At 70.0% G+C, this 57,529-nt stretch carries 49 protein-coding genes and 2 pseudogenes (1 of these 51 running past the window's edge); 23 read left to right on the top strand and 28 right to left on the bottom strand.

Annotation, left to right across the window (positions count from 1 at the left end; translation table 11 throughout):
* The 10 genes and pseudogenes from AB0I94_RS09430 to AB0I94_RS09385 form a co-directional block, all read right to left on the bottom strand.
* Positions 1-3,454, bottom strand: partial view of an SDR family oxidoreductase gene (locus tag AB0I94_RS09430; RefSeq protein ID WP_363308871.1) — the 5' portion only. It extends 2,693 nt beyond the left edge of the window; 3,454 of the gene's 6,147 nt are visible here — the first part of the coding sequence; its start codon is at positions 3,452-3,454; the stop codon falls past the left edge of the window.
* A gap of 59 nt (positions 3,455-3,513) precedes the next feature.
* The gene (locus tag AB0I94_RS09425; RefSeq protein ID WP_363308870.1) at positions 3,514-5,037 is read right to left on the bottom strand and encodes an ACP S-malonyltransferase; all 1,524 of its coding nucleotides are present in this window, start codon (positions 5,035-5,037) and stop codon (positions 3,514-3,516) included.
* 41 nt (positions 5,038-5,078) lie between these two features.
* Positions 5,079-6,428 carry an NAD(P)/FAD-dependent oxidoreductase gene (locus AB0I94_RS09420; protein WP_363308869.1) on the bottom strand — a complete coding sequence of 450 codons (1,350 nt, stop codon included), beginning with the start codon at positions 6,426-6,428 and terminating at the stop codon, positions 5,079-5,081.
* A gap of 62 nt (positions 6,429-6,490) precedes the next feature.
* Complete coding sequence (locus tag AB0I94_RS09415) at positions 6,491-7,951, bottom strand: MFS transporter (protein ID WP_363308868.1); 1,461 nt, start codon at positions 7,949-7,951, stop codon at positions 6,491-6,493.
* Positions 7,952-8,020: 69 nt separating this feature from the next.
* Positions 8,021-9,307, bottom strand: coding sequence for a wax ester/triacylglycerol synthase domain-containing protein (locus AB0I94_RS09410; RefSeq protein ID WP_363308867.1), 1,287 nt, complete (start codon positions 9,305-9,307; stop codon positions 8,021-8,023).
* Positions 9,308-9,351: 44 nt separating this feature from the next.
* Positions 9,352-9,597 carry an acyl-CoA carboxylase epsilon subunit gene (locus AB0I94_RS09405; protein ID WP_363308866.1) on the bottom strand — a complete coding sequence of 82 codons (246 nt, stop codon included), beginning with the start codon at positions 9,595-9,597 and terminating at the stop codon, positions 9,352-9,354.
* Positions 9,594-11,072, bottom strand: a pseudogene (locus AB0I94_RS09400) (acyl-CoA carboxylase subunit beta); the annotation flags it as partial. The pseudogene AB0I94_RS09400 and the gene AB0I94_RS09405, both read right to left, overlap by 4 nt.
* A 122-nt stretch (positions 11,073-11,194) precedes the next feature.
* Complete coding sequence (locus AB0I94_RS09395; protein WP_363308864.1) at positions 11,195-11,434, bottom strand: helix-turn-helix transcriptional regulator; 240 nt, start codon at positions 11,432-11,434, stop codon at positions 11,195-11,197.
* Positions 11,435-11,804: 370 nt separating this feature from the next.
* Complete coding sequence (locus AB0I94_RS09390) at positions 11,805-12,626, bottom strand: IclR family transcriptional regulator C-terminal domain-containing protein (RefSeq protein ID WP_363308863.1); 822 nt, start codon at positions 12,624-12,626, stop codon at positions 11,805-11,807.
* A 199-nt stretch (positions 12,627-12,825) separates the two neighbouring features.
* The gene (locus tag AB0I94_RS09385) at positions 12,826-13,473 is read right to left on the bottom strand and encodes a helix-turn-helix domain-containing protein (RefSeq protein ID WP_363308862.1); all 648 of its coding nucleotides are present in this window, start codon (positions 13,471-13,473) and stop codon (positions 12,826-12,828) included.
* Between the two features lie 84 nt (positions 13,474-13,557).
* Here AB0I94_RS09385 and AB0I94_RS09380 point away from each other — a divergent pair, with 84 nt between their 5' ends.
* The 12 genes from AB0I94_RS09380 (at position 13,558) to AB0I94_RS09325 (ending at position 24,585) form a co-directional block, all read left to right on the top strand.
* Positions 13,558-14,769, top strand: a complete 1,212-nt coding sequence (locus AB0I94_RS09380) for a pyridoxal phosphate-dependent aminotransferase (protein WP_363308861.1) — start codon at positions 13,558-13,560, stop codon at positions 14,767-14,769.
* Between the two features lie 23 nt (positions 14,770-14,792).
* On the top strand, positions 14,793-15,401 hold the full coding sequence (locus AB0I94_RS09375; RefSeq protein ID WP_363308860.1) for a C39 family peptidase: 609 nt from the start codon (positions 14,793-14,795) through the stop codon (positions 15,399-15,401).
* 59 nt (positions 15,402-15,460) lie between these two features.
* On the top strand, positions 15,461-16,672 hold the full coding sequence (locus tag AB0I94_RS09370) for an FAD-dependent monooxygenase (protein WP_363308859.1): 1,212 nt from the start codon (positions 15,461-15,463) through the stop codon (positions 16,670-16,672).
* Positions 16,673-16,754: 82 nt separating this feature from the next.
* The gene (locus AB0I94_RS09365; RefSeq protein WP_363308858.1) at positions 16,755-18,056 is read left to right on the top strand and encodes a VWA domain-containing protein; all 1,302 of its coding nucleotides are present in this window, start codon (positions 16,755-16,757) and stop codon (positions 18,054-18,056) included.
* A complete protein-coding gene (locus AB0I94_RS09360) occupies positions 18,056-18,859 on the top strand; it encodes a hypothetical protein (RefSeq protein ID WP_363308857.1) in 804 nt (267 codons plus the stop codon). Before AB0I94_RS09365 ends, AB0I94_RS09360 begins: the two co-directional genes overlap by 1 nt.
* Positions 18,860-18,988: 129 nt before the next feature.
* Entirely contained in the window at positions 18,989-19,582 is a 594-nt protein-coding gene (locus AB0I94_RS09355) for a histidine phosphatase family protein (protein WP_363308856.1), read from the top strand.
* A 53-nt stretch (positions 19,583-19,635) separates the two neighbouring features.
* Entirely contained in the window at positions 19,636-20,220 is a 585-nt protein-coding gene (locus tag AB0I94_RS09350; protein WP_363308855.1) for a TerD family protein, read from the top strand.
* Between the two features lie 124 nt (positions 20,221-20,344).
* Entirely contained in the window at positions 20,345-21,250 is a 906-nt protein-coding gene (locus tag AB0I94_RS09345) for a TIGR03619 family F420-dependent LLM class oxidoreductase (RefSeq protein WP_363308854.1), read from the top strand.
* Between the two features lie 154 nt (positions 21,251-21,404).
* A complete protein-coding gene (locus AB0I94_RS09340) occupies positions 21,405-22,040 on the top strand; it encodes a hypothetical protein (protein ID WP_363308853.1) in 636 nt (211 codons plus the stop codon).
* Positions 22,041-22,175: 135 nt separating this feature from the next.
* A complete protein-coding gene (locus tag AB0I94_RS09335) occupies positions 22,176-22,598 on the top strand; it encodes an acyl-CoA thioesterase (RefSeq protein ID WP_363308852.1) in 423 nt (140 codons plus the stop codon).
* Between the two features lie 81 nt (positions 22,599-22,679).
* Positions 22,680-23,498 (top strand): SAM-dependent methyltransferase, encoded by an 819-nt coding sequence (locus AB0I94_RS09330; RefSeq protein ID WP_363308850.1) that lies wholly within the window; start codon positions 22,680-22,682, stop codon positions 23,496-23,498.
* 154 nt (positions 23,499-23,652) lie between these two features.
* Complete coding sequence (locus AB0I94_RS09325) at positions 23,653-24,585, top strand: hypothetical protein (RefSeq protein ID WP_363308849.1); 933 nt, start codon at positions 23,653-23,655, stop codon at positions 24,583-24,585.
* On the opposite strand, the gene AB0I94_RS09320 is transcribed toward AB0I94_RS09325, so the two are convergent.
* Positions 24,560-26,002 (bottom strand): MATE family efflux transporter, encoded by a 1,443-nt coding sequence (locus tag AB0I94_RS09320; RefSeq protein ID WP_363308848.1) that lies wholly within the window; start codon positions 26,000-26,002, stop codon positions 24,560-24,562. The genes AB0I94_RS09325 and AB0I94_RS09320 overlap by 26 nt on opposite strands.
* Before the next feature lie 121 nt (positions 26,003-26,123).
* Between AB0I94_RS09320 and AB0I94_RS09315 the strand changes: the two genes are divergently transcribed.
* Positions 26,124-26,663: a PadR family transcriptional regulator gene (locus AB0I94_RS09315; RefSeq protein ID WP_363308847.1), complete on the top strand. Its 540-nt coding sequence runs from the start codon at positions 26,124-26,126 to the stop codon at positions 26,661-26,663.
* A gap of 50 nt (positions 26,664-26,713) precedes the next feature.
* Here AB0I94_RS09315 and AB0I94_RS09310 read toward each other — a convergent pair whose 3' ends face one another.
* Entirely contained in the window at positions 26,714-28,582 is a 1,869-nt protein-coding gene (locus AB0I94_RS09310) for an alpha-L-fucosidase (protein WP_363308846.1), read from the bottom strand.
* 362 nt (positions 28,583-28,944) lie between these two features.
* Between AB0I94_RS09310 and AB0I94_RS09305 the strand changes: the two genes are divergently transcribed.
* On the top strand, positions 28,945-29,331 hold the full coding sequence (locus AB0I94_RS09305) for a hypothetical protein (RefSeq protein ID WP_363308845.1): 387 nt from the start codon (positions 28,945-28,947) through the stop codon (positions 29,329-29,331).
* On the opposite strand, the gene AB0I94_RS09300 is transcribed toward AB0I94_RS09305, so the two are convergent.
* Positions 29,285-29,653: a helix-turn-helix domain-containing protein gene (locus tag AB0I94_RS09300; protein WP_363308844.1), complete on the bottom strand. Its 369-nt coding sequence runs from the start codon at positions 29,651-29,653 to the stop codon at positions 29,285-29,287. The two genes, AB0I94_RS09305 and AB0I94_RS09300, sit on opposite strands and share 47 nt — an antisense overlap.
* Positions 29,654-29,770: 117 nt before the next feature.
* Positions 29,771-29,896, bottom strand: a complete 126-nt coding sequence (locus AB0I94_RS09295; protein WP_363308843.1) for a hypothetical protein — start codon at positions 29,894-29,896, stop codon at positions 29,771-29,773.
* A gap of 29 nt (positions 29,897-29,925) precedes the next feature.
* Between AB0I94_RS09295 and AB0I94_RS09290 the strand changes: the two genes are divergently transcribed.
* From AB0I94_RS09290 to AB0I94_RS09280, 3 genes are all read left to right on the top strand, one after another.
* Positions 29,926-32,133, top strand: a complete 2,208-nt coding sequence (locus tag AB0I94_RS09290; protein WP_363308842.1) for an alpha-N-acetylglucosaminidase — start codon at positions 29,926-29,928, stop codon at positions 32,131-32,133.
* 151 nt (positions 32,134-32,284) lie between these two features.
* Positions 32,285-33,130, top strand: a complete 846-nt coding sequence (locus AB0I94_RS09285; protein WP_363308841.1) for a chitosanase — start codon at positions 32,285-32,287, stop codon at positions 33,128-33,130.
* 209 nt (positions 33,131-33,339) lie between these two features.
* Positions 33,340-33,984 (top strand): LysE family translocator, encoded by a 645-nt coding sequence (locus tag AB0I94_RS09280; RefSeq protein ID WP_363308840.1) that lies wholly within the window; start codon positions 33,340-33,342, stop codon positions 33,982-33,984.
* Positions 33,985-35,986: 2,002 nt separating this feature from the next.
* Here the strand turns inward: AB0I94_RS09280 and AB0I94_RS09275 are convergent.
* The 10 genes and pseudogenes from AB0I94_RS09275 to AB0I94_RS09230 form a co-directional block, all read right to left on the bottom strand.
* Positions 35,987-37,201 (bottom strand): MFS transporter, encoded by a 1,215-nt coding sequence (locus tag AB0I94_RS09275; protein ID WP_363308839.1) that lies wholly within the window; start codon positions 37,199-37,201, stop codon positions 35,987-35,989.
* A gap of 150 nt (positions 37,202-37,351) precedes the next feature.
* A pseudogene (locus AB0I94_RS09270) lies at positions 37,352-37,532 on the bottom strand (hypothetical protein); the annotation flags it as partial.
* A gap of 229 nt (positions 37,533-37,761) precedes the next feature.
* On the bottom strand, positions 37,762-39,120 hold the full coding sequence (locus AB0I94_RS09265; protein WP_363309029.1) for a nucleobase:cation symporter-2 family protein: 1,359 nt from the start codon (positions 39,118-39,120) through the stop codon (positions 37,762-37,764).
* 376 nt (positions 39,121-39,496) lie between these two features.
* Positions 39,497-40,885 (bottom strand): 8-oxoguanine deaminase, encoded by a 1,389-nt coding sequence (locus tag AB0I94_RS09260; protein WP_363308838.1) that lies wholly within the window; start codon positions 40,883-40,885, stop codon positions 39,497-39,499.
* A gap of 48 nt (positions 40,886-40,933) precedes the next feature.
* On the bottom strand, positions 40,934-42,355 hold the full coding sequence (locus tag AB0I94_RS09255) for a nucleobase:cation symporter-2 family protein (protein WP_363308837.1): 1,422 nt from the start codon (positions 42,353-42,355) through the stop codon (positions 40,934-40,936).
* A gap of 67 nt (positions 42,356-42,422) precedes the next feature.
* On the bottom strand, positions 42,423-43,346 hold the full coding sequence (gene pucL / locus AB0I94_RS09250) for a factor-independent urate hydroxylase (protein WP_363308836.1): 924 nt from the start codon (positions 43,344-43,346) through the stop codon (positions 42,423-42,425).
* A gap of 5 nt (positions 43,347-43,351) precedes the next feature.
* On the bottom strand, positions 43,352-43,741 hold the full coding sequence (uraH, locus tag AB0I94_RS09245) for a hydroxyisourate hydrolase (RefSeq protein ID WP_160507956.1): 390 nt from the start codon (positions 43,739-43,741) through the stop codon (positions 43,352-43,354).
* On the bottom strand, positions 43,741-44,253 hold the full coding sequence (gene uraD, locus AB0I94_RS09240; protein ID WP_363308835.1) for a 2-oxo-4-hydroxy-4-carboxy-5-ureidoimidazoline decarboxylase: 513 nt from the start codon (positions 44,251-44,253) through the stop codon (positions 43,741-43,743). The genes uraH and uraD overlap by 1 nt, the downstream gene beginning before the upstream one ends.
* A 166-nt stretch (positions 44,254-44,419) precedes the next feature.
* On the bottom strand, positions 44,420-44,788 hold the full coding sequence (locus AB0I94_RS09235; RefSeq protein WP_363308834.1) for a helix-turn-helix domain-containing protein: 369 nt from the start codon (positions 44,786-44,788) through the stop codon (positions 44,420-44,422).
* Positions 44,785-45,045, bottom strand: a complete 261-nt coding sequence (locus tag AB0I94_RS09230) for a hypothetical protein (RefSeq protein WP_363209683.1) — start codon at positions 45,043-45,045, stop codon at positions 44,785-44,787. The genes AB0I94_RS09235 and AB0I94_RS09230 overlap by 4 nt, the downstream gene beginning before the upstream one ends.
* Before the next feature lie 125 nt (positions 45,046-45,170).
* Here AB0I94_RS09230 and AB0I94_RS09225 point away from each other — a divergent pair, with 125 nt between their 5' ends.
* The 3 genes from AB0I94_RS09225 (at position 45,171) to AB0I94_RS09215 (ending at position 48,652) form a co-directional block, all read left to right on the top strand.
* Positions 45,171-45,998 carry a TIM barrel protein gene (locus AB0I94_RS09225; RefSeq protein WP_363308833.1) on the top strand — a complete coding sequence of 276 codons (828 nt, stop codon included), beginning with the start codon at positions 45,171-45,173 and terminating at the stop codon, positions 45,996-45,998.
* 68 nt (positions 45,999-46,066) lie between these two features.
* The gene (locus tag AB0I94_RS09220; RefSeq protein ID WP_363308832.1) at positions 46,067-46,957 is read left to right on the top strand and encodes a 2-hydroxy-3-oxopropionate reductase; all 891 of its coding nucleotides are present in this window, start codon (positions 46,067-46,069) and stop codon (positions 46,955-46,957) included.
* A gap of 231 nt (positions 46,958-47,188) precedes the next feature.
* Positions 47,189-48,652, top strand: a complete 1,464-nt coding sequence (locus AB0I94_RS09215; protein WP_363308831.1) for a catalase — start codon at positions 47,189-47,191, stop codon at positions 48,650-48,652.
* Between the two features lie 444 nt (positions 48,653-49,096).
* Here the strand turns inward: AB0I94_RS09215 and AB0I94_RS09210 are convergent, their stop codons facing one another.
* Both AB0I94_RS09210 and gcl read right to left on the bottom strand, forming a co-directional pair.
* Positions 49,097-49,675 (bottom strand): YdeI/OmpD-associated family protein, encoded by a 579-nt coding sequence (locus AB0I94_RS09210; RefSeq protein WP_363308830.1) that lies wholly within the window; start codon positions 49,673-49,675, stop codon positions 49,097-49,099.
* Between the two features lie 70 nt (positions 49,676-49,745).
* The gene (gcl, locus tag AB0I94_RS09205; RefSeq protein ID WP_363309028.1) at positions 49,746-51,533 is read right to left on the bottom strand and encodes a glyoxylate carboligase; all 1,788 of its coding nucleotides are present in this window, start codon (positions 51,531-51,533) and stop codon (positions 49,746-49,748) included.
* Positions 51,534-51,797: 264 nt separating this feature from the next.
* Between gcl and AB0I94_RS09200 the strand changes: the two genes are divergently transcribed.
* The 3 genes from AB0I94_RS09200 to AB0I94_RS09190 all read left to right on the top strand — a co-directional run bounded on the left by AB0I94_RS09200 (position 51,798) and on the right by AB0I94_RS09190 (position 54,135).
* Positions 51,798-52,688, top strand: a complete 891-nt coding sequence (locus AB0I94_RS09200; RefSeq protein WP_363308829.1) for a serine/threonine-protein kinase — start codon at positions 51,798-51,800, stop codon at positions 52,686-52,688.
* A 31-nt stretch (positions 52,689-52,719) separates the two neighbouring features.
* Positions 52,720-53,484 (top strand): hypothetical protein, encoded by a 765-nt coding sequence (locus AB0I94_RS09195; protein ID WP_363308828.1) that lies wholly within the window; start codon positions 52,720-52,722, stop codon positions 53,482-53,484.
* A gap of 117 nt (positions 53,485-53,601) precedes the next feature.
* The gene (locus AB0I94_RS09190; protein WP_363308827.1) at positions 53,602-54,135 is read left to right on the top strand and encodes a GNAT family N-acetyltransferase; all 534 of its coding nucleotides are present in this window, start codon (positions 53,602-53,604) and stop codon (positions 54,133-54,135) included.
* Here AB0I94_RS09190 and AB0I94_RS09185 read toward each other — a convergent pair.
* Positions 54,098-55,732 (bottom strand): AMP-binding protein, encoded by a 1,635-nt coding sequence (locus AB0I94_RS09185; protein ID WP_363308826.1) that lies wholly within the window; start codon positions 55,730-55,732, stop codon positions 54,098-54,100. The two genes, AB0I94_RS09190 and AB0I94_RS09185, sit on opposite strands and share 38 nt — an antisense overlap.
* Positions 55,729-57,429 carry an AMP-binding protein gene (locus AB0I94_RS09180; protein WP_363308825.1) on the bottom strand — a complete coding sequence of 567 codons (1,701 nt, stop codon included), beginning with the start codon at positions 57,427-57,429 and terminating at the stop codon, positions 55,729-55,731. Before AB0I94_RS09180 ends, AB0I94_RS09185 begins: the two co-directional genes overlap by 4 nt.
* Positions 57,430-57,529: the final 100 nt, after the last annotated feature.

Genomic DNA, 57,529 nt, shown 5'->3' with positions numbered 1-57,529 from the left:
AACCCCCCTGTTCCGGGGCGGGTTCGGCGGGACCGGGGACGGTCAGCCGCAGCCGGGCACCCGGTGCGCCGCCGGTCTGGTCGCAGGAGACCTCCATCGTGCCCGCGGGCCCGTGCAGGGCCTTCAGTACGGCGAGCCCTCCGGCGGCGCCCAGGTAGCGGGCGTGCTCGGGATCCGTGCACCGCACGGCGTCCCGCTCGGGCGCGGCGCCCGCCCGCACGGCTTCGCTGCCGAGCGGCTCGTCGACGTACGCCAGGATCGGCAGGCCCTCGCGCTCGGCCCGCTCCTCGGTGGCGAGGGCGAACAGGAAGGCGCCCTCGGCGAGTTCCTGCTCCTGCTCCGGGAGCAGGTCGCCGATCAGGGAGCGGTACGCGGGGAGGCTGTTGCCGTTGATGCCGCCGGCCAGCGCGAAGTCCAGCTCGCCGGTGCGCAGGTAGCGTCCGGCCGACGTGATCGACGACAGCGCGGAGGCGAATCCCGAGTCCATGGTCATGTTCGGGCCGTGGAGGTCGAAGTAGTTCGACACCCGGGCGGAGATGATGTTGGGCATCTGCCCGGGGAACGCGTCCTCGTTGGACTCCGGGATCATCGCCTGGACCTGTTCGCGCAGCCGCTCGAGCACCTGCCTCGCGGCCGGTGAGCCGGCCGCCGGCGAGTCGGCGACGGCCTGCCCGATGTCGTCGAGGTAGCAGCGGTTCGCGTACAGCATGGCGGCCCGGGTGGGACCCATGTGCCCGACGAACACACCGGTCTTGGCGGCCTGCTTGCCCCAGAACTCGGGCATCTGGTCGCGCAGTCGGTGGGCGCACTGCAGGATCATCAGCTGGCACCGGTCCAGGGCCCTGATGGTCTTGGGCGGCAGCCTCACCTCGTTGAACGGCGGCGACGGATAGGCGGCGCCGAAGCTGTCGAGCGGTGGCTTCCCGCCCGCCAGCCAGCCCGACACCTCGTCGCGGTCCGCGAGGCCGGGCAGATGCGACGACCAGCCGACGATGACCACACGGCTGTCGGGGTCCGGCTTCTTGGTGGCGGGGATCGTCCCGGCGGGTGCCTCCTGTGCCGACACGGGAGGTGCCGCAACGCGGGCGGACTCCACTCGGGCGGACTCCACTCGGGGTGCCTCCACGCGCGGCTGGTTCCCGGCGACGATCAGGTGCGCGTTGGTCCCGCCGAAACCGAACCCGGAGACGGCGGCGAGCCTGGGACGGTCGCTGCGCCCGGACCACTGCGCCGCCTCGGTCGGGATGTCCAGCTGCGTGTCGGCGAGGTGGAAGTCCTCGCGGGGGTTGGTGAAGCGGAACTGGCCGGGGATGGTCTGCTTCTCCAGGCCCTTGAGGTTCTCTATCAGCGACACGACGCCGGCGGCCCAACCGGTGTGCCCGATCAGGGACTTGTTGGAGGTGACCGCGGTCGCCCGTGCCGTGCCGAAGTGCTCGCGCAGGGTGGAGAACTCCGCGAGGTCACCGGCGGGGGTGCCGGTCGCGTGCGCGTTGATCCAGTCCACGTCGTCGCCGTTCACGTCGCCGTTCTCCAGCGCGCGCCGCACCGCGAGGCTCTGTCCTGCCGAGTTCGGCGCGTAGATCGCCTTGCCCTTGCCGTCCGAGGAGGAACCGAACGCCCTCAGCACGCCGAGGACTTCGTCACCGTCCTGCTGCGCCTTGCTCAGCCGCTTGAGTACGACCAGGGCGGCGCCGTCAGCGAAGATCACGCCGTCGGCGGCCTCGTCCAGGGCGTGCACCTTGCCGCTCTTGGACAGTCCCTGGAGCTTGGAGAAGAGCACGGTGCCGCGCGGCGCCAGGGCGAAGGCCCCGCCGCACACCGCGATGTCCTGCTTGCCCATCAGCAGGCCCTTGGCCGCGATGTCGATGGCGTACAGGGACGAGGAGCACGCGGTGTCGACCATGTGGAGCTCGGTGGACGGGGGCAGGATGTCCTGCATGGCCAGCTCACCGACCCGGTGCGGCAGGAACCGGGAGGGGTTCTTGCCGCGGCGCCGGTAGCGGCGGGTGAGGGACGCGTCGATGTCCCCACGCAGCGCCTGCCGCTCGCCGTCGGGCATCGCCAGGTCGTCGATGATGTCGTGCGTCATCCGGGTCACGCTGTCGAGGACCCCGGCCTCCTCCAGATGCTGGCTGCCGTCCGGGGTGTAGCCGACGACGAAGGAGCAGCTGTCGGTGTCGCTGCGGCGGACCCCGTCGAGCGCCTGGACCAGGCTGTGGCGCAGCCACTGGGTGGTGAGCTCCTGGTCGTCGGGGCTCCCCTCCATGCCGTCGAGGGCGCCCTGCGCGGGCTCGAAGCCGGTGATGAACACGCAGCGGTCGGCGTACGCCTTGTCCTCGGCGGCGGTGTCCGCCGAGTAGAAGCTCTGGTGCTGCCAGCGGTCCTCGGGGACTTCGACGAACAGCTCCTCCCCCGTCATGCGGAGCTTCCAGAACTCCTCGGGGCTGTTCGCTCCGGCGACGGCGAGACCCATGCCGACGACGGCGATCGAGTCGTCCCCGAACTCGGCTTCAGTGACCGGCACTTCAGCGAGCGGTACTTCGGTGACCGGTACTTCGGCGAGCGGTTTTTCGCTTACCGGTACTTCGGTGACCGGCACTTCGCTTACCGGCTCCGGCGCATCGGCCGTGACAGACGGCGCCTCCGCCGGCCGGTCCTGCGCGGGCCAGTCCCCGGCAGGCGGCGAAAGCAGGGTGGCGCCGAGCGTGAGTCCGCCGTCGGCGAGGACGACCTGTCCCGTGATCCAGCGGGCGTCGTCGGAAGCGAGGAAGGCCACTACGGTGGCGAACTCCTCGGGTGTGCCGAGCCGTCCCCAGGGGGTGGCCCGGGCGATGGTTTCCTGCATCCTGGCCGCGTCGGGGAACTTGTCCGCCACCTCGCTGCTCAGCATGGCCGCGGACGCCGTGTTGACCCGGATGCCCTGCGGCGCGAGCTCCACGGCCAGGTACCGGGACGCGGCCTCAGCCGCGGCCTTCGCCGGTGCGCAGGCGAGGTAGTTGGCCATCACCATCTGGGAGCCGCCGAGGGCGGAGACCGTGACGATCGAGCCGCCACCGCCCCTGGCCATCAGCGGTGCGGCGGCGCGCGCACAGCGCAGCCCGCCCTTGTAGTTGATCTCGATGGCCTTGTCGAGGTGTTCGTCGGTGATCTCGTCCAGCGGCAGCAGCGCGCCGTCGGCGGCGCTGTTGACGAGGATGTCGAGCCGACCGTGCAGCCGGTCGGTCTCCGCGAACATCCTCTCGACCTGCTCCTGCCTGGCCACCGACGCACGGACCAGGTCGACCCGGTGGCCCTCGGCGGTCAGCTCGTCGCGGGTCGCCTTGGCCTGATCGTGCGAGTGGAAGTAGTTGAGGACGATCGAGGCGCCGCGCGTGGCGAGTTCACGCGCGATGGCCTTGCCTATCCCCTTTGATCCGCCGGTGACCAGGGCCACCTTGCCTGTGAGGTCTTTCATGGAACACGTGCCCTTCTGGAGCCGGGAGGACGAGCGCAAGCCGCGGGACGGGAAGCCCGTCAGCCCGCGGCGACGGCCTCCCGGCCGGACAGCTGCGAGACCACGAAGTCGACGATCTTGTCCATGGTGTTGTAGTTGTCCAGGCGGAAACCGGCCTCCCGCGTGGGCAGGCCGTAGAGCTTGGAGGCGCGGGCGAGCAGCTCGACCTGCTTGACCGAGTCGACCCCCAGTTCGGCCTCGAGCTGCACGCCGTCCTCGAAGACCTCCTCGGGGTACTCGAGCGCCTCGGCGTACAGGGTCCGCAGCTCGGCGTGGATCTCGGCACGGTCCGGTGCCCCGGCGGCCGGTGCGGCGGCGGGAGCGGTGACGGCCGGAGCGGTGGCGGGCGCCGGTGTCTGCGCCGCCGGTTCAGGGGTGAAGGCACCCAGGTCGTCGGCGATGCGCCGCAGGACCTCGTCGCCGTGCTCGGTCCAGTACGCGTCGAACACGTCGGCCGGCACCGTGGGGGCGAGAAGTTCGGCCAGGCCCGGTGCGCCCGCCGCTCCGGCAAGGCCGGCGTCCCGCAGGATCCGCAAGGTGGCGTCAAGGGCGAGGCCGCCGTCACCGTCGATCGCGAGTGACGGCAGGGCACGTACCTCCGAGCCCTTGGTCAGCCTGGCGACGAGCTTGGACAGTGCGGCCCGCCCGCCCGCTTCCACGAACGTGGTGACACCGGCGGCCTGCAGGTGGCGCACCGCGGCCGCGAACCGCACCGGGGTGACGAAGTGCTCGGCGAGGCGGTCGGCCAGTGCGTCGTCGGGCTCGTAGTACCGCTGGAGGATCGGCGAGTACACCAGGCGCTGCAGGGGGTGCTGGTCCAACTTGCCGACGTAGGCGGCGAATTCGGGTACGGCGGGGGCGAGCGCCGGGGTGTGGAAGGGGAAGGGGGCGTCGATCTCGATGGCGCCGATGCCCAGTTGCCCGGCGATCGCGATCACCCTGTCGAGAACCTCACCGGGGCCGCTCACCACGGTCTGCTCGTCGTGGTTCTCGGTGGCGACGGCCAGCATCGGGTCGTCCAGGAGGTCCAGGAGCCTGCGGGCCCGGTCGGCGCCGGCCGACAGCGCGACCATGCGGCCCTCGATGCCCTTCTGCCGCTGGATGACCGCCACCCGTTGGGCGACGATCCGCACCCCGTCCTCGACGGAGAACGCCCCGGCGGCGACCAGTGCGGTGATCTCACCGAGGCTGTGTCCCGCGAGGACGTCCGGACGCACCCCCTGGGCGTCCAGGATCTCGTACGCGGCAAGTCCTGCGGCGTAGATGGCCACCTGGGAGGCCCATGCGTCGTCGTCGAGGAGTTCCCGCAGATCGGTGCTGCGATCCCCGAGGACCAAGTCGGTTATTCGGCGCGAGAACAGGTTCATGGTCTCCGCATCGATACGCTCGAAGACCCTCCTGACCTGCGGGTACTTCTCCTTGGCCTGGCGCAGGGCCTCGCCGTCGAAGCCGCCCTGGCCGGGGAACAGGAAGGTGGTGCGCAGATCCGTCGAGGTGTGGACGGTCATGGTGGTGCCTCCGTGCTGGTAGTGAGGGCTGGTCATGAGGGAACGCGATGCGTACGCGGGACGCGGGGGACCGTGGCTCAAGCCAGGTACTGCCCCATGGGCCCGAGGTTCTTCGCCACGAGGCGGTCGGCTGTGCGGGTCGCGCCGGGTAGGTGCCGGGGCGCCCCACGGGCCAGCCAGCGGACCATGCGCAGTTTCCAGCCGGGTCCCGCGCCCGGCTCCAGGTGGTCGAGCAGGGCGTGGATGCTGGCCGGTGAGTAGAACTCCGCCGGGTGGACCATCGTGGCGAACATGCCGACCATCGCGCGGCCGTGTGTGGGGCTGCGGTTCATGGCCTGGATGAACGCCAACTCCTCCCGCGAGTGGTCGGCGATCGTCGCGTGGTCGCGGGTGTAGCGGTAGTGGCCGGTGACCAGGGCGTCGCGGTCGCGGGCGTATCCGGCGAGGGCGGCCTGCAACGGCTGGCTGCCGGTCAGGCCCGCGCCGATGGCGGCGGCGAGGAGTTCGGCGCCCCGCAGCCCGTCGGTGATCCCGGCGGCGGTGATCGGGTCCCGGGTGTAACCGGCGTCCCCGGCCAGGGCCCAGCCCGGGCCGTGCGAGAGGCGCAGGAAGTTGGGCACGGACCCGGTCATCCAGCGGTCGACCCGCTTCGTCGCGCGCAGCGCCTCCGCCCGCTCCGGGTCCACCTCGTCGAACGCGGAGATGACCGTACGGTCGCGGTCCTCGTCGCTGGTGGCCTTGAAGTCGGCCACCGGCAGGGCCACTCCCACGATGGTGAGACCGTCGTGGGTGGGCCAGGTGAAGGCGTGTTTGCGGGCGTGGCGGTAGGTGCGGACCCGTCCGTCGTGCGGCAGGCCCTCCCAGTACGACCAGTGGCTCTTGTTGAGGACGGGGTGCGCGTCGTATTTCGGTGCGTCCACCAGTCGGGCCACGGTGGAGTTGGAGCCGTCGGCCCCGACGACGACATGGGCGTGCTCGACCACGGGGGTACGGTCCGCGGTCTCCCCCCGCACGCCGGTGACGGTGCCTGCGTCGTCGGTGATCAGCTCTCGCACCGAGACGCCGGTACGCAGTTCCGCCCCGGCCTTGACCGCGGCGTCCAGCAGGATCTCGTCGAGCCTGCTGCGCTCCGGCGAGTACGCCTCGCCCACTCCGTCCACGTCGGGCAGCCTGGCCATCAGCTGCACCGGGCCGCTGCGCAGCCCGTACTCGGTGATGGGCGGACAGCCGGTGGCCCTCAACTCGTCGAGCAGGCCCCAGCGTTTGAGGCGGAGGATGCCCGGCGGGTGAACCAGGTTGGTCGCGGCCGCCTTGCCGCCGGGGAACACGGCCCGGTCGAGCAGCAGCACCTTGTGGCCCGCCCGGGCAAGGAGCATGGCCGTGGAGGCGCCGCTGATCCGTGCGCCGACAACTATTGCGTCGTACATCTCGACTCCCTGCCAGTGGCTGGTCGACTGCGGGCGATCGGGTGGCTGTTGTCCGGGAGCTGTCAGGGCCGCGCGGGCTCGAGCCGGTCCGCCGGCTCCCTGTCGGTGTCCGGGCGATCCTCTTCCTGCCACGCGGCGTTGTTCTCCTTGGACCGGCGCGGTGCGGTGAGGATGGCGACACAGCCGAGGGCGGCGATTCCGGCGCCGATCCAGGTGGCCGGGACCAGGCCGTTCACGAAGTCCTGCGGCGAGGCGTATCCGCCCTGTGCGGTGAACACCGATGTCAGTACGGCCACGCCGAGCACACCGCCGAGCTCTCGGAAGGTGTTGTTGGCTCCGGAGGCGATGCCCTGGTCGCGCGGGGCGACGATGTTCATGGCCATCTCGGCGACGGGCGCGAAGAAGAGGCCGAGCCCGATGCCGCCGAGCACGAGGCCGGGCACCTGGTCGATGTAGTCGGTGTGCACCTCGGTCACCAGGGCCAGCCAGGCGAGGCCGACGGCCTCGAACAGCAGGCCCGCGGCGACCACGAGCCGGTTGCCGAAACGCCCGGAAAGGAGGGCGGTGAGCGGGGCGACCAGGACCGGCATCGCGGTCCAGGGCAGCATCCGCACACCCGCTTCGAGCGGCGAGAAACCCTGGATGTTCTGCATGAACTGGGTCAGCAGGAACACCAGACCGAACATGGCGGCGAACATCAGCAGGCTGGCCGAGTTGACGGCACTGAACGAGCGGTTGCGGAACAGCCGCATCGGCAGCATCGGATGGCGGGTGCGCAGCTCCCAGAGGACGAAGGCCGCGATGAGCACCGAACCGGCGATCAGGTAGCTGAGCACCTGGCCGCTGGCCCAGCCGTGCTCGGTGGTCCGCACCAGGGCGTACACCACTCCGAACATGCCGAGGCTCACCAGGACGGTGCCCACCGGGTCGAGCGTGCTCTCCGGACGCTTGCTCTCCGCGAGCTTCCAGAGGCTGAGGGCGAGGACCACCACACCGATCGGCACATTGACCCAGAAGATCCACTCCCAGGAGATCTTCTCGACGACGGCGCCGCCGATGAGCGGTCCGAGTGCGACGGCAAGGCCGCTCAGCGCACCCCAGATGCCCAGCGCGAGGGCGCGCCTGCGGGGTGGCACGGCGACGGTCAGCAGGGTCAGCGTCAGCGGCATGACGATGGCGGCGCCGAAGCCCTGCACGGCGCGAGCGATGATGAGCTGCTGGGAGGTGTCGGCCAGGGCGCACGCCGCCGACGCCAGGGTGAAGACGACGAGCCCCACCACGAACATCCGGCGGCGGCCGAAGCGGTCACCGGCCGCCGCACCAGCCATCAGGAAGACGGCGAAGGACAGGGTGTAGGCGTTCACCGTCCATTCCAGGTCCTGGAGGCTCGTGTCGAGAGACTCCTGGATGGCGGGCAGCGCGGTGATGACGACCAGGTTGTCCAGCGCCGCCATGAAGACAGCCAGACCGGTCACGATCAGGGTCCATACGGAATGACCGCGTGAACTGGACCGACTCAACATAGAAGAACCCTTCGAAGGGTGGGTGGCGGGGGCGTGCCGAAAGAACCGGGCCCCCGGGTGGGCAGCCGACTACGCCGGCGGTGCGTCCATCGCGTTGAGCTCGTCGAGGGCCTCACGCCACAACTCCGCGAGACGCCGGGCACCCGGCAGCCTGCGGTCGTACAGAAAACTCACCTGCACCCGGGACCCGCAGGACAGCAGCGTCACCGACAGGGCGTTGCCCGGCAGCAGCACACCGAGCGGAATGGCGTCCACCGCCGGGTCGTCGCGGAAGGAAAGACCCGCGGGCAGTGCGTAGTTGGAGGCGTACAGCGGCGAGGAGCGGGGGCTCAGCAGCCGCCTGACCGTCCAGCGGATCAGGGGCGCGGGCAGCAGGGCGACCAGGGCCCTGCTGGCCGGCCGCAGACCACTGGAGCGCATCCGCTGGGTGCTTCCGACGAGCTGCGCGAACGCGTCGGCGGGCGGCACCTCGTGGCCGGGCAGGGTGAGGACCGTCGTCGTGAGGTGGTTGCCGACGGCGTCCTCCTCGCCCTCGTGCCGGGTGCTCAGCGGCATCCGGACGGGTACGGGCGCCTTGCGGAAGACCGAGCGCACGTCGCGGCGGCCGTCGCCCGTCGCACTCCAGGCGGACAGCGCACCCCACAGCCCCATGAGGAAGGCGTCGTTGACGGTGCCGCCGAACACCCTTCCCAGTTCGCTCAGTTCACGCCGGGTGGCGCTCGTACTGCACATGGCCAGGTTCTCCGGGGCGGCGCCCTGAGCCCTGGGCCAGAGCCGGCCGGGCGCAAGGCCCCGCGTCATGCCGGCGCCCACGCTGAGCGCGCCGCGCAGCAGTTCACGGGGCCCGGCGGTGAACAGCGGCCCGCTGCGCCGCCCGCTTCGCTCACCGTCCCGGGGAGGCCGGCCGGGGGCCTGGGCGCCGAACAGGACGGCGGCGACGTGGGCCGCCCCCATTCCGTCCTCGAGGCCGTGGTGGACCCGGTAGCAGACGGCGTACTCGTCGTCGGCGTAGCTGTGCACGAGGGTGATCGTCCACAGCGGCCCTCTCTCGCACAGTGGCCGGCGCACCAGGGCGCTGAGCACCTCGTCCAGCGGGGTGCCGACCGGGAGCTTCATCTCCTGTACGTGGTCGCTCAGTTCGAAGACGGAGCTGGGGGCACGGAACGCGCCGCGCCCCCCGGTCACCGCCCGGTGGGTCAGCCGGGGCAGGCGGGGCAGCCGCTCCGCCAGGTGGTCGTGAAGCTCGCCGAGCGAGGGGGTCAGCCCACGGAACCGCAGGAACTGCCCTTGTACCAGGCCGAGTTCGCGGTCCATGGCGAGGAAGACCTCGTCGATCGGGTTGAGTGGATGTTTCACTATCCGCTCCCAGTCGATTGTGTGGGGCGAAACCGGTGTCCGGCTCACGCCATGGCCCGGGCACGGCCCGCGGGGCCCGGCCGGTGTCCGCCTCCGGAGCGCCAGGAGCCGGCCGGCCGGGTACAGCCGTCGCCCTCCCAGCGCGCGGCCACCGAGCCCGGTGCCGCCGGGGATGCGGCGGCGCCCGCTTGCTGGGCGATCGCCTTCAGGACGGCGGTGAGGGCGGCCAGTTCGAGGTCGTCGGGACGTCCCCGCACCACCGTGAGCGCGGTGTCCTCCGTGCCCGTCACGCGGGCGGGTTGCCGTGCTTGCGCGACGGCAGGTCGACGTCCTTGGTACGCAGGACACGCAGCGCCTCGATCAGGCACGTGCGGGTCTGCGCGGGGTCTATGACATCGTCGATGAGTCCGCGTTCAGCGGCGTAGTAAGGGTGCATAAGCTCTGTTTTGTACTCCTTGACCAGCTGGGCCCGGGTTGCCTCCGGGTCGTCCGCGGCGGCGATCTCCCGGCGGAAGACGACGTTCGCCGCCCCCTCGGCGCCCATGACCGCGATCTCGTTCGTCGGCCAGGCGTACGTCAGGTCGGCGCCGATGGACTGCGAGTCCATGACGATGTACGCCCCGCCGTAGGCCTTGCGCAGCACCAGGGAGACGCGCGGCACGGTGGCGTTGCAGTACGCGTACAGCAGCTTCGCGCCGTGCCGGATGATGCCGTTGTGCTCCTGGTCCACGCCGGGCAGGAACCCCGGCACGTCCACGAGAGTCACCAGGGGGATGTTGAAGGCGTCGCAGATGGAGATGAACCGGGCGGCCTTCTCCGAGGCGCGGATGTCCAGGGCACCGGCCAGGTGCGCCGGCTGGTTGGCGATCACGCCGACGGGCCGCCCGTCGAGGCGGGCGAGCGCGCAGATGATGTTGCCCGCCCACCCCGCATGCGTCTCCAGAAGTTCGCCGTCGTCGACGATCTCCTGGATCACCGCGCGCATGTCGTACGGCCGGTTCCCCTCGGCGGGGACCAGGTCGGCGAGCGCGTCCGTCCGGCGGTCGGCGGGGTCACCCGCTTCGACGGCCGGCGCCATCTCCCGGTTGTTGGAGGGCAGCAGCGACAGCAGGTAGCGCACTTCCTCCAGGCATTCGGCCTCCTCGTCGTAGACGAAGGCGGCGACGCCGGAGACCGTGCCGTGGACGTCGGCGCCGCCGAGGCCGTTCTGGGTGATCTTCTCGCCCGTCACCGCCTGGACCACATCGGGCCCTGTGATGAACATCTGGGAGGTCTCACGGACCATGAAGACGAAGTCGGTCAGGGCGGGTGAGTACGCGGCGCCGCCCGCGCACGGGCCGAGCATCACCGAGATCTGCGGGATGACCCCTGATGCCCTGGTGTTGCGCCGGAAGATCCCGCCGTACCCGGCCAGCGCCGAGACGCCTTCCTGAATGCGGGCCCCCGCACCGTCGTTGAGGGAGACCAGCGGGGCGCCCGCCTTGACGGCCATGTCCATGATCTTGTGGATCTTCGTGGCATGGGCCTCGCCGAGGGAGCCGCCGAAGATGCGGAAGTCGTGGGCATAGGCGAAGACGGTGCGCCCGTGGACGGTGCCCCAGCCGGTGACGACACCGTCGGTGTGGGGCCTGCGGTCCTCCAGGCCGAAGCCGGTGGCGCGATGCCGGCGCAACTGCTCGACCTCGGTGAACGATCCCTCGTCGAAGAGGAGTTCCAGGCGTTCACGAACGGTCAGTTTGCCCCGGGCGTGCTGCTGCTCGGTGGCGTGCGGGCCGGGCCCCGGCACGGCGGACAGGCGGGTGGCGAGAGCGGCAGGCTGGGCCGGCATGGGCGTGTCCTTTCTCCGTCACCACGAAAATGAAATGGGTTTCTCTTTCCGGTAATAAATTAACGGGCATCCATCCGGCGGGGAACTGCACTTTGGTACAGGCGCCTGCTGGAGTGGGCGACAAGGCCGGCCTGTAACCTGGATTCAACACCCAATTTACTCAGCACCTGCGCCACGTGAAATTTGACCGTGCGTTCGGCGATGGCGAGTCGCCGCGCGATACTGCGGTTGGAATACCCCTTGCCGAGCAGCTCGAACACTTGCGTCTCGCGCGCGGAGAGCAGCGGAATCCTGCTCAACTCCGCCTCCCACAAGGGGTCCTCTTCTGGCACGTGCGAACAGACATTGACAGCGCGGACCAAGGCAACTCCCCCGACGGCAGATCCGAAGCGTCAGAACTTCGGCTTTCCACTACCCGAGTATTGGGGGCCGGTACCCGCATCTGTCAAGAAACGTCATTCCTCTCCCGCAGGACGAGAATGCGGGCGCCTCCAGTCTCGGCACGTGAGAAACGGGAGCTGTTTCTCACGTGCCGAGAAACGAATATTGCGCGAACTTCAGCCGCCCCGGGAAACCCGTCGGGCAGTTTTATGACAGCCGCGTTACACCGCGATTTCGAACGCGGGTCGCGGGGCGCGTACCAGGGAGCGCGGAGCACGTGTCGCAGGATCAGAAAGAGCTGGCGGTCTCGCCCGACCAGGCGCCGCGGCCACCCGTCCCGGTGAACACGTCGGCGGCTTCCTTCGTGGCCCTCACCACACCGCCCGGCCACTGCGGCATGGCCGCCTTGGGCTTGAGCACCGCGACGGAGCCCATGATCAGCCCGTCCCAGCGGACCGGCACGGCAAGGCCGTTCCAGCCGGCGGCGCACTCCTCCGAGTCGACGGCGACTCCCTGCTCGCGCACGGCCTTGAGGGAGGCGAGCAGGGCGCCTTCGTCCCTGTACACCCCCGGGCCCGCCTCTACGGGGGGCGGTTCGGCCAGCACGCCCTCCTGGATGACCTCCGGCAGGTGGGCGAGGATCGCCCGCCCGGAGGCGCCCGTACGCAACGACTGGAAGACCATGAGGAGCGCACGCTGGCTGATGCCGAGCTCCGCGAGGTCGGAGTCACCGACAGCCATGTCGAGGCACTGCTTCCTGGCCCCGCCGAACGGGGCGAGGCCGAAGAGGAAGACGAGCCCTCCGTCGGTGGCCTTGCGCAGGTCCTCCAGCACCTCATGTGTCACATCGGTGTTGGGCGCGTGCGTGAGTGCTTTCAGACCGAGCCGCGCGGCGCCGGGGCCGAGCCGGTACAGGCCGCGCCCCTCGCGTACGAAGATGCCGTCGTAGATGCCGGACTGCAGGATGCGATGGACCGTCGAGTCGTCAAGGCCGGTCGCCTCGGCCAGCTCCCCGGGGCCATGCACCTGCCCTTCGAGCTCGGTGAAGGCACTTTGGACCCGGAAGACCCGGACGGCATGGTTGCTTCCTTGATTCCCGTTCTTGGACATGTTCCCCGTTCCCCTGTTGGACGCCTGCGCTGACGCCACCGCCCACGCCCGAAAACGGCATGGACCATGACGACACTAGTGCCGCCCTGCCCGGTATACCGACCGGCCGATCATGAACATTGCGACACACGCGGTGGGACGTCGTGTGAGAAGACGCACCGGCCCAACCGAGCCCCGTCGGGGGCGCGTCGGGGCGGTCTCACGACGCGCGCAGCGCCTTCGCGAGGACTCCCTCGCCCGTCAGGTCGATGCGGCCCGCCCGCACGCCGTCTCCCACCGTCAGGACGCCCCCGCTCACCGCCACGCACGTCTCGGCGTCCATGACGATGCGGGCGTCCGGCTCCGCGGGCGCCGGCCCGTCGCCGTAGGACTCCCCCGCCGCGCCCTCGATCCGTACGTGGAACTCGCCCTCGTCCAGGCGCACTTCCAGCACCCCCTCCGCGCCGACCCCCGCCAGCGCCCGCAGCAGCGGCAGCGCGAACCAGTGGGCACGGACCGCGTCGGTCGGCGAGCGCTCCTGGAGGGCGGGCGTGCCCCAGGTGGCGAGCGCCCGCAGGACCGGCAGCAACTCGCGGCCCCGCCCGGTCAGTTCATACACGTACGCGGCCGAGGGCGGGGGAAGGCGCCGGCGCGTCGTCAGGCCCTCGCGCTCCATGTCCTTGAGCCGGGAGGCCAGGACGTCCGTGCTCACGCCCGGAAGGTCGGCGTGCAGGTCGGTGTAGCGGCGGGGGCCGACCAGGAGCTCTCGGACGATCAGCAGGGTCCAGCGGTCGCCCACGGCGTCGAGGGCGCGGGCGGCGGCGCAGTACTGGTCATAGCTTCGGCGGGACCTGGGGGCGGGTGGCATGCGACTCAGTCTATGCAAGTTGTTGGACTTTCCAAGCTCCAGCTTGGTAAAACCAAGTAACTCACGTCACGGGAGGCACAGCGCATGGAGTTCCGGCAGTCCAGCAAGCTCAGCGAGGTCTGTTACGAGATCCGGGGCCCGGTCATCGAGCACGCCAACGCCCTGGAGGAGGCGGGCCACAGCGTCCTGCGCCTGAACACCGGCAATCCCGCGCTCTTCGGCTTCGAGGCTCCCGAGGAGATCGTCCAGGACATGATCCGGATGCTCCCCCAGGCGCACGGCTACACGGACTCGCGCGGCATCCTCTCGGCCCGGCGCGCCGTCGCCCAGCGCTACCAGGCACTTGGCCTCGACGAGGTCTCCGTGGACGACGTCTTCCTCGGCAACGGCGTCTCCGAGCTGGTCACCATGGCCGTCCAGGCCCTCCTGGAGGACGGTGACGAAGTCCTCATCCCCGCCCCGGACTTCCCGCTGTGGACCGCCGTGACGACCCTCTCCGGAGGCAAGGCCGTCCACTACGTGTGCGACGAGTCCGCGGACTGGTACCCGGACCTGGACGACATGGCGTCGAAGATCACCGACCGTACCAAGGCCGTCGTGATCATCAATCCGAACAACCCCACGGGCGCCGTGTATCCGAAGGAGATCCTGGAGGGCATTCTCGACCTCGCGCGCAGCCACGGCCTGATGGTCTTCGCCGACGAGATCTACGACCAGATCCTGTACGACGACGCCGTGCACCACAGCGTCGCCGCGCTCGCACCCGACCTCGTCGTCCTGACCTTCTGCGGGCTCTCGAAGACGTACCGCGTGGCGGGCTTCCGCTCGGGCTGGCTGGTCGTCACGGGCCCGCAGCAGCACGCGAAGAGCTACCTGGAGGGGCTGACCATGCTCGCCTCCATGCGCCTGTGCCCCAACGCCCCCGCCCAGTACGCCATCCAGGCCGCACTCGGTGGCCGCCAGTCCATCCGGGAACTCACCGCTCCGGGCGGCAGGCTGCACGAGCAGCGCGACATGGCGTGGCGGAAGCTGAACGAGATCCCCGGCGTCTCGTGCGTGAAGCCCAAGGGCGCCCTGTACGCCTTCGCGCGCCTCGACCCCAAGATCCACCCCATCCACGACGACGAGAAGTTCGTCCTCGACCTGCTCCTCCAGGAGAAGATCCAGGTCGTCCAGGGCACCGGCTTCAACTGGCCGCGCCCCGACCACTTCCGCATCCTGACACTCCCCTACGCTGACGATCTCGACGCGGCGATCAGCCGCATCGGCCGCTTCCTCAGCGGCTACCGCCAGTGATGTCACCGGACGACGGGGGTCGTGTGTCTCTCTGTTCCGCCTGCCAGGTCCCTTCCCTGACGCAGTTCGCCTCGCCCGGCCTCGTCGAGCGGATCGTGTACGGCGGCCTCGACCCCGCGGCCGACCCCGCCTGGGCGCGGTCGGGCGCCGTCACCCTCGACGACTACGCCCGCTGGTGCGGCCATCTGTGCGGTCTGACGTGCCTGCGGATGGCGCTGGGCCCGTCCGCGCCCTCGCTCTTCGAGCTGCGGGACGGCGCGCTGAAGTACGGCGGGTACACGGAGGATGCCGACGGCACGATCCGCGGCCTGGTCTACGCCCCGTTCGCTCAGTACGTACGCGAGGTGCACGGCGTCAATGCCACGGTGCACCGGCACCTCACGGTGGAGGAGATCACCGGCCTGCTCGACGACGGCCGCTCGGTGATGGTCTCGGTGCACTACGAGATCCGCCGCCCGCACCGGCCCTCGCCCGGCCGGGGCGGCCACCTGGTCCTTGTCACGGGGCGTTCCGCGGACGGGGGTCTGCACCTGCACAACCCGTCCGGGATCGACACCGGGACGCGGATGGCGGACATGTCGTTTTCGGAGTTCGAACCGTTCTTCGCCGGACGCGGCGTGTCCCTGCACTGACAGAGGATCATCCTTGCTGTCAGGATGGCGCGATGATGCGTGGAGGCAGGGTCGCCGTCGTGGGTGGAAGCATCGCCGGATGCGCCGCCGCACTCGCCGCGTACCGCGGTGGTGCCGATGAGATCACGGTGTACGAGCGGGCCGCGGAGCGTCTGGCGGACCGCGGGGTCGGGCTCGCGGTGCACAACTCCCGGTACGCGGAGCTGGATTCCGCCGGATACCTGGACGCGGACATGCCGTGGGTGCAGTTGGAGCGGCGCCGCTGGTATGTGCGGGACGGGTCGGCGGCCGGGCCGCTCGGGCATGAGATCGGGACGATGCCGTTCGCCTTCCGTACGTACAACTGGGGCCCTCTGTGGCGTGAGTTGCGTGGCCGGGTGCCCGATTCCGTGGTCTTCCGTCCGGGCGTGGCGGTGGATGAGGTGCGACCGGGCGGGGAGGAAACGGAGGGCGCGGAGGTGATCTCCGCCGACGGTACCGAGCGGTTCGACCTCGTGATCGGCGCCGACGGCTACCGCTCCGTGGTCCGTACGGCGGCGTTCGCCACCGTACGTCCCGCGTACGCCGGCTACCTCGCCTGGCGCGGCGCCTTCCCGGCGGACCGGCTGCCGGACCCGGGACTGTGGGCTCAGGAGGACTGCGCGTACGTCGTCTTCCCCGGCGGCCACGTCGTCGTCTACCGCATCCCCGACGGAGTCGGCGGCCACCGCGTCAACTGGGTCCTTTACACGGCGCCGCCGCCGGACCTCGACCTGGGGCTCGGCCGCGACCTGCGGCTCACCGCCCCCACCAGCCTGCCGCCCGGCGGTCTCACAGAGGCACTCGCCTCTCATCTCCGCTACGTGTGCGGCGAGTTGCTGCCTCCCTACTGGGGCGACCTGGTCCGCACGACCACTGCCGACGAGCTCTTCCTCCAGCCGATGTACGACTACACGGCGCCCCGCTACACCACGGGCCGTGTGCTCCTGGTGGGCGACGCCGCCACCGTCGCCCGGCCGCACACCGGGGCGGGGGCGGTCAAGGCGCTGCAGGACGCGACGGTCCTGGAGTCCGCCTTCGCCACGGCCACGACCTGGGCGGACGCGCTCGACACCTACGACACCGACCGCAGCGTCGCCGGCGCCGCGATGGTGGATCTGGGGCGGCGCCTCGGCCGCGCGCTGGTCGAGGAGACACCGCCGTGGCACTCGATGGACCAGACGGCACTGGAGACGTGGTGGAAGCAGGCCGACGGGGTCGGGGCGTTCGGGGGCCGCGAGCTGAGGCGGTGATCGAAGTCCCGCGCTGAAGGGGCGAAGGGTTATACCCACCTCTCGGTTTGGGTATGCACGCCAAGATCAATAAGATCCGGCGATGATCACAAGACAACGGCTGGCGGCCGGGGCGTTCGCCCTGCTCGCCGCCTTGACCGCCGGGCTCGGCGCGGCGGGCCCCGCCTCCGCCGATGACGACACACCGGCACAGCCCTCACCCAAGGTCGAGCTGGTCCTCGACGTCAGCGGTTCGATGCGGGCCCGCGACATCGACGGCAAGTCCCGGATGGCGGCGGCGAAGCAGGCGTTCAACGAGGTCCTCGACGCCACACCGGACGAAGTACAGCTCGGCATACGCACGTTGGGCGCCAACTACCACGGCGACGACCGCAAGACGGGTTGCAAGGACACCGAGCTCCTGTACCCGGTCGCGGAGCTGGACCGCGCGGGGCGCACCGACGCGAAGACCGCGGTGGCCACGCTCGCGCCCACCGGCTGGACGCCGATCGGCCCCACGCTGCTGAAGGCCGCCGACGACCTCAAGGACGACAACACCGAGCGCAGCCGTCGCATCGTCCTCATCTCCGACGGCGAGGACACCTGCCAGCCGCTGGACCCCTGCGAGGTGGCCCGCAAGATCGCCGCCGAGGGCATCCACCTCACGGTCGACACGCTCGGCCTGGTGCCGGACGCCAAGACCCGCGACCAGCTGAGCTGCATCGCGGAGGCCACCGGCGGGACGTACACCTCGGTGCGGCACACCGATGAACTCTCGGGCCGCGTCAAGCAGTTGGTGGACCGCGCCGCCGACCCCGTCGCCGCTCCGGTGCCCGCCGAGGGCGCCGCCCAGTGCTCGGACGCCCCACAGCTCAAGGCGGGCGTCTACACCGACCGCGAGAAGTTCGGCGAGCACCGCTGGTACCGCGTCGACGTCAAGCCCGGCCAGGAGCTGCGCGCTTCCGTCAGCGTCGGCGCCGACCGCGCGGTGAACCAGGACTACGGCGTGCTGTTGCGGGCGTCGACCGCGCACGGCCGCGAGATCGTGCGGGGCTCCGAGGCGGGTGACGGGCGTACGGACGTGATCTCGACCGGCCTGCGCTATCCGAAGCCGGAGGACGACGAGGAGGAGGGGAAGGACGGGAGCGAGCCCGCCGCCGAGACCGTGTGCCTCCAGGTCAGCAACTCCTTCTCGGCGCCTTCCTCGGTCAAGACGACCCCGGGCCTGCCCGTCGAGCTTGCCGTCGATCTGGTGGACGCGCCCGACGAGGCGTCGGACGTGGCGTCCTTCGGCCTCGGCCACGGCTGGTGGCTGCTCGGCGTACTGATCCTCACCGGCTTCGTCGCCGGTCTGGTCTGGGGCTGGGTCTCCCGCTGGCGCTTCGCGGTCTGGAGGACCAACTGATGCGTACGACACGTGGGTTGAACCGGGCCGGGCTGCTGGCCGGTGCCGCGCTGCTCGCCCTGGCCGGGACGGCGGGGACGGCGTTCGCCGCCGGCTCCGACGACGGCGACGACAAGGCCGCCGCGCCCACCGAGGCAGGTACGTCCTTCCGCACGGCGACGCCGATCCAGCTGGACCAGGAGGCGACGGCGGAGGCGTCCACCGGTGACTACCTGTACTGGTCGTTCCCCGCGGACATCGGGCAGCGCCCCACCGTGCGCGCCACGGTGAAGTTGCCCGCCGACCCCGACGGCACGGCGCGGCACGGCGACTCCACCTGGCAGGTCGACGTGTACGACGGGCTGCGGCGCCGCCAGGCGTGCCGGTTCGGCGCGCAGACGAAGACGGTCGCGCAGGACGCCGCCACGGTCGAGCTGTCCTGCACACTGCGCACCGTGCGCGCGTCGGCCGAGCCATGGGCCAACGACCCGCTGCCCGGCACGTACTACGCACGCCTGACGGTCACCGGCCTCAAGGCCGACGACCTGGGTCTTCCGATGCGGGCCGGGGCGTTGGTGACGTCGAGCGACGCGGGCGGCGCGCAGGCGGTGGACGGCGCGCTGGCGAAGCCCTTGGTGCCGGGGACCGGCACCAAGATGGCGGCCGAATCGAGTGAGCCGGAGGACGGCTGGGCGTCGACCTGGTGGTCGTCGCGCTGGCTGTGGACCGCGGGCGGCGGCGTGCTCGGCGCGCTCGCGGGCATCGGGGGCTACTGCCTGACGCGCGGATCGGGCCGCCCTCCACGCGCACCTGCGGGGATCTAGTCTCGGTGGTGGCCGGACCGCGCATTTCGCCGGTCCGGCCACCACCAACAAAACTATCGACAGAACCCGATAGACCCAGACAGAACCCCCAGAACCCTCAGAACCTCGACAGACAGGAAGTTCCGTACCATGGGTGACCTGCTCCTCGTCCGGCACGGCGAGACCGAGTGGTCGATGAACGGCCGGCACACCAGTTGGACGGACATCCCGCTCACCGAGAACGGCAGGGAACAGGCGCGGGGGCTCGCACGGCTGGTGGGGCGGTTCCGTATCGGGGCGGCGTTCACGAGCCCGAGGATGCGGGCCAGGGAGACGGCGGAGCTTGCCGGGTTCCCGGAAGCCCGGGTCGACCCCGACCTGAGCGAATGGGACTACGGGGCGTACGAGGGGGTCACGACGGTGGAGATCCATCGCACCCGCCCCGACTGGTACCTGTTCACGGACGGAGTGGCCGCGGGCCCCGCCGAGCACCCCGGTGAGAGCCCGGAGCAGATCGGCGAGCGGGCCGACCGGATGCTGGCCAAGGTCGACGCCGCTCTCGCCAATTACGAGAGCAGCGTGGTCCTCTTCGCGCACTCCCACTTCCTGCGTGTGCTGACGGCGCGGCGACTCGGACTGCCGGTGTCGGGCGGGGCGTTGTTCCAGCTGGCGACGGGGACGGTCTGCCGCCTGAGCACGGAGCACGGCCGACCAGTGGTGGCGAGCTGGAACATTCGTCCGTAAAACCAGGCACACTCTGTCCCATATAGCACTCTCACCACCAAGAAGGATCGCGAATGATCACGCTCAAGAAGGAAGACGGACCTGCGGATCTGGGCGGCGTGACCCGTCTGTCCATCGGGGTGTCCTGGGACCCCACCGTCGGCAGCAGCGGCGGGCTGATGGGCAAGCTCCGCCAGAAGGCCGGCACCGACCTCGACCTGATCGCCATCGCGATGGCGGGGGCGGACCCGGTGCGCCTCGCCGGTCTCGACTCGACCGACCCGCTGGGCAACGGCTCGCTGGTGCACAGCGGCGACAACCAGACCGGCAAGGGTGACGGCGACGACGAGACGGTGACCGTCGAGTTCGAGCGCGTGCCGGACAACATCACGTCCATCGTGTTCGTCGCTGCCGCGTACAAGAAGCGCAGCGCCTTCCAGAACGCGCGCAACATCAGCTTCAAGGTGTACGACGCCACGGGCGGCAGCACCCAGCAGGTCGCCGACATCTGGCCGAGCCTGCTCACGAACGACAACGGCTGCGCCGTCGCCAAGGCGATCCGGGAAGGCGGGTCCTGGAAGCTCCAGGTCATCAACGAGACCGGGAAGATCAAGCAGGGCGACGAGCAGGCCCTGATGCGCTTCGCGATGAGCAAGTAGCCAAACTCCGGACCGGCCGGTCTCCCCGGCCGGTCCGGCCACGGTCGGGACCGGGGCCGGGGCCGGGGCCGAGCTGTGCGCACCGGCTCGACACGGGCCCCGAAGATCATCAAGACTTGCCGCCATGCGATACGGCGTGAACCTCCTCAACTTCGGCTCGGGCACCACCCCCGACTCCCTCGTCCGCCAGGCGACCGACGCCCGTGATTTCGGGTTCGGCCTTGCGATGATCTCCGACCACATCACGGTCACCCCTGACGTGCACTCGGTCTATCCGGCGCCCTTCTACGACCAGTTCGTGCTCGCCGCGCATCTCGCGGGCCGCGTACCGGGGCTGCGGCTCGGCACGACGATCACCGTGATCCCCTACCGCCACCCTCTCCAGACCGCCCGCCTCGCCGCCAACATCGACCAGCTCAACGAAGCGGGCTTCATCCTCGGCGCCGGTGTCGGCTGGTCCCGCGCCGAGTACGAGGTTCTCGGCGTCCCCTTCGAGGAGCGGGGCGCCATCACCGACGAGTACCTCACCGCGATACGCGCCGCGTGGACCGAGGAGACGACCTCCTTCCAGGGCCGGTACGTCGCCTACGAGGACATCCGCAACGCCCCCGCCCCGGCCACGCACCTGCCCGTCTGGGTGGGCGGCAACTCCCCCGCGGCCCAGCGTCGCGCGGCCCGCCTCGGCGAGGGCTGGCACCCGTTCATGCCGACGCTCGACGTCCTGCGGGCGGCGCTGCCCCGCATCGCGGCGGAGGCCGAGGCCGCCGGGCGCCCCGTGCCGGACCTCGTGCCCCGCCTCCAGCTCAAGCTCACCAGGCAGCCGGACACGGCGGACCGTCCCCTCGGGCACGGCAGCGTCGACCAGCTCCGGGCCGACCTGGAGACACTGGCCGAGCTCGGCGCCACGAACGTGCTGCTCGACACGTATCCGGGCACGCCCGGCGAGCGCGGCACGGCCGACGACGACCGGCGCACGCTTGAGCTCGTCGTCGAGAAGGTGGTCGACCCCGCCACGGGAACGGTTCGCTGAGTCGGCGGCCCGTCATCCGCCGGTCCACCGATTCCTCGATCCACCGACAGCTCTCGATCCAGCGATCCACCGACAGCTGACGTCCCGCGCCCGTTGTCAGTGGCGCGAGGCACTATCGGAACCAGGCAGCAGGACCTGGGGAAGAGGTGGGCTCATGACGAAGTCTCCGACGGCCGCTCAGCGGCGGATCATCGAGGCCGCGGACCCGGCGACCGGACGGCTTACGGGGAGTGAGGCACAGCTGGCGGGGCTCGTGCGCCACCGCCTCGCTTTCCGGCATCCCCGTCCGCCGCACGCCTATTTCCTGACGCCCACGGGCCATCGCCTACGGGAAGGCACGCAGAGCCCTGTCGCCGCCGAGGCCCCCGCTCCCCCGGCCGCCCCCGCCCCCTCCGGCCTCTTCGCCGCCCGCACCGGCGCCGAGCCCCCACCGGACACCGAAAGACCTGCGGCCCGCGCACGCGACGTACGCAGCGCCTGGGAAGGCCTCCTGGAGATGCGCCGCATGACCAATCCGGACGGTGCGCGGGACCGTCCCTGCGCCTGGGAGCGGACGCATCTGGTGCAGGCCGCCGCGCTGGCCCTGGAGGCGGCGGGCCGCCGGCCCGGACCAGACGGCTACCGGGTGGGTGAGACCCCGCAGCCCGAGGCCGTCGCCGTGCGCGAGGGGACTTCGGAGTCCCTGGGGGCCTGCGCGAGCGCGCTGGAGGCCGCGGGCTGGCAGGTCAGCGAACACGCCGAGCGGCCTGGTGGCGCGCGCTATCTCCTTGCCTCGCCCAGAAGGAGCTAGGGAATCTTGAAGTGCGCGACTGTGCTGAACCGTTGAACTGGGCTGAACCGTTGGACCGTGCTGGACCGATGAACTGTGCTGGACCGATGAACTGTGCTGAACCGATGAACTGTGCTGAACCTCGAAGGGAATACCGTGTCGGAGCCGTTTTCCGTGAGCATCAGCGTCCGTGGGTACGAGACGGACTCGCAGGGCCACCTGAACCAAGCCGTCTATCTGCAGTACGCCGAGCACGCCCGCTGGTCGGTGCTGCGCGCGGCGGGCATCGAGCAGGCCGATCTGCTCGCCAAGGGGGTGGGCCCGGTCGCCCTGGAGAACACCATCCGCTACTTCAGCGAACTGCGCGCGGGTGACGAGGTGGAGGTGACCTGCGCGTTCCTCTGGGGCGAGCGCAAGACGTTCCGCATCGAGCAGTCGATCCACAAGGCGGACGGCACCAAGGCCGCCGAGCTGCACTCCATCGGCGGCCTCCTGGACCTCGCCGAACGGCAGATGGTGGCGGACCCCCGCGAGTACTTCAGGGCGCTGGCGGACGATCCGACCGTGATCGGCCTCTGACGGCCGCCGCGGGAACTAGATTGGCGGGTGATCGTTCTTTTCAGCAGTAAGCAGGCTCCCGCTCCCCTCCAGGAGGCCCCCGTGCCGGACCGCGAACCCCTAGCCGACGCAGCCGCGGACATACGCGCGCGTATCGACACCAGCACGCCGCACTCCGCGCGCTTTTGGAACTACTTCGTGGGCGGCAAGGACAACTACGAGAAGGACCGCGAACTCGGCGACCACATCAAGGAGATCCATCCCGGTCTCGTCGATGTGGCGCGTCTGAGCCGGCACTTCCTCGGCCGCGCGGTCCGGCATCTGGCGACGGAACGGGGCATCCGCCAGTTCCTCGACATCGGCACGGGCCTGCCGACCGCCGACAACACGCACGAGGTCGCCCAGCGCGCGGCTCCGGACTCCCGGATCGTGTACGTGGACAACGACCCGCTCGTCCTGGCCCACGCCCGCGCGCTGCTCACCAGCACTCCGGAGGGCGAGACCGCGTACATCGACGCTGATCTCTACGCCCCCGAAGCCGTCCTGGAGTCCGCGAGCGCGACCCTGGACCTGTCGCGACCGGTCGCCCTGATGATCCTCAACACCCTTGGCCACGTGGCCGATTACGAGCAGGCGCGCGAGTTGGTGTCCCGTCTCATGGCGGGCTTGGCGTCCGGCAGCTATCTGGTGATCAGTGACAGCACCGCCACCAGCGAGGGCATGATCGCGGCGTCGAACGCGTACAACAAGAGCGGCGCGATTCCGTACCACGTCCGCGGCGTCGAGGAGATCGGCGGGTTCTTCGACGGGCTCGAGCTGTTGGACCCCGGTGTCTCTCAAGTCACCCGGTGGCGCCCGGACTCCGCCTCCGAGGACATGACACCGGTCGACGCGTACGGCGCGGTGGCCCGCAAGCCGTAGCCGTCCCCGCATCCCCGGGAGTCCACGGGGGCGTGAGCCGTCCGCTTCTTAGATCGATCCAGGCACCTCTCTTGCCTCGCGGTCGGCCGGGCCATTACGGTCCGGCCAGCCGTGAATCTACGCGCGTCGCGCATCGAGCGAGAGGTCCCTGACCATGCGTAAGACCCTTCTGACCGCAATCACCGCTCTGGGCGCGGGACTTGCCATGGTGCTTGGCACCGGCCCGTCCACCGCGCAGCCGGAGGCAGGTCGGTGGCACCAGGTCGGGGGCGACGTGAGGTCCGGCATCAGCGGCCTCACCGTCACCTACCGTTCGGGGAGTGAACTTCGCGCCCTCGTCGTACGCGACAACAAGCGACCCGGCGAGAACCGCATCGCCGAAGTGACCCACCGCCTCGGCCGGCCGGCCGAGGTCGCGGCGATCAGCTGGCAGGACGGCATCGAGCCCGTGGACCTGGAAGCGGTCGACGCGGTGCCGGGGACGTCCGACGAGTTCGTGGCCGTCGCGAGCCGCGGGCTCGCCTATCACTTCAAGCTGACCGACGCCGGGGAAGCCGCGAAGGTCCTGGACATCGCGCCGCTGCCCGCGATCGGCGCCGGTGACGATTTTGAGAGCTTCGCCCTGACCGCACGGAACGGGAAGATGGCGGCGCTCTGGGCGGACCGGGGCGAGGGCGCGGACCGCCCCGCGACGCTGTACGCGGCTCCGTTCTCGATCAGCTCCTACGGTGAGTCGGAGTTCGGGGAGGTGAGGAAGGCGACTCTCCGTGCGCCGTACCCGAAGGGGAACGTGCGCCACGCGTCGGACATCGAGGTGAGCAAGTCCGGCCGCGTCCTGGTCAGTTCCGCGTCCGATGCCGGTGACGACGGCCCGTTCGACTCCGCCGTGAGCGACGCGGGCCGGCTGACCGTGACCCGCGCGGGACAGGTGCGGCTTACGGTCGCCAAGTCGCCCGAGCTCCTGGACAAGTTCGACGGCCACAAGATCGAGGCGCTGCACTGCGTACCCGGCTCCGGCCTCGCGGCCCTCGGCACGGACGACGAGAACGCGGGCGGCTCCCTCACCACTCGCCGCCTCTGCGACTGACCCCGACGCCGCTCGCCCACCGCTTCCGGCGTACGGGTGCTGCCGGACCCCGCCCCGTACGCCGGTAAAGCCGCCCGACCGCCGCGCACTGCAAGGCCATGGACACCGCCATGGCCAGGCAGACGCCCGGCAGCCCCAGGCTCGACAAGGCGTACGCGAGCCCCAGTTGTACCGCCACTCCACATCCCGTGATGCGGGCGAGAACCGGGCTGCCGCCGCTGCCCTCGAACACTCCGCCCAGCGCGATGAAGCAGGCCAGCAGCGTCAAGTACGGCCCCAGGCAGCGCAGATAGAGCGTGCCCGCGTCGGCCACCTCGCCCTCGGCTCCGAACGCCCGCATGATCCATGGGGCGGCGGCGAACAGCAGCAGCCCGGCTCCGAGACCCAAGGCTCCCGCGAGGCGGAGCGCCTGGCGCCCGACGGCGAGCCGTTCGTCGCTTCCGGCGCCCAGCAGGTGGGCGGTGTGAATGGCCGCGGCCTGACGCACGGAGTAGAAGGCCATGGTCGCCAGATACATCGCCTTGGTCGCGATGCCGTACGCGGCCACCTCACCGACGCCGATCCTGGCGACGACCGCGACCAGGGCGAGCGCGCCCGCCATCCGGAGAACGAAGTCCGCCGACATCGGCAGGCCCGTCACCATCGTCCCGCGGGCGTCGGCGGCCAGTTGCCTGGCCCGGCGCAGGGCCGGTCCGGTGCGGGCCGCAGGTGGCTGGACGGACGGTTCCGGGCGCCTCTTGACGGACGCTCGGCGCAGTTCGGCGTTGCGGCTCAGCGCCACGAAACCGCAGATCAGGGCGGCTGCCCGGCCGATGACCGTGGCGATCGCCGCGCCGCGCACCCCGAGGCCGAGTCCGAAAATGAACAAGGGGTCCAGTACCAGGATCAGGCCGTTGGCCAGCAGCGCGAGGCGCATCGGGGTGCGGGTGTCGCCCGCACCCTTGAGGATTCCGTCGACGACATTCGTGGCGAAGTACACCGCCACACCCGGCAGCGCGATCGCGAAGTAGCCGGTCGTCAGGGCGTAGGCGTCCCCCTCGTCTCCCCCGAGGACCAACCGGGCCAGCGGCTCCCGGCAGAGGTATCCGCCGACGGCCACGACCGGCGTGATCAGCGCCCACAGCGCCCAGCCGCCCCGCACGGCGGACCGTACGGCGGCCGGGTCCCGCGCTCCCCTGGCTCGGGCGACCAGGACCGTCGTACCGGAACCGGCCATGAGGATCACACCGAGCAGCAGGTTCTCGACGTTCGTGGCGACGGCCACCGCGGCGACCGCGGCTCCGCCGAGCCGGGCCACCCAGACCATGCTGATGATCCCGGCCGTGACCCCGGCGAGCAGCTCGAAGTAGACCGGATACGCCAGCGACACGAGTCGGCGCCGGTGCTCCTTCCCAGGCGCTGTTGCTGTCGAGCCCATGACGCGTTCCCCCTCTTTCCGCTGTACCTCGAAACGAGGTACAGCGGAAAGAGATAGCATCAACCGCACGGCCGGACAAGGGCGCACCCTCGGCGAGCGCGTACGGAAGGGGCTCAACTCAATGCTGGAGCTGTCGATCCTGGGCTTCCTCCGCGAGGGGGCCCTGCACGGCTACGACCTCAAGACCCGCATCCAGGGCCTCAGCGGCCACATCCGCCCGGTGAGCGACGGTGCGCTCTATCCGGCGATCACCCGCCTGGTCAAGGCGGGCCTCGTGGAACAGCGCACCGAACCGGGCAAGAGCGCCGCGCCCCGCCGGATCCTCTCCCTCACCGAGGCGGGACGCGGCGAGCTCCTGGCCAGGCTCCGGGACCCCAAGGACACCGAAATCACCGACGGGCAGCGCTTCTTCACCCTGCTCGCCTTCCTCCGTCACCTGCCCGACCCGGCCGAGCAGGCCGCCGTTCTCCGCCGCCGCCAGGCCTTCCTGGACATGCCGGCGAGCTTCTTCTACCGCGAAGGGAAGCCGGTGGCGGCGGAGGAGGCACCCGACCTCTTCCGTCAGGGCATGCTCCGGATCGCGCGCGCCACCGGCACGGAGGAGAAGAAGTGGCTGGCCGAGGCCATCGGCACCTTGGAGGTGGAGGCCGGGCACGGCTGAGGGTTCGGTGGGCCCCGGCCTCGCTCAGCGACGGACGATCCGCGGCCCGCTCAGCGCGCGTACAGCTGCGTCGCGGGCACGATCTGCTGCTCCTGTCCGGGGCTGGACCAGAGCAGCTTCAGGTGGGCCTCGCCCGTCTGTTCCGCGTACTCGACCTTGATCGAGTGCCGCTTGCCCGCGGTGAGGGCGATCCGCCCCTTGTCGATCTTCGGCTCGTGCGGCGTCCACGAGTCGATGACGAGCTTGCCGTCGACCCACACCCGCGCCATGTCGTCCGAGACGGTCGTCAGCGTGTACGTCTCCGAGCGGCGCGGCTCCAGTTTGCCGGTCCAGCGGACGCTGAACTGGTCGGAGGGGATGCTCGCCGCCGGTGACCCCTCGTACTTCCAGGCGTGGTTGACCGTACGGTCGGTTCGGGTGATCCTCGGGGCGCCGCTCAGCTCGGCGTTGTCGAAGATTTCCTGCTTCAGGCCGTTGCCCTTGCCGGGGCGGGCCGTCGGGCCCTGGTCCACCTTCAGCTCGATGACCGTGGCGGTGGCGTTGGCCGCGGTGCCGGACGGCTTCAGGTCGTAGCCGTCGCCGGACTTGTCGACCGTCACCTTCTGATCACTGCCGAGCACCCGAGCGGACGTGACCTTGAAGTCCGTACGTGCCTTCAGGTGCAGGGCGGCGCCGGACGCGGGCCAGTGGGTGACCGCCGCGTAGAGCTTGTCGCCCTTGCGGCTGACCGAACCCCAGGACGGTTCCTCGACGAGACCGCCGAAACGGGCGCCGAACACCGCGTTGCCCTGGCCCGACGTACGCAGCCAGTCGCCCATCTGCTGCAGACGGTCGACGGAGGGCTGCGGGACGCGGCCGCGGGCGTCCGGGCCGACGTTCAGGAGGTAGTTGCCGCTGCGGGACGTCGTGGAGAGGAGGTTTCTGACCAGGGTCGCCGAGGACTTCCAGTCGGTGTCGTAGCGCGCGAAGCCCCAGTGGCCGTTGAGGGTCATGCAGGACTCCCAGAGCTGGCCGTCGACCGGGGCGCCGGGGATCTCCTGCTCGGGGGTGCCGTAGTCGCCGTCGACGACGCGGCGCTTGCCGACGCGGTTGTTGATGATCAGGTCCGGGTCGAGGTCACGGAGGTAGGCCTCCAGCTTCTCGCCGTCCCTCGCCGTCCAGGGGTTGTGGGGCTTGTCCGTGTCCCACTCGCCGTCGAACCAGAGCAGGGCCGGGTCGTAGGTGTCGACCAGTTCCTTGAGCTGGGCGCGCATCCGCTGCTCGTACCGGGGGAAGGTCGCCGGGTCCGGGAAGTCCGGATCGTGCCAGTCCCAGATCGAGTAGTAGAAGCCGAGCTTGATGCCCGCGTCGTCCGACGCCTTCTTCAGCTCGGCGAGGATGTCGCGCTTCTTGTCGAAGGACGAGTGGTCCCGCAGGTTGAAGTCGTTGACCTTCGTGGGCCACATCGCGTATCCCTCGTGATGCTTCGAGGTGATGACGATGTAGCGCATTCCGGCGTCCTTGGCCGCCTTGACCACGGCCTCGGCGTCGAAGTCGGCGGGGTTGAAGGTCGCGGCCCGCTTCTCGTACTCCGCCTTCGGTATGTCGCACTGACGCTGGATCCACTCGGCGTCACGGCAGACGGAGCCGTCGGCCTTCTTGTACTCGCCCTCCAGGTTGGAGTACGCGCCGAAGTGGATGAACATCCCGAAGCGGTCCTGCCGCCACCAGTTGGTGCGATCGGCGGTGAAGGGGTCGTCGATGGCGTGGTCGGTTCCGGGCCCGGTGGCCGCGGGCCGCTCGGCCGCGGGGGACGCGGCGGCGGAGGGCTCCGTCGGGGCGGCGACCGCCGAGGGGACGGCGGTCGCGGCGAGGGCCGAGACGAGGAGCAGGGCGACCCCGGCGACTCTTCGCCGGGTGCGGCTGAGCTGTGTGCGCATGGGGGCGACTCCCTGAGGTTGACGGGTCGGTCGGGAACGTAGGGTCGAATACATCGGATGTCAATGCACCCAACTAGGCCTACCTAGCCTCGGTTTGAGCGATCCTGCCGCGATCGAGCGCCATCCATCCGATGACTGATGCCGGGTGCTCATGACGCCGCGGCGCGCGGGGCGGAGACTCGGCGCACCGCCGGGAGTCGCACGGGAGACGCGTCCGCCTGGACTTGCGGGAACGGCCTCATGGACTTCCCGTGACGTCCCCGCGCACGTACGCTTCGGAAATCGAAGCACGCAGAGGCGCGTGGATGAGCGCTCCCCGCCCGCGCGGCCACTCACCGCTCAGCCCAGGAGGACCGACACCGATGAGCCTCGACGTACGTGATCTGCTCGCACCCTGCGCCCCGGACGGCGCAAGCCTTCCGCTCGCCCCGGACGTCGTGTTCCACAGCCCGGTCGCCGACTACAGCGGCCGGGACGACGTGGCGCACCTGCTCCCGAAGCTCGGGCAGTGCCTGACCGGGATCGAGCCGGAACAGGAGTTCACCGAGGACGGCGGGCGGCACAGCGTGACGACGTTCCACGGCAACGTCCGGGACGAAAGCGTCTACGGCGCGTTCGTGCAGGAGGTCGACGAACAGGGCCGGCTCAGGGAGGCCACCTTGCTGCTCCGTCCGCTCAACACCCTGCGGACCGCCGTGTCGATCATGCGCGAGGCCCTTGCGGCTGATCCCCTGCCGAGTTCACGCTGACCTCTTCCGCCCAGCGCCTCGCCCAGCCGTCCAACGGCAGCAGCGCCTGATGGGCCTCACGCCCAAGCGCGGTCAACGCATAAGCGGCGTCCGGCAGTTGATGCACGAGACGGGCTTCGAGAAGCTCGGTCAAACGCTGGCGCAGCACGCTGGACGACATGGCGTCGCACTGCTGCCGCAACGCGCGGAATCCCAGTGGCCCGGACCGCAGCTCCCACACGATCCGCAGGCTCCAGCGCCGCCCGAACAGGTCGAGTGCGGCCATCAGGGGGCGGCCGGTGGTCGAAGCGGGGGTCGGTCGGCCGGGCAGCGGTGCGGTCATCCGCCGACGGTAACACCGTGCTTCTACTATCGAAGCACGGCCCTGACGCCTGGCACCCTCGCGGGACCTTGACCGTGATGCACGCCCGGTTCACGCCCGGTTCATCGTGGTGCACCGTCAGCACGCCACGCTGATGCCGAGCACTGTCACGCCGATACACGCCCCGCTGATGCCGACCGCCGCCCCGCTGACGCCGAGCACCGCCACGCCGATGCCGCGCACCACCCCGCTGATGCCGAGCACTGCCGACCCCGGGAGGGTATCCCTACGTCATGCCCCTGGCCCGCCGCACCTTCCTGACCGCCCTCACCTCCCTCGCCGGAACGACCGGCGCCGCCGTCGCCTGCTCCGGCTCCGGCTCCACCGCCGACGGCGCCCCGACCCCCGATTCACCCGCGATCAAGGCCGCCCGGCGACTGCTGCCCGGACACTGGAAGCAGCTCGCGTTCACCACCTCGGGCCCTGCCGACACTTTCCGCATCTCCGCAGGACACGGCCGGATCACCATCACCGGACCGACCCCGGCGGTACAACTCACCGGCCTGCGCCACTACTTGAAGCACAGTGCCCACGCGAACATCACCTGGGCCGGCAGCCAGCTCAACCTTCCCGACCGGCTCCCCGGCGTCGACAAGCCGGTCACGCGCAGCGCCAACGCCCCGCACCGCTTCGTCCTGAACGACACGAACGACGGTTACACCGGGGCGTACCACGACTGGTCGTACTGGGAGCGCGAGATCGACGTGCTCGCGCTGCACGGCTACAACGAAGTACTCGTGTACGTCGGCGCCGACGCGCTCTACCACCGCGTGTTCCAGGAGTTCGGCTACTCCGACAAGGAGATGCGCGAGTGGATCCCGGCCCCGGCCCACCAGCCGTGGTGGCTGCTGCAGAACATGTCCGCGTTCCCGCATCCCGTCTCCCGCCAACTCCTCGCCGAGAGAGCCGCGTTGGGCCGCCGCATCACCGACCGGCTGCGCGAGCTCGGCATGACGCCGGTGCTCCCCGGCTACTTCGGGACGGTCCCGCCCGGGTTCGCCGCGAAGAATCCCGGCGCGAAGACCGTGCCACAGGGCGACTGGGTCGGCTTCACGCGACCTGACTGGCTGGACCCGCGCACAGAGCACTTCAACCGGGTGGCCGCGACCTTCTACCGCGTACAGGACGAGCTGTTCGGCGCGTCGACGATGTACAAGATGGACCTCCTCCACGAGGGCGGAAAGCCGGGCGACGTACCGGTCCCGGCCGCGGCGAAGGCCGTCGAGAGGGCCCTCCAGACCGCGCACCCCGGCGCCATCTGGGTGATCCTCGGCTGGCAGAGCAACCCGCCCAAGGCCATCGTCGACGCCGTCGACAAGTCGATGATGCTGGTGGTCGACGGCCTCTCCGACCGCTTCACGAAGGTCACCGACCGCGAGTCCGACTGGAACGACACGCCGTACACCTTCGGCTCGATCTGGAACTTCGGCGGGCACACGACGCTCGGCGCCAACACCCCCGACTGGGCGGCGCTCCACGAGAAGTGGCGCACCAAGGAGGGCAGCACCATGCGCGGCATCTCCCTGATGCCGGAGGCGGCGGACAACAACCCGGCAGCTTTCGAGCTCTTCTCGGAACTGGCTTGGCGCACCGGCGACTTGGACCTCACGACGTGGTTCTCCGACTGGTCGGTGTCCCGCTACGGCGCCGCCGACCCGCACGCGGCCGCCGCTTGGGACATCCTGCGTCGCACCGCGTACGGCACGACGCGTGCCGACGAGTGGTCCGAGGGCGCGGACGGCCTCTTCGGCGCACGCCCCGCCCTGTCCGCGAAGTCGGCGGCGGCCTGGTCGCCGAAGGCGATGCGCTACGCCCCCGCGGACTTCGAGCCCGCCCTCGCCGAACTCCTGGCGGTGCGTCGCGATCTGCGGGGCTCCTCCGCCTACCGCCGTGACCTCCTGGACGTGGCACGCCAGGCGCTCTCCAACCGCAGCCGGGTGCTCCTGCCCCGGATCAAGCAGGCGTACGACGACCGCGACACCACCCGCTTCGACCGGCTGACCCGGACCTGGCTCGGCCTGATGGACCTGCTCGACAAGCTGATGGCCACCGACTCCCGTCACCTGCTCGGCCGTTGGGTCGCCGACGCCCGCGCCTGGGGCGCCGACGCGGCGGAGCGGAACCACCTCGCGTACGACCAGCTGTCGCTTCTCACGGTGTGGGGCACGCGGGCCGGGGCGGACGCGGGCCTGCGTGACTACGCGAACCGGGAGTGGGCCGGACTGGTCGGCGGGCTCTACCGGCTGCGCTGGGAAACGTACTTCAAGGAGCTGCGGTCAGCGCTCACCGAGGACCGACCGCCGAAGGCGATCGACTGGTTCGCCATCGAGGACGCCTGGATTCGTGACCACAGGAAGCCGGGGCGCCTCGCCACCCGCCCGACCGGCAGCACGTACAAAGTCGCTGTTCAGGTCCGCGAGCGGCTGACCGGGACGCGGTAACCGGCCGGGATGCGGCCTACAGGACGCCCAACTCGCCCCCGCTCATTGGGTATACGTCACTCCCGAACTCTGGTAGGAAACCTTCCTAACAGTACGCGGAAGAGCCAAGAGTCATCGGATCGACGACGAACTCCCCCACCTTGGAGGCCCCGTGCCCACCCCCCGCCGCACGCACGCACCCCGCACGCACACCTCACGCCGCACCCTGCTCGCCGCCCTCGGCGCCTCGCTCGTCGCGGGCCCCGTCATCACCGCCCGGACGGCGGGCGCCACTCCCACCGCCAAGGCGGGCGGTCTCGACGATCCGGCGAAGAAGGAGATCGCCATGAAGATCGTGTGCAGCGCCGAGAACTCCGACCTCAACTGGAAGGAGTACTACGGCTACTGCGAGGACATCGGCGACGGCCGCGGCTACACCGCCGGGATCATCGGCTTCTGCTCGGGCACGGGCGACATGCTCGACCTCGTGGAGCTCTACACCGAGCGCAAGCCGAACAACGTCCTCGCCAAGTACCTGCCTGCGCTGCGCGAGGTGGACGGCACCGACTCCCACGAGGGCCTCGACCCCCACTACAAGCGGGACTGGGAGAGGGCAGCCAGGGACCCCGAGTTCCAGCGGGCGCAGAACAACGAGCGTGACCGCGTCTACTTCAATCCGGCCGTCAAGCAGGGCAAGGCGGACGGCATCGGCGTCCTCGGGCAGTTCGCGTACTACGACGCGATCGTGATGCACGGCGACGGCGGCGACAACACCAGCTTCCGCAACATCCGTCGCCGCGCCCTGCGTTCGGCCGAGCCGCCGTCCCAGGGTGGCGACGAGACGGACTACCTCCACGCGTTCCTGGACGCACGCGTCTGGGCGATGAAACAGGAGGAGGCACACGAGGACACCAGCCGCGTGGACACGGCTCAGCGGGTGTTCCTGAGGAAGGGCAACCTGAACCTGAACACGCCACTGGAGTGGAAGGTGTACGGGGACTCGTACCGGATCGGCTGAGGGGTCCGGATCGGTGAGGGGTCCGGATCGGTGAGGGGTCCGGATCGGCGCGGGGTGCCGGCTGTGGCTTCGGCGGCCGGTGCCCCGCGCAGATATAGCAGCGCCGATGTAGCAGCGCCGACGTAGCAGCGCCGATGTAGCAGCGCTTACGTGATGCGTGAAGAATTCGTCGCTGGTGCTGGAGGGTGGCGCCGCCCGATCCTGGCTGAATGATCGGAATGAATGCGTTCCTCGGCATCGCAGTGGTGTCCCTGGGCATGGTGCTCACGCCCGGCCCCAACATGATGTACCTCGTCTCGCGGAGCATCACCCAGGGCAGGCGGGCCGGGGCCATCTCCCTGGCAGGGGTGGCCGTCGGCTTCCTCGTCTACCTGACGGCGGCCAACCTGGGCCTGTCGCTCGTCTTCCTGGCGGTCCCCCAGTTGTACGTGGCCGTGAAGCTGGCCGGGGCGGCCTACTTGGCGTGGCTGGCTTGGAAGGCGCTGAAGCCGGGCGGGACATCGGTCTTCGCCCACCAGGAGCTGACCCCCGACTCCCCCCGGCGCCTGTTCACCATGGGCATGCTGACGAACCTCCTGAACCCGAAGGTCGCCATCATGTACGTCTCCCTCATACCCCAGTTCATCGACCCGGCGACCGGCCACGCCCTGCTGCAGGGCTTCATGCTGGGCGGCATCCAGATCTCCATCAGCCTGGGGGTGAACCTCGCCATCGTGATGGCGGCGGGCACCATCACGGTGTTCCTGGCCCGCCGCCCGACGTGGCTGCGGGTGCAGCGGTACGTGATGGGGACGGTACTCGGCGGACTGGCCCTCCGCCTGGCAACGGACCGCACCCCGGCGACGGCTAGCTGAAGCCCTGCCGGACAACGGACGCACCCCGGCAACGGCAAGCTGAGGCTTCGCTGGGCCGGGGGCTTTGATCCGTACCGGGGCCGTCCGGTTGCCGCGAGGTTGGCGGTTGCGGGGCGGGTGTCAAGGGCGCTCCTGCGTCGCGTCGGCTGCGCCGATTCCGCTGCGCTCCACCCTTGACACCCGTCCCTCCACCGCGCGAGGGAAGACGACCGGACGGCCCAGGGGCGGGACTCTCGACCACTCCCGTCGGGCTTTTGCTGTTTTCCGGCCGACTGCGGACTGGTTCGTCGCAGGGCACCCCGAGGGGGGAGGGTGCGCGGTCGCTTCGGGGAGGGGTGCCGGTCTCGTCAAGCGGCTGCCGTCCGGGTCTTCTGGGGTGACCGCAAGGAGTGAGGTGCGCAGGGCGGTCCGGAGAGGGGCGCCGGTCTCGTCAAGCGTCCGTCGACCGGAACTTCCGGGGTGGCCATAAGGGGTAGGAGTGCGCAGGGCGGTCCGGGAATGGCTGCCGGTCTGGCGTCTGTCGACCGGGTCTTCTGGGGTGACCGTCACGGGAGGTGTGCGCGAACGCTTCGGGGAGGGGTGGCGGTGTCGTCAGGCGTCTGCCGACCGGAACTTCCGGGGTGACCGCCACGGGGCAGGGGTGCGCAGGACGGTCCGGGGAAGGGTGGCGGTGGCATCAGGCGTCCGTCGACCCGATCTTCCAGGGTGGCCGCAAGGGGCAGGGGCGCGTTGGGCGGTCCGGGGGATGGGTGGCGGTGTCGTCGGACGGCTTGCCGACCGTTCTGTCCGGGGTGGCCGTCAGGGGTTGGGGTGCGCAGGGCGCCCGGTGGGTGGGGGTCTTATCGGGCGTCTGACGACCGGGCCTCCCGGGTGTGGCCGCCGGGGGGGATGAGTGAGCGGTGCCGGGACGGCGTCCGGTCACGGCCGGGGGTCTGTCCATCGCGTGTGGCCGTCGTGGCTGTGAGCGCGGGTGGTGGCAGCGTCGGGAGTGGCGATGGTGAGTGGTGTGGCTGCCGTGGTGTTCATCCCGCACGCCCACTATCGCAAAGTGGGGCATACCGGCGTCCGGAGGTGTGAATTGCAAGAAAGTTCCACCTCTGGCCTGCACGGCATGGCGTGTCGTGGGACTTTCCTGCAATCTACTGCCGACGGCCGCCTGTCGCGGACCCGGGGCAGCCCCGCAGGCCGCCCCATCAACCCGGCAGACCACCCCGCACCCGCAAGCCACACCGCCCAGGACAGCAATCCCCCACAGCCCACCCACAGCTCACCCGCTGACCGCCGCCACCCGCAACACCAGCAACGCCCGCACCCGACAGACCAACCAGCAGCCGCCCGACGGCACCCCCACCCGTCCCCGGGCCGTCCTGCGCACCCCTGCCCCGTGACGGTCACCCCGGAAGTTCCGGTCGACAGACGCCTGACGACACCGCCACCCCTCCCCGGAGCGACCGCGCACCTCCCGCGTGACGGCCACCCAAGAAGATCCGGTTGGCACTCGCCTGACGAGACCGGCACCCATTCCCGAACCGCCCTGCGCACCTCACCCCTTGCGGCCACCCCAGAAGACCCGGTCGACGGACGCTTGACGACACCGCCACCCCTCCCCGAAGCGACCGCGCACCCTCCCCCCTCGGGGTGCCCTGCGACGAACAAGTCCGCACCCGACAGTGAAGCCGGGTGAGTAGCCGGCCCTGGTCGAGAGTCCCGCCCCTGGGCCGTCCGGTCGTCTTCCCTCGCGCGGTGGAGGGACGGGTGTCAAGGGTGGAGCGAAGCGGAATCGGCGCAGCCGACGCGACGCAGGAGCGCCCTTGACACCCGGCCCGTAACCGCCAACCTCGCGACAACCGGACGGCCCCGGCACCAACACCACCCCCGGCCCAGCAAAGCCCCCGCCCCAGCAACTCCACCCCACAGGCCAACACCACCCCCACCCCAGCAACTCCACCCCGCAGACCAGCACCACCCCACAGGCCAACACCACCCCCACCCCAACAAAGCCTCAGCCAGCCGGGCCCGTACGCCGCCCGCAGAGCGCAGCAGCTGTCGCCGCCAGCATCGCCGTGCTTCCCCCGAGGACCATCACCACAGTGGTGGACGCCGTGTCCACCACCGCGCCGCCCGCCAGCGCGCCGAACGCGAACGTCGCCTGGAACGAGGACGTGAACAGCACGGACGCGGCCTCGGGCGCACCCGGCGCCGCCGTCACGAACCACGTCTGGGAGCAGACCGGCACCGCCCCGTACGCGGCGCCCCAGATCAGGAGCAGCGTCAGCGCGCCGGCCCTCCCCGTGCCGAGAACGGGAAGCAGCAGCATCGCGGCGGCCAGCAGACACGCCGCCACCGTGAACGTGCCGCGCAGCCGGCGTCCCACCCACGCCCCCGCGAGGAAGTTGCCGAGGATCCCCGCGGCGCCGTAGGCCAGCAGGAAGACCGTGATCAACCGCGGGCCCGCATGCGTCACCTCCGCGAGGAACGGCGTGACGTACGTGTACGTACCGAAGTGGGCCGTCACGATGAGGAAGGTCGCGACGAGACCGCCCCTGACGCGCCGCGTACCGAGCAGGTCACGCAGGACAGCCAGCCGGGTGACCTGCTGTGGCGGCAGCGACGGCAGGGACACCACGAGCGCTGCGAGTACGGCCAGAGTGAAGACGCCCATCGCCACGAACACCACTCGCCAGCCCGCCAGTTGACCCACCAGCGTCCCCGCCGGTACGCCCAGCACGGAGCCGAGCGGTACCGCGGAGAAGATCACGGCGGTCGCCCGCCCTGCCTGCGCCTGGGGGACGAGGCGGGCCGCGAGCCCCGACCCGATGGACCAGAAGGCTCCGATGACGAGGCCCAGCAGGACCCGGGAGATCAGCATCAGCCAGTAGCCGGGCGCGAGCGCCGCGAGGAAGTTCGCGAGGGCGAGCACCAGGATCAGGGCGCAGAGCATGCGGCGCCGGTCGATACGGCCGGTCATGACCGTCACGGTCGGTGCCGCGACGGCGGCGAGGATGCCGGGCAGCGTCATCATCAGGCCGGCCGTGCCGTCCGAGATGCCGAAGGTGTCGCCGACGGGGGTGAGCAGACCGACCGGCAGGATCTCGGTGGTGACGATGGAGAAGAGCCCCATGGTGAGGGAGAGGACGGCGAGCCAGCCGACGAGGGGCGAACGGACGGGAGCGGCTACGGCGTTGCCTGGCGAGGCCGATGTGGTGGGTGCGGGCATGTTGCCGAGTTCAGCAGCGCGGCCCACTCGCGGTCTGGCGTGAATTCGACGTCAACGTCGCCTGGAGCGGTCAGCTGTCGCATGACCCCTGCGGCGGCACGACGCTCGGCCCGTCCAGGATGAGGTCGAGGAGGCGTTCGGCGTGCTCCCGGCCTCGCGCGGCGGCATCGTCTCCAGGAAGTCGGGGACGGCATCGCACAGTCGGGCCACCTCGTTGCGGTACGCCACCTAGATCAGGGCCTCAGCGGGGCGGGAAGTTGCGGTAAAGGGTGCGGATTTCCCACGCCCGCTTCCCTTGATGGACCCCGCCGGACGCGGTAGCCCGTGCCATCATCTTCGCCATCGCCATCGCCGTCGCCTTCGCCGTCGCCTTCGCCGTCAAACAGCCGGACGGCGCCCTGAACCAGCCGCCCTGAACTGCTGCAGCGACAAAGAAATAACCACGCACATAACTAGCGACGCCTAGTACGTGACGCCGGAAGCCGGCCCCGTCTCGCAGCAGTTCACGCGACAGCTCACGCGACAGCTCACGCGATGCGAGACGGAGCCGACCCACCACGTCAGTGGGCCCCCGCTGCGGAAGTCCCCTCGTGCACCCTCTGTTCAGCGATCTCTCCCCCAGGCTCCATCGGGTTGGTCACCTCGTCGTCCTCGCCGCGCTTGCCTATGTGGTTGAAGACCAGGTTCAGGAGTACCGCCGCGACACAGCCCGTGGAGATGCCCGAGTCGAGGATGATCTTCGCGGTCTCCGGGAACGCGTGGTAGAACTCCGGGGCCGCGATCGGGATGAGGCCGACGGCCAGCGAGACGGCCACGATCAGGACGTTGTTGTCACGCTCCAGGTTCGCCTTGACCAGCGTCTGGATGCCGCTCGCCGCGACCGAGCCGAAGAGGACGACACCCGCGCCGCCGAGCACCGGACGCGGTACGACGGCGATGAGCGATGCGGCCATCGGGCACAGGCCCATCAGGACCAGGAAGCCGCCGCCCACGGCGACAACGTACCGGCTGCGGATCTTCGTCATCGCGACCAGGCCGATGTTCTGCGCGAACGCGCTGCACATGAAGCCGTTGAAGAGCGGGCTGACCGCCGAGCCGAGACAGTCGGCCCGCAGCCCCGCCGCGATGGTCTTCTCGTCCGCGGGGCGATCCACGATCTCGCCGAGTGCCAGCATGTCGGCGGTGGACTCGGTCATGGAGACCACCATCACCACACACAGTGAGACGATCGCCGCCGCCGCGAACTGCGGTGCGCCGAAGTGGAACGGCGTCGGGAAACCGACGATGTCCGCGTCACCGACCGGGCTGAAGTCCGTGACGCCGAACGGGATCGCGATGAGCGTGCCGACGACGAGGCCGAGGAGTACGGCGATCTGCTTGACGAAGCCGGTGGTGAAACGGCGGAGCAGCAGGACGATCACGAGGGTGATGCCCGCGAGGCCGAGGTTCTTCATCGAGCCGTAGTCATCGGCGCCCGGCACAGGCCCCTGCGCCCAGCCGAAGGCCACGGGCATGAGCGAGATGCCGATGAGCGTGATGACCGTACCGGTCACCACCGGCGGGAAGAAGCGCACGAGCTTGGAGAAGAAGGGCGCCGCGATGAAGCCGAGTACACCGGCGACGATGACCGCGCCGAAGATGATCGGTAGCGCGTCGTCCTTGTTGTCGGTCGATTCGACGACCGCGATCATGGGGGCGACGCCGGCGAAGGTGACACCGTTGACGAAGGGCAGGCGGGCGCCGATCTTCCAGATGCCGAGCGTCTGGAGGAAGGTGGCGAGGCCCGCTGTGAAGAGACAGGCTCCGGTCAGGAAGGTGAGTTCCTTCGCCGAGAGCCCGATCGCCGCGCCCACGATGAGCGGAGGGGCGACGACACCCGCGTACATGGCGGCCACGTGCTGGAGGCCGGTCGTCGCCATCTTGAGCGGGGGAAGCTTCTGGTCGACGGGGTGGATCTCCTGTGCGGCGCTTTCGCCGCGTATGGCGCTTTCGCCGTCGACTTCGGATGGGTCCGGGGTGGTGCCTTGCTTGGTGAACCTGGGCTGAGTGGCCACTGTGGCTCCTCCGGTTGTTTTCCAGTACGGGCGGTGCCGGCACTTTTCGCTTCTGGGAGGTGGTGCGCGGTGCGTGGTGCAAGGACTTGCTCGGTATGAAGTTGTGGGTGGTGCGCCCAGGTATTACTGACCGCCCCGGGGACGTGAAGCTTTGGGCCACGTTCCGGGGCGGCACTTGAGCAGCCCGCTCGGCTGCTCAAGTCCGGTCAAGGGCCGTCCCCCCTGACCGGAGTTCCAGGTGTCAGCTCCCGGCGGAGATCCGCGCGAGGCGCTGCGCCTCCGCCCGCGCAGAGCGGGCGATGGCGTCCTCGTCGACGTGCAGCAGACGATCGTTCTCCACGATCGGGCGGCCGTTGACGAGGGAGAGCGTGACCGGGGCCGCCGCGCCGAAGACGATGGCGGTCACCGGATCGGCGATCGAGGAGTGCCCGATGCCGTCGATCTTCCAGAGGACCAGGTCGGCGAGCTTGCCCGGCTCGAGCGACCCGATCTGGCTTGCGCGGCCCAGGACTTGGGCACCGCCGAAGGTGCCGAGGCGCAGCGCCTGACGCGCGTTCAGGGCGGCTTCGCGGTGTGCGCCGAGGCGGTTGATGAGCAGCGCGTTGCGCAGCTCGGTGTGGAGTTCGCCGGACTCGTTGGACGCGGTGCCGTCGACACCGAGGCCGACCGGGACACCGGCCTTCAGCATGTCCGGTACGCGGGCGATGCCTGCCGCGAGGCGGGCGTTGGAGGACGGGCAGTGCGCGACTCCCGTACCCGTACGGGCGAACGCGGCGATGTCGGAGTCGTTCATGTGGACGCAGTGCGCCATCCACACGTCGTCACCGAGCCAGCCCGTCGACTCGAAGTAGTCGGTGGGGCCCATGCCGAAGAGCTCGTGGCAGAACTTCTCCTCCTCGACCGTCTCACTGCCGTGGGTGTGCAGGCGTACACCCTTGGCGCGTGCCAACTCGGCGCCCTGCTTCATGAGTTCGGTCGAGACCGAGAACGGGGAGCAGGGGGCGACGGCGACCTGCGTCATCGCGTCGAAGGAGGCGTCGTGGTGCTTGTCGACGGTCTCGGCGGTCGCGGCGAGGGCGCCTTCGAGGGTCTCGACGGCGAAGTCCGGCGGCAGGCCGCCGTCCTTCTCGCTGCGGTCCATGGAGCCGCGGGCGAGGGTGAAGCGGACACCCATGTCGCTCGCGGCGCCGATGATGGCGCCGGACAGGTCACCCGAGTTCTTCGGGAAGACGTAGTGGTGGTCCATGGCGGTGGTGACACCGCCGCGGGCCATCATGCCGAGCGAGCCCTGGGCCGCCGCCTTCACCATCTGCTCGTCGATGCGCGCCCAGGTCGGGTAGAGCGCCGTCAGCCACTGGAACAGGTTGTGGTCGGTGGCCAGGCCACGGGTGATCCACTGGTAGAAGTGGTGGTGGGTGTTGACCAGGCCGGGGGTCACGAGGTGACCGGTCCCGTCCACGCGGCGTACGACGTTCTGAAGGCCCTCGGGAGCCTTCCCCGCGCCGATGGACTCGATCTTGTTGCCCGCGACGACGACGTATCCCGACGCGTACTCGGTGTCGTCGGCGTCGACGGTCGCGATCGCGCAGTTCTCGATGACGATGCGCTGCAGGTCTGCCGGTGCTGCCATGGTGCTTCTTCCTTCTCTTACGGGTGGCGATGTGGGCACGGCATGACCCTAGGAAGATTTGAGTGCCGCGGCCGCGGGGCCACGGGTGCCGAGATGGTTGAAGAACAGGTTGAGCAGGACCGCGGCCAGCGCTCCCGCACTGATTCCGGAGCCGAGGACGGTCTGCGCCCAGGCCGGGAATTGCGCGTAGAAGGTCGGCGCGGCGAGCGGGATGATGCCCGCTCCGAGCGCGACGGCCACCAGGATGATGTTGGAGCTGTCGTCGAGTCCCGCCTCGGAGAGCGTGCGGATGCCGCTCACCGCGATGGAGCCGAAGAGGACGATTCCCGCGCCGCCGAGGACCGGCATCGGGACCACGTTGACGACGGCTCCGAGGACGGGGAAGGCCCCGAGCACGATGAGCGCGCCACCGGCGACGGCGACGACGTAGCGGCTGCGGACGCGGGTCAGCGAGACGACGCCGACGTTCTGCGCGAAGGCGGAGGTCGGGAAGCCGCCGAAGACGGGGCCGACGAGCGTCGCGATGCCGTCGGTGCGCAGGCCGCGGGTGATGGTCTTCCCGTTGGTCTCGCGCTCACAGATCTCACCGAGGGCCAGCATGCCGGCCGACGACTCGGTCATCAGGACCAGCATCACGATGCAGAGCGAGATGATCGCGGCGGGCTGGAAGGTGGGCGCGCCCGCGGCGAACGGCGTGGGCAGTGCGGCGAGCGGAGCCGACTGTACGGAGGTGAAGTCGGCCATGCCGAACGGGATCGCGGCGAGCGTTCCGATGAACATGCCTGCCAGCAGGGCGACTTGTTTGAGGAAGCCGCGGCCGAAGCGCTGGAAGAGCAGGATCACGACGAGGGTGAAGGCGGCGAGCGCCAGGTACTTCATGTCGCCGAACGTCGGGTCGGTGTCGTCCCCGCCCTGCGCCCACTTCACGGGCACCGGCATCAGCGTGACGCCGATGAGGGTGATGACGACCCCGGTGACCAGCGGCGGGAAGAAGCGCAGCAGCCTGCCGAAGAACGGGCCGATGGTGAGGCAGAAGATGCCCGCGACCATCACCGCGCCATAGATGGCCGGGAGTTGTTCGCCTTTGGCGTTGGTCTCGGCGATGGCGAGGATGGGCGCGATGCCCGCCGACGAGGCGGCGTTGACGAAGGGGAGCCGGTTGCCGACGAATCCTTTGACGCCGAGCGTCTGGAGGATGGTGGCGAGTCCGGCGATCAGCAGACCTGCCGCGATGAGCCGGGTCTGGGCCACGGTGTCGAGGCCGCAGGCCTGCCCGATGATCAGCGGCGGAGTGACGACGCCCGCGTACATGGCGGCGATGTGCTGGAGCGCGGCAGGGACCAGCCGCGAGGGGTGAAGCTTCTCATCCACCGGGTGACAGTCGGTAGTTGACTCGCTGTCAGCTACATCCGTCTTCGCCGATGGGGTGGGACACGGGCCTTTCGCCGGCCCCTTTGCAGGCTGTGCCATTGCTGCTGTTCCCTCCGGTGTGGCGCGCCCCCGTCCGCTGCGGACGGACGGGGGCGCGCGTCCCGCGTCAGAGGTTGGTCATGTCGACCGGGATCTTCGGCTGGACGCCGTCCCTGAGAACCGTGGCCTCGATGAGGCCGTAGGGGCGGTCCGCCGCGAAGTAGACCTCGTTGTCGTTCTTCAGCCCGAAGGGCTCGAGGTCCACCAGGAAGTGGTGGTTGTTCGGCAGCGAGAAGCGGATCTCGTCGATCTCGCTCCGGCTGTTGATGACGCGCGAACCCATTTGGTAGAGGGTCTGCTGCAGCGAGAGGGAGTACGTCTCGGCGAAGGCCTGCAGGATGTGCTTCTTGGCCTGCGCGTACGACTTCTCCCAGTTGGGCATCCGGTCCGCGTCGCTGGTCCAGTTGTAACGCCAGGCGGCGGAGACGTCGGTGCACAGGATGCGGTCGTACGCCTCCTTCAGCGTCGTGTACTTGTCCTTGACGTAGCCCCAGAACTCCGAGTTGGTGGAGTTCATGACCGTGAGGTCCTTGAGCCCGGAGATGATCTCCCAGTTCTCGCCGTCGAAGGTGATCTGCGTGGTGCGCAGCTCCTGGCCCTTGCGGGCGAAGGAGTGGTTGACCTCGTCCGAGCCGATGAACTTGGAGTTGTTGTCCGAGGTCGCGATGCGCTCCCAGGTGTACTCCTGGATGCGGATCCGTGCGACCTTGATCGGCTCCTGGGTCGTCACGAAGTGCCGGGCCAGGTGGATGCCGAACTGCTCGGCGGACTCGATGCCGTACTCCTTGGCGAACGCGTACACCGTGTTCTTGGTGGTGTCCGTCGGCAGGACGTTGGCGTTCGAGCCGGAGTAGTGGACGTCGTCCATGTCGCCGGAGAGCGCGACCGAGACGTTCAGGTCCTTGATGTGGTGGGTGTCGCCGTCCCGCGTGATCTTGACGACGCGGTTCTCTGCTTTGCCGTACTGGTTCTGGCCGAGAATCGTGGGCATGTCTGCTAGCTCCCTCGGTAAACGGAGTAGCCGAACGGGTTGAGCAGCAGCGGTACGTGGTAGTGCTCGCCCGGTGTGACGGCGAACGTGATCGCCACCTCCGGGAAGAACGCACCGCTGTCCCTTACGCGGGGGGCGTCCTGCTGCGCCTCGGCTTGCTTCTTGGAGAAGTAGGTCTCGACCTCGAAGTCGAGCCGTACGTGGGTCGTGCCCTCCGGCAGGGCCGGGAGGTCCTTGCAGCGCCCGTCCGCGTCGGTCGCGGAGCCGCCGAGCGCCACCCACTCGGCGTCACGGCCGCTGCGGGCGGTGAGCGAGATGGCGACGCCCTCGGCGGGGCGTCCGACGCTGGTGTCCAGGATGTGGGTGGACACCGAGGCGGTGGTGTCAGTGCTCATCAGTCCTTGTCCTCTTCTACGAGACGGGTCAGCCGGATTCGGTTGATCTTCCCGAGTTCGGTGCGCACGATCTCGCGCTCCTGCTCGGCGGAGTTGCCGATCCGGGTCTTCACCGCATCGCGCATCTGCTCACCGGTCGCGCCGGTGGCGCAGATCAGGAAGACATGACCGAACTTCTCCTGGTAGGCCAGGTTCAGTTCGAGCATCTCTGCCTTGAGCTCTTCGGAGGCCCCCGCCATGCCGCGCTGTTCACGCGACGACGTGGGGTCCCCGGGCTTCGGGCGTCCGATCGGCGGGTGCCCGGCCATCGCCTCGGCCAGATCCTCGGCGGTCAGCTCGGCCATGGCGGCGTCGCTGGCGGCGAAGAGAGCTTCGACGGTGGGGAAGGGGCGCTGGGAGAGCAGTTTGCTTCCCCAGGCCGATGAGGCGCAGGCCTCGTGGAGAGCGGCGGTGGCCGCACTCTCCGGCAAGGCGTTGAACCGGGCAAGGCCCGGCGTCGAGCTCGAAGTCACGGGTGCCTCCGTGGCCGTAAGGCCTTGTGCTGGACGGGCTGCGGATAGCTAACGCCAGCCGAAACACCACGTCAACACTTTGTTGAAAACTTCGAGAAACTGAAACCGCCGTCCGGTTAACGGACGGCGGTGTTCCACAATGCTCTGACCTGGGAGGTCCGGGAGGTCAGGTGGAACGGTTGAGGTAGTTGTAGACGGTGAAGCGCGATACGCCGAGCGCGCCGGCGACCGTTTCCACCCCGTGCCGCACGGCGAAGGCGCCCCGCGCCTCGAGTATCCGTACGACCTCCTGCTTGGCCTTGCGGTCGAGCTCGGAGAGCGGCACCCCGCGCTTGCGCTCCAGAGCCAGCAGGATGTGGTCCAGGGAGTCCGCGAGCTGCGGAAGGCGTACGGCGACCACGTCCTCGCCCCGCCAGGCGAGGACGACGTCGTCGGTGCCCGCCTCGTCGGGGGGCACCATTTCGCCGCCCATGGCGTCCACCAGCGGCTTGACGGCGGCCAAGAAGGGGCCGTGGTCGTCTCTGGCAGCGGTCATTCGACGGCCTCCCCCGACTCTCCGAGCACGTTCACCTGGAGCGAGACGCGGGTCGCCCCCGCCTCCAGGGCCTTGCGCAGCAGCGCGTCGACGGCGGTGAGGACCTCGTCGGCGCCGCCTTCCGCGGTATTGCCGAAGGGGCCGACGTCCACGGCGTCGAGTTCGGCCCCCTGGATGACGTCACGGGCCACCACCGCATGGGCGGGCGCCTCGTCCAGGTCGAAGGGCTCGGTCGTGAACTCCACTCTCAATCGCACGCGCTCAACCTACTGCCGCGCGGGGATTTTCCGGCAGCCCCCTCTTGACAAGGGCGGATCCTCGACGGCAATCTTCCATCAGACAGAAATTAACTTCCGCAATACGGAAGGAGCGCGGAAGCCCCATGGGATACTCCGACCAGCGCTTCAATGTGAACCTGTCGATCCTCTTCACGGAACTCCCGCTCCTGGAGCGCCCCGCGGCCGCCGCCGCGGCGGGCTTCACGGCGGTCGAGCTGTGGTGGCCCTGGGTCGACGCCCCCACCCCCGAGCAGTCCGAGCTCGACGCCCTTCGGGCCGCGATCACGGACGCCGGCGTACAGCTGGTGGGGCTGAACTTCTACGCGGGACAGCTGCCGGGGCCCGACCGCGGCGCCCTGTCCATTCCGGGCGAGGAGAGCGAGAAGTTCCGCGCGAACCTCTCGGTGGCGGCGGACTTCGCCAAGTCCCTCGACTGCAAGGCGCTCAACGCGCTGTACGGCAACCGGGTGGAGGGCGTGGAACCTGCGGTCCAGGACGAACTCGCCCTGGAAAACCTGGTGTTGGCGGCCCGTGAGGCCGACCGCGTGGGTGCCGTGCTGCTGATCGAGGCCCTGAACAAGCCGGAGTCGCCGCGCTGCCCGATCGTCAGTGCGGACGCGGCTGTCGCCGTGGTGGACAAGGTGAATTCCGCCACCGGGCTCGGCAACGCGAAGTTCCTCATGGACCTGTACCACCTGTCCATGAACGGCGAGGACCTGCCTGCCGTCATCGATCGGTACGTCGCCCAGACCGCGCACGTGCAGATCGCCGACAACCCTGGCCGTGGGGCCCCGGGCACGGGGTCGCTTCCGCTGGAGGAGCTGCTGGATCAGCTCCGCAAGGCCGGTTACGAGGGGTTTGTCGGGCTGGAGTACAAGGCTGGCGACCGTCCTAGCTCCGAGGCCTTCGGCTGGCTGCCCGGCTCGGACTAGGCCACCGCTTCGCGGCGGATCTTTCCCGCCCACCCACCCGATTACCCCGCAGTCAGAAAGGCTCCACCATGAGCAACCTTCCCAAGATCGCGTGGATCGGACTCGGCATCATGGGGTCCCCCATGTCCGAGAACCTGATCAAGGCTGGTTACTCCGTCACCGGCTTCACCCTTGAGCAGGACAAGCTGGACCGCCTCGCCGCGGCCGGCGGCACCGTCGCGAAGTCGATCGCCGAGGCCGTCAAGGACGCCGATGTCGTGATCACGATGGTGCCCGCCTCCCCGCAGGTCGAGGCCATCGCGTACGGCCAGGACGGCATCCTGGAGAACGCGAAGTCGGGCGCGCTGATCGTCGACATGTCGTCGATCACCCCGCAGACCTCCGTGGACCTGGCCAAGGCCGCCAAGGACAAGGGCATCCGCGTTCTGGACGCTCCCGTCTCGGGTGGCGAGGCCGGCGCCATCGAGGCCGTGCTCTCCATCATGGTCGGCGGCGAGCAGGCCGACTTCGACGAGGCCAAGCCGATCCTGGACGCCCTCGGCAAGACCATCGTGCTGTGCGGTCCGCACGGCTCGGGCCAGACCGTGAAGGCCGCCAACCAGCTCATCGTCGCCGTGAACATCCAGGCGTGCGCCGAGGCCGTCGTCTTCCTGGAGAAGTCCGGGGTGGACCTGACCGCCGCCCTCGACGTCCTGAACGGCGGGCTTGCGGGCTCGACCGTCCTGACCCGCAAGAAGGACAACTTCCTCAAGCGCGACTTCAAGCCCGGGTTCCGGATCGACCTGCACCACAAGGACATGGGCATCGTCACCGACGCCGCCCGCAATGTCGGTGCCTCGCTCCCGGTCGGCGCCGTGGTCGCCCAGCTCGTCGCCTCGCTGCGCACGCAGGGCGACGGGGGCCTTGACCACTCCGCGCTCCTTCGCGGTGTCGAGCGCCTCTCGGGCGCCGAGCTCTAAGCCGCCCCAAGGCTGCGAGAGCTCCCTCAACTTCCGGGCCGCGGCGGCGCTGACACCTGTCCTGTCGCGCCCAGGCGTCGCCGCGGTCCGGAACTCAAAGCCACGTGCACCAAGCGGCACCAAGCCACATCCAAAACTTCAACAAACTGTTGACGTAGCTGTTCAGGCGTACTTACGCTCACGGCACCTCAGCAGTTTCAGTAGTCCGTACGGAAGGTCAACCCCGCCACCATGTCGAAGCGTGTGCTCACGACCGAGTCCGGCGCTCCCGTCGCCGACAACCAGAACTCAGCCACCGCCGGCGTCGGTGGCCCGCTTCTCCTCCAGGACCAGCACCTCCTGGAGAAGCTCGCCCGCTTCAACCGCGAGCGCATTCCGGAGCGTGTGGTGCACGCCCGCGGCTCGGGCGCCTACGGCTACTTCGAGGTGACCGACGACGTCACCGCGTACACCTCGGCCGACTTCCTGAACACCGTCGGCAAGCGCACGGAGACGTTCCTGCGCTTCTCCACGGTGGCGGACAGCCTCGGTGGCGCGGACGCGGTCCGTGACCCGCGCGGCTTCGCGGTGAAGTTCTACACCGAGGAGGGGAACTACGACCTCGTCGGCAACAACACCCCGGTGTTCTTCATCAAGGACCCGATCAAGTTCCCCGACTTCATCCACTCGCAGAAGCGCGACCCCTTCACGGGCAAGCAGGAGCCGGACAACGTCTGGGACTTCTGGGCGCACTCCCCCGAGGCGACGCACCAGGTGACGTGGCTGATGGGTGACCGCGGCATCCCCGCGTCGTACCGCCACATGAACGGCTACGGCTCGCACACCTATCAGTGGACGAACGCGGCGGGCGAGGCCTTCTTCGTGAAGTACCACTTCAAGACGAACCAGGGCGTACGCAGCCTCTCGTCGGAGCAGGCCGCCGAGCTCGCGGGCAAGGACGCCAACTCGCACCAGACGGACCTTCTCCAGGCCATCGAGCGTGGCGTGAACCCGTCCTGGACGCTGCACGTGCAGATCATGCCGGCGGCGGACGCGGCCGACTACCGCTTCAACCCGTTCGACCTGACGAAGGTGTGGCCGCACAGCGACTACCCGCTGCAGCGCGTGGGCCGTCTGGTCCTGGACCGCAACCCCGACAACGTCTTCGCCGAGGTCGAGCAGGCCGCCTTCTCCCCGAACAACTTCGTTCCGGGCATCGGTCCCTCGCCCGACAAGATGCTCCAGGGCCGCCTGTTCGCCTACGCGGACGCGCACCGCTACCGCCTGGGCGTCAACCACACGCTGCTCGCGGTGAACGCGCCGAAGGCCGTGCTCGGGGGCGCCGACAACTACGGCCGTGACGGCCTGATGGCGGCCAACGCCTACGGCCGTGACCGCAAGAACTACGAGCCCAACTCGTACGACGGCCCGGTCGAGACCGGTCAGCCGCTCTCCGCCCCGCTGGCCGTAGGCGGCCACACGGGCACGCACGAGGCGCCGCTGCACACCAAGGACGACGACTTCTTCCAGGCGGGTGAGCTCTACCGCCTGATGTCGGCCGAGGAGCAGGCCCGTCTGGTGGCGAACATCGCGGGCGGCCTCTCGCAGGTGTCGCGTGACGACGTCATCGAGAAGAACCTGGCTCACTTCCACGCCGCCGACACCGAGTACGGCAAGCGCGTGGAGGAGGCTGTCCGCGCCCTGCGCGAGGACTAGAACTTCCGGACTGCGCCGGGGAATTGACGGGAGGTCAGTTCCCTGGTGCTGCGCCCGCGATCATCACGGACCCGGATGAGGGGTGGTCCCGTGGTGTGACCGGGCCGGACGAGGACCGCGGCGGCTCTGCGAGCCAGTGCGGTGGTAAAGGTCAGGCGGCTCCCTTCTCGACCTGAGGGAGGGGAACCCCGCCGGTCCATTCGCAGCCGCCGCGGTCCCAGCCGTTCTCCGGCCCCTGGGCCTTGGATCGATATGACTCCGTCCGGCAGCGCGTATGCATGTTCCGCCAGTCGCGCGCCGTCGGACGGCTACAACTCCTCTGCCAGAGCGGCGAGTACGGACGGTCCCGTACTCGCCGCTCTTTCGCGTGCGCTTGGCTTGAGCGGTACGTCTGCGGGTCCGTCGTGGCTGGGCGCGCAGTTCCCCGCGCCCCTTCGGGCGCCCCTAGCGCACCTTCTCGCCCGTCGCCAGCGTCGCCACCATGCGTTCGAGGCGGGACGCCCGAGTCGCCGGCTTCTTGGCGGTCATGAGGCGGTGCAGGACCACGTACCGGTCCGTCTTGCCGAGGGCCTCGAAGGCCTCCCGCGCCGCCGGGTTCGCCGCGAGCGCCGCCGTCAGGTCGTCCGGCACCGTCGCCGTCCGTTGCGACGCGTACGCCGCCTCCCAGCGCCCGTCCGCCCGCGCCGCCGCCACCTCCGCGAGGCCCGGCTCGCGCATGCGGCCCTCCGCGGTCAGCTCCTCGACCCGGTCGATGTTCACCTGCGACCACAGGCTGCGCGCGCGGCGGCGGGTGATCTTCTGCAGGTAGTGGACGGCGTCGTACGACTTGCGGTGACCGGTGATCCAGCCGTAGCAGAGGGCCACGTCATTGACCTCCGCGGCCGTCACTGAGGCCACTCCGGAGCCCTTCTTGGCGAGCTTCACCCAGACGCCCGGCGAGCTGTCGTGGTGCTCGTCCAGCCAGGCCTCCAACTCGGCCCGGTCCGCGCAGGTCATGACCTTCAGATCAGCGAGCGATTCCATCCGCCCAAGATAAAGGGGCGGCCCACCCCCCACGGGTGGACCGCCCCTCAAGCCTGCTGCGTCAGGCGCCTCAGACCTTCAGCGGCCGGATGGCTGTGGGCGCGTGCCCCGGCTCCGTGGCGATCTCCTCGAACTCCTTGACCGCGCTGATGTCGGCCGTGGGGCTCATGGAGATGTTGGTGATGCGCTCCAGGATCGCCTCGACGACGACCGGGACCTGGTGCTCCTGGGCCAGCTTCTTGGCCTGCTCGAAGGCCGCGCCCAGTTCGTTCGGGTCGGTGACGCGGATGGCCTTGCAGCCCAGGCCCTCGGCGACCTTGACGTGGTCGACGCCGTAGACACCCAGCTCCGGGCTGTTCTGGTTCTCGAATTCCAGGTTGACCTGGAAGTTGATCTCCAGGCCGATCTGGGCCTGGCGAATGAGGCCCAGGTAGGCGTTGTTCACCAGGACGTGGACGTACGGGATGCGGTGCTGCGCGCCGACCGCCAGCTCCTCGATCATGAACTGGAAGTCGTAGTCGCCGGACAGGGCGACGACCGGGGTGTCGCGGTCCGCGGTGGCGACGCCGAGCGCGGCCGGGATCGTCCAGCCGAGGGGTCCCGCCTGGCCGCAGTTGATCCAGTGGCGCGGCTTGTAGACGTGCAGCATCTGGGCGCCCGCGATCTGCGAGAGGCCGATGGTGGTGACGTAACGCGTCTCCGGGCCGAAGGCCTTGTTCATCTCCTCGTAGACGCGCTGCGGCTTCATGGGGATGTTGTCGAAGTGCGTGCGGCGCTGGAGGGTTTCCTTGCGCTCCAGGTGCGATGCGACCCACGCGGAGCGGTCGGGGAGCTTGCCCGCGGCCTTGAGCTCCTTGGCCACCTCGACGAAGAGTTCGAGGGCGACCTTGGCGTCGGAGGCGATCCCGTAGTCCGGCGCGAAGATCTTGCCGATCTGGGTCGGCTCGATGTCGACGTGGACGAACTTGCGGCCCTGGGTGTACACGTCCAGCTTGTAGCCGGTGTGACGGTTGGCCCAGCGGTTGCCGATGCCGAGGACGAAGTCCGACTCCAGGAACGTGGCGTTGCCGTAGCGGTGGCCGGTCTGCTGGCCGACCATGCCCGCGTTCAGGTCGTGGTCGTCGGGGATGGTGCCCCAGCCCATCAGGGTCGGGACGACCGGAGTGTTGGTGATCTCGGCGAACTCGACCAGGAGATCGGAGGCGTCGGCGTTGATGATGCCGCCGCCGGCGACGATCAGCGGACGCTCGGACTCGACCAGGAAGGTGATCGCCTTCTCGATCTGGGCGCGGGTCGCGGACGGCTTGTAGACCGGCAGCGGCTCGTACGTGTCCGGGTCGAACTCGATCTCGGTCTGCTGGACGTCGATGGGCAGGTCGATGAGGACCGGACCCGGGCGGCCCGAGCGCATGAGGTGGAACGCCTGCTGGAAGACGCCGGGGACCTGCGCGGCCTCCAGGACCGTGACGGCCATCTTGGTGACCGGCTTGGCGATCGACGCGATGTCGACGGCCTGGAAGTCCTCCTTGTGGAGCAGGTGCGTCGGCGCCTGGCCCGTGATGCACAGGATCGGGATCGAGTCGCCGATCGCGGAGTACAGACCGGTGATCATGTCGGTGCCCGCCGGGCCCGACGTACCGATGCAGACGCCGATGTTGCCGGGGTTGGCGCGGGTGTACCCCTCGGCCATGTGCGAGGCGCCCTCGACGTGCCGGGCGAGCGTGTGGTCGATGCCACCGCCTTGCTGGAGCGCCTTGTAGAACGGGTTGATCGCCGCGCCGGGCACACCGAACGCGTTGGTGACGCCCTCGCGCTTGAGGATCTCAACTGCCGCGCGGACAGCGGTCATACGAGCCATGGGGTTCTCCTGCTTCGACAACAGCTTCGACAGCTGCGCCGGTCTTTCGACCGGCGTATTCGGCTGGCGGATCCGGCTCCCGTCGCGCCCCGCGGTGAGCTTCTGTTTCCGCATTGTGGAAATCTAGTTCTGCTATATGGAAGCAATGTAGGCGGGTGCGGTGGAGACCGTCAAGAGATGTCCGGGAACCGGGCTGCCCGGGGGACGCGTCCCAGTCGTTGAATTCAGCATGGAATTCGGCCACACCACCGGGGGGGGTCGACCGTGGCCAGTTCACCGGACGCGCCGACTGCGGGGCAGGGCACGCCGAGCCACGGCCGCTGGAGGGCAGGGCCCCTGCTCGGGCAGGGGGGCCTCGGGCGCGTCTTCCTCGCGTACGACGGGACGGGCCGCGCGGCGGCCCTGCGGGTGGTGCGCGCCTCCCTCGCCCGTGATCAGGAGTTCCGCAGGCGCCTGGGCCGCGAGGTCCACGCGATGGCCGCGGTGCGGGGGCCCCGCGTCGCCGCGCTCGTCGACGCCGACCCGCACGGCGCGGTGCCCTGGCTCGCCACGGAGTACGTCCCCGGCCCCACGCTCGCCACCCGGGTACGGGATCTGGGCGGGCCGCTCGATGTGCCGGAACTGCGCACCCTGGCGCACGCGCTCGCCGGAGCGCTGGACGACATCCACCGGGCGGGGCTCGTGCACGGTGGCCTGCGGCCGTCGAACGTGCTCCTGACCGCCGACGGCCCCCGGGTCGCCGACTTCGGCATGGCCGGGTGCGCGGCGCGGGCCGGGTACAGGGGAAGGCCGGGGTACACGGCGCCCGAGCTCCTGACCCCGGCTCGGGGCGAGGCCGAACCGCCGTCGGACGTCTTCGCGCTCGGCGCGGTCCTCGCCTTCGCGGCGGCCGGGCGCGGCCCCTTCGACGCCGGAAGCGACGACCCGGACCTGACGGAGGTGCCGCAAGAGCTGCTGCCCCTCGTCACCGCCTGCCTCGCCGGGCACCCCGTGGCCAGGCCCGCCCCACGCACCGTCGCCCGCATGGCGGGCCTCCCCCTGCCGGGCAGCCGCCGCCGCGCCCTGACCCTCGCGGACACTCTGCTCTTGGCCCAACTGGCTGTCGCGGCAAGCCCACTTGGTGGACGATGGACGCCACGAACCGTCGAGCGGTGACGGCGAGCAGCGACGGCGACGGGTGAGGGTGATGACGGAGAGCGGCGTCCCGGTACAGTGCCCGGTCTGCCGGCGCGACCATGTGTACGCCCCGCCGTCCTACCCCTGCGCGTGCGGCGCCCCCGTGGTGCCGCCGGTGGCGCGCGGGGCGACGGTGACGCCGGTGACGGACCGGACGTGGGCGGACGCCTGGGTGACCGTGCGGTGCCGGATGTGCGGGCGCCGGGGCCAGTGGCCGCAGCCCGAGCTGGGGTGCGCGTGCGGGGCGGTGCTGCGTATCCCGGTGCGGTCGGTACAAGCGCCTTCGGGGGCCCCGACGACTCCTGCGGCCCCGGCGACTCCCGCGGCACAGGCGCCACCACCGGCCGCTCCGGCTCCTGCGGCGCACATCCCGCTGCCCCGGACGGCTCCGACGCCTCGGCCCGCCTTCCAGCCGGTGCCGGTGCGCACGGCTCGGGACGCGGTGACGGTGGCGGGGCTGTATCTGCGGTGGCTCGGGTACGCGGAGATCCGGGGAGCGGTCAGGCGGGCGCCTTCCGGGGTGCGGGTGTCGGCTCGCGGTGTGATCGCCCTGATCGAGCCGTCCGTGCAGCCGACGTCGCTGCGTGACGTGGAGTGCTTGTGGCTCAGCGCGATGGCCGACTCCGTCAGCTGCGTCTGCTTCTCCCTCGCGGGTTACGAGGAGAGGGCCCGCGCACGGGCGGACGCGCTGTCCGTCCCCTTGTTCGTCATCGACCTCACGGGGACACCGCAACCGGTGAACAGCGCGGCGGACGAGCTGGTGGCCGCGGGCTGATCGGGTCCGCCTTCGCGGCGGGGAAGATCCGCCGCCGAGCCGGGGGCGCAATCCCGGCAGCCGCCCACGGCCAGAAATCTTGGCAGCCACCCACGACCCGACCGGCATACTCGGCGCATGCGCATCCGCCGAGCCACCCCTGCCGAGCTCCCCACGCTCCAGGACATCGAACGCGCCGCGGGCGAATCCTTCCGCGCCCTGGGCATGACGGCGATCGCCGACGACGAGCCACCCTCCGTCGACCTTTTGGAAAGCTTCCGCGGCGCGGGCCGAGCCTGGGTGGCCACCGACGGCGCCCCGGTGGCGTACATCATCACCGAGCCCCTGGACACCGCGGAACACATCGAGCAGGTCACCGTGCACCCGCGAGCGGCCCGCCACCGCATCGGCCAGGCCCTGATCGAGCACGTCGCCGACCGCGCCCGCGAGGCGGGTAGGCAAGCCCTCACCCTGACCACCTTCGCGGACGTCCCCTGGAACGCCCCGTACTACGCCCGCATCGGGTTCCGCGTTCTCGCGGAGACCGAACTCACCCCGGGGCTGCGGAAGATCCGTGCCCACGAGGCCGAGCTCGGCCTCGACCGCTGGCCGCGCGTGGCCATGCGGCGCGAGCTCAGCCCGGGTGGGGCCCGGCCCCGTACCGCTCCCTGAGTTCGATCTTGCGCACCTTCCCGGACACCGTCATGGGAAAGCTCTCCAGGATCCACAGGCCGGCCGGGATCTTGTAGTGCGCCAACTGCCCTTCGCAGAAGGCCCGTAGCTCCTCCAGCGTCAGCGAATCCTCGGTGTCCCGAAGGATCACGCAGGCCAGCGGAACCTCCCCGTAGCGCTCGTCGGCGGCCCCCACCACCTGGACGTCGGCGATCTTCGGGTGGCCGTACAGGAACTCCTCGATCTCGCGCGGGTAGATGTTCTCGCCGCCCCGGATGATCATGTCCTTGATGCGGCCGACGATCTGGACGTAGCCGTCCTGCCGCATGACCGCCAGGTCCCCGGTGTGCATCCAGCGCCCGGCGTCGATCACCTCCGATGTCCGTGACGGCTCGTTCCAGTAGCCGAGCATCACGCTGTAGCCCCGGGTGCACAGCTCACCGGACGCGCCCCGCGGCAGCGTCACTCCGCTGACCGGGTCGACCACCTTCACCTCGATGTGCGGCAGTACGCGGCCCACCGTGCCGGTCCGCCGCTCCAGGTCGTCCGTGCGGCGCGTCTGCGTCGAGACCGGGGACGTCTCCGTCATGCCGTAGCAGATGGAGACCTCCTCCATGTGCATCTCGGCGACCACCCGCTTCATCACCTCGACCGGGCAGGGCGAGCCCGCCATGATGCCGGTGCGCAGCGAACTCAGGTCGTACGTCGCGAAGTCGGAGAGGTTCAGCTCGGCGATGAACATCGTCGGTACGCCGTACAACGACGTACAGCGCTCGCGCTCCACCGCGTGCAGCGTGGCGACGGGGTCGAAGGACGGTGCCGGGATGACGATGCAGGCACCGTGGGAGGTGGCCCCCAGGTTTCCCATGACCATGCCGAAGCAGTGATAGAAGGGTACGGGCAGGCACACCCGGTCCTGCTCCGTGTAGCCGATCGTCCGGCCCACCCAGTAGCCGTTGTTGAGGATGTTGTGGTGGGAGAGCGTCGCGCCCTTGGGGAAGCCGGTGGTGCCCGAGGTGTACTGGATGTTGACCGGATCGTCACAGCCCAACTCGGCCTCGCGGGCGCCGAGTTCCTCCGGCGTCACCGCTGCCGCCGCGTCGAGCAGCTCCTCCCACGAGCCGTCCTCGATGTAGTGCACGGACCTCACATCCGGGCAGGCGGGCCGCACCTGGTCCACTAGCGCCCGGTAGTCGCTCGACTTGTGCGACTGCGACGCGACCAGGACCGTGACCCCGGCCTGCTTGAGCACGTACTCCAACTCGTGCGCCCGGTAAGCAGGGTTGATGTTCACCATGATGGCGCCGATGCGCGCGGTGGCGTACTGCACGAGCACCCACTCGGCACAGTTCACCGCCCAGATGCCGACGCGATCACCCTTGGCGACCCCCACACCCATGAGGCCGCGCGCCAACCGCGCCACGGCGGAGCCGAATTCGGCGTACGTCCAGCGTGTCCCCGCCGCCACGTCCACCAGCGCGTCCCGCTCCGGCCAGGCCTCGATCGCCCGGTCGAGGTTCCGCCCGATGGTGTCACCGAGCAGCGGCGTCGAACTGACGCCGTGGGCGTACGAAAGCTCGCTCTTCGGCTCGCTCACCGGAAGTCCTCCTCGCGGTACTCGGCGTCGGAGCCCGCGGCCGTCGCCTCGCGCAGCTCGATCCGGCGGATCTTGCCGGAGACGGTCTTGGGGAGCGGGCCGAACTCGATGCGGCGAAGCCGCTTGTAGGGGGCGAGGACCGCGCGCGAGTGCTCGAAGAGCAGTTTCGCGGTGTCGGGCCCGGGTTCGTGTCCGGCGGCGAGGACGACGTACGCCTTCGGGACGGCGAGCCGCAGCGCGTCGGGGGCGGGCACGACCGCCGCCTCCGCCACCGCCTCGTGCTCCAGGAGCGCGCTCTCCAGCTCGAACGGGGAGATCTTGTAGTCGGAGGCCTTGAAGACGTCGTCGGAGCGGCCCACGTAGGTGATGTAACCGTCGGCGTCGCGGGTGCCGATGTCGCCGGTGCGGTAGTAGCCGTCGGCCATCGACTCGGCGGTGCGCTCCGGGTCGCCGTGGTAGCCGGCCATCAGGCCGACCGGGTTCGCGGCGAGGTCGAGGGCGATCTCGCCCTCCGGCGCTCCCGGCTCGCCTGTCACCGGGTCGAGGAGTTCCACCGCGAACCCGGGCGTGGGTCGGCCCATCGAGCCCGGCTTCAGCGGCTGCCCGGGCGAGTTGGCGACCTGTACGGCGGTCTCGGTCTGCCCGAAGCCGTCCCGGATGGTCACGCCCCAGTCGCGCCGCACCTGGTCGATCACCTCCGGGTTGAGCGGCTCGCCCGCGGCGACGACCTCGCGCGGCGGTGTGCGCAACTGGGTCAGGTCGGCCTGGATGAGCATGCGCCAGACCGTCGGAGGGGCGCAGAAGGACGTGACCCCGGCCCGGTCCATCTCGGCCATCAGGCGGCCCGCGTCGAAGCGCGTGTAGTTGTGGATGAAGACCGTCGCCTCGGCGTTCCACGGGGCGAAGAGGTTCGACCAGGCGTGCTTGGCCCAGCCCGGCGACGAGATGTTCAGGTGTACGTCGCCGGGCTTGAGCCCGATCCAGTACATCGTCGCCAAGTGGCCGATGGGGTACGACACATGAGTGTGCTCGACCAGCTTCGGGCGGGCTGTCGTGCCCGAGGTGAAGTAGAGCATCAGGGGGTCGTCGGCGTGGGTGACGCCGTCGGGCTCGAAGACATCACTGGCCCTGTCGGTGCCGTCGGAACCGGCGTACGAGATCCAGCCGGGCGCGTCGCCGCCCACCACGACACGGGTGTAAGCACCGGGCACGTCGTCGAACTTCGCGGTGTCCTCGGGGCGTACGACGACGTGCTTGGCCCGCCCTCGGTCGATGCGGTCCCGCAGGTCGACGGGGCCGAGCAGAGGTGTCGCCGGGATGACCACGGCGCGCAGCTTCATCGCGGCGAGGGCGATCTCCCAGAGCTCGACCTGGTTGCCCAGCATGACGACGACGCGGTCACCGGCGCGGACGCCCTGGGCGCGCAGCCAGTTGGCGACCTTGTCGGAGCGTGCGGACATGTGTGCGAAGGAGACGCGGGTGGTCGCGCCGTCCTCCTCGACGATGTGGAGCGCGGTCCTGTCGTTGTCCCGGGCGATGACGTCGAACCAGTCGAGCGCCCAGTTGAACCGCTCGGGCCGCGGCCAGGCGAAACCCTCGTAGGCGGCTGCGTAGTCCTCGCGGTGCCGCAGCAGGAAGTCCCGAGCCGTACGGAACTGTTCCGTGCCGCCGGGGCCCGTCGTGCCCGTCGTCGTCATTGCGCTCTCCTCGTCGCCGGTCCGGTGCACGGCACCTTTGCCGAACTCTTCGCCGGGGTCATTGCCGGACGCTACGTAACATCGTGTAATTCGTGATGCG

This window comes from Streptomyces sp. NPDC050147 (genome assembly GCF_040660195.1).
Lineage (GTDB): Bacteria > Actinomycetota > Actinomycetes > Streptomycetales > Streptomycetaceae > Streptomyces.
Note: the sequence above shows the minus strand (reverse complement) of the source record. Positions and strands in the feature narration are given on the sequence as shown.

What these genes read in the sequence shown, in the direction of transcription:
- gcl (WP_363309028.1), bottom strand. Translation starts at nt 51,533, where the DNA reads ATGGCTCGTATGACCGCTGTCCGCGCGGCAGTTGAGATCCTCAAGCGC.
- AB0I94_RS09360 (WP_363308857.1), top strand. Translation starts at nt 18,056, where the DNA reads ATGCGTACGACACGTGGGTTGAACCGGGCCGGGCTGCTGGCCGGTGCC.
- AB0I94_RS09180 (WP_363308825.1), bottom strand. Translation starts at nt 57,429, where the DNA reads ATGACGACGACGGGCACGACGGGCCCCGGCGGCACGGAACAGTTCCGT.
- AB0I94_RS09310 (WP_363308846.1), bottom strand. Translation starts at nt 28,582, where the DNA reads ATGCGCACACAGCTCAGCCGCACCCGGCGAAGAGTCGCCGGGGTCGCC.
- AB0I94_RS09415 (WP_363308868.1), bottom strand. Translation starts at nt 7,951, where the DNA reads ATGTTGAGTCGGTCCAGTTCACGCGGTCATTCCGTATGGACCCTGATC.
- AB0I94_RS09390 (WP_363308863.1), bottom strand. Translation starts at nt 12,626, where the DNA reads ATGTCCAAGAACGGGAATCAAGGAAGCAACCATGCCGTCCGGGTCTTC.
- AB0I94_RS09320 (WP_363308848.1), bottom strand. Translation starts at nt 26,002, where the DNA reads ATGGGCTCGACAGCAACAGCGCCTGGGAAGGAGCACCGGCGCCGACTC.
- AB0I94_RS09280 (WP_363308840.1), top strand. Translation starts at nt 33,340, where the DNA reads ATGATCGGAATGAATGCGTTCCTCGGCATCGCAGTGGTGTCCCTGGGC.
- AB0I94_RS09195 (WP_363308828.1), top strand. Translation starts at nt 52,720, where the DNA reads ATGACGGAGAGCGGCGTCCCGGTACAGTGCCCGGTCTGCCGGCGCGAC.
- AB0I94_RS09190 (WP_363308827.1), top strand. Translation starts at nt 53,602, where the DNA reads ATGCGCATCCGCCGAGCCACCCCTGCCGAGCTCCCCACGCTCCAGGAC.
- AB0I94_RS09260 (WP_363308838.1), bottom strand. Translation starts at nt 40,885, where the DNA reads ATGGCAGCACCGGCAGACCTGCAGCGCATCGTCATCGAGAACTGCGCG.
- AB0I94_RS09340 (WP_363308853.1), top strand. Translation starts at nt 21,405, where the DNA reads ATGACGAAGTCTCCGACGGCCGCTCAGCGGCGGATCATCGAGGCCGCG.
- AB0I94_RS09350 (WP_363308855.1), top strand. Translation starts at nt 19,636, where the DNA reads ATGATCACGCTCAAGAAGGAAGACGGACCTGCGGATCTGGGCGGCGTG.
- AB0I94_RS09305 (WP_363308845.1), top strand. Translation starts at nt 28,945, where the DNA reads ATGAGCCTCGACGTACGTGATCTGCTCGCACCCTGCGCCCCGGACGGC.
- AB0I94_RS09210 (WP_363308830.1), bottom strand. Translation starts at nt 49,675, where the DNA reads ATGGAATCGCTCGCTGATCTGAAGGTCATGACCTGCGCGGACCGGGCC.
- AB0I94_RS09225 (WP_363308833.1), top strand. Translation starts at nt 45,171, where the DNA reads ATGGGATACTCCGACCAGCGCTTCAATGTGAACCTGTCGATCCTCTTC.
- AB0I94_RS09345 (WP_363308854.1), top strand. Translation starts at nt 20,345, where the DNA reads ATGCGATACGGCGTGAACCTCCTCAACTTCGGCTCGGGCACCACCCCC.
- AB0I94_RS09235 (WP_363308834.1), bottom strand. Translation starts at nt 44,788, where the DNA reads ATGACCGCTGCCAGAGACGACCACGGCCCCTTCTTGGCCGCCGTCAAG.
- AB0I94_RS09220 (WP_363308832.1), top strand. Translation starts at nt 46,067, where the DNA reads ATGAGCAACCTTCCCAAGATCGCGTGGATCGGACTCGGCATCATGGGG.
- AB0I94_RS09290 (WP_363308842.1), top strand. Translation starts at nt 29,926, where the DNA reads ATGCCCCTGGCCCGCCGCACCTTCCTGACCGCCCTCACCTCCCTCGCC.
- AB0I94_RS09385 (WP_363308862.1), bottom strand. Translation starts at nt 13,473, where the DNA reads ATGCCACCCGCCCCCAGGTCCCGCCGAAGCTATGACCAGTACTGCGCC.
- AB0I94_RS09300 (WP_363308844.1), bottom strand. Translation starts at nt 29,653, where the DNA reads ATGACCGCACCGCTGCCCGGCCGACCGACCCCCGCTTCGACCACCGGC.
- AB0I94_RS09265 (WP_363309029.1), bottom strand. Translation starts at nt 39,120, where the DNA reads ATGGCGACGACCGGCCTCCAGCACGTGGCCGCCATGTACGCGGGTGTC.
- uraH (WP_160507956.1), bottom strand. Translation starts at nt 43,741, where the DNA reads ATGAGCACTGACACCACCGCCTCGGTGTCCACCCACATCCTGGACACC.
- AB0I94_RS09215 (WP_363308831.1), top strand. Translation starts at nt 47,189, where the DNA reads ATGTCGAAGCGTGTGCTCACGACCGAGTCCGGCGCTCCCGTCGCCGAC.
- AB0I94_RS09325 (WP_363308849.1), top strand. Translation starts at nt 23,653, where the DNA reads ATGCGTAAGACCCTTCTGACCGCAATCACCGCTCTGGGCGCGGGACTT.
- AB0I94_RS09355 (WP_363308856.1), top strand. Translation starts at nt 18,989, where the DNA reads ATGGGTGACCTGCTCCTCGTCCGGCACGGCGAGACCGAGTGGTCGATG.
- AB0I94_RS09380 (WP_363308861.1), top strand. Translation starts at nt 13,558, where the DNA reads ATGGAGTTCCGGCAGTCCAGCAAGCTCAGCGAGGTCTGTTACGAGATC.
- AB0I94_RS09425 (WP_363308870.1), bottom strand. Translation starts at nt 5,037, where the DNA reads ATGACCAGCCCTCACTACCAGCACGGAGGCACCACCATGACCGTCCAC.
- AB0I94_RS09275 (WP_363308839.1), bottom strand. Translation starts at nt 37,201, where the DNA reads ATGCCCGCACCCACCACATCGGCCTCGCCAGGCAACGCCGTAGCCGCT.
- pucL (WP_363308836.1), bottom strand. Translation starts at nt 43,346, where the DNA reads ATGCCCACGATTCTCGGCCAGAACCAGTACGGCAAAGCAGAGAACCGC.
- AB0I94_RS09315 (WP_363308847.1), top strand. Translation starts at nt 26,124, where the DNA reads ATGCTGGAGCTGTCGATCCTGGGCTTCCTCCGCGAGGGGGCCCTGCAC.
- AB0I94_RS09420 (WP_363308869.1), bottom strand. Translation starts at nt 6,428, where the DNA reads ATGTACGACGCAATAGTTGTCGGCGCACGGATCAGCGGCGCCTCCACG.
- AB0I94_RS09255 (WP_363308837.1), bottom strand. Translation starts at nt 42,355, where the DNA reads ATGGCACAGCCTGCAAAGGGGCCGGCGAAAGGCCCGTGTCCCACCCCA.
- AB0I94_RS09365 (WP_363308858.1), top strand. Translation starts at nt 16,755, where the DNA reads ATGATCACAAGACAACGGCTGGCGGCCGGGGCGTTCGCCCTGCTCGCC.